This window comes from Mycolicibacterium mageritense (assembly GCF_010727475.1).
In the GTDB taxonomy this organism is placed as follows: domain Bacteria; phylum Actinomycetota; class Actinomycetes; order Mycobacteriales; family Mycobacteriaceae; genus Mycobacterium; species Mycobacterium mageritense.
The window spans coordinates 2223870-2280129 of the sequence record NZ_AP022567.1; the positions used below are offsets into that span (position 1 = coordinate 2223870).

Below are 56260 nucleotides of genomic sequence, written 5' to 3' on the forward strand. Positions count from 1 at the left end.
AACGCGGATCATGTACCGCAGCACCGATTCCCGCGGCAATCCGACCGCCGTAACCGGCACCTACTTCGAACCCGACCGGCCGTGGCCCGGTGCGGGGCCGCGCCCGTTGATCGCCTTCGCACCGGGCACGCAGGGGCAGGGTGACCAGTGCGCACCGTCCCGCGTGTTCGAGCAGAGCATCCACTTCTCCAGCGGCCTCGACATCACCATGGGCTACGAGGAACTGTTCGTCGCCACTATGGTGGCGCGCGGATTCGCCGTCGTGGTAACCGATTACGAGGGGCTCGGCACGCCCGGAGTACACACCTACGTCAATCGCCTGGCCGAAGCCCAGGCCGTGCTCGACGCGGCTCGCGCGGCCAAGAAGCTTCCGGGCACGTCGTTGACCCCGGACGGACCCGTCGCGCTGTGGGGCTATTCGCAGGGCGGGGGTGCCAGCGCCGCGGCGGCCGAACTGGCGCCGGGATACGCACCCGAACTCGATCTGGTCGGCGCGTATTCCGGTGCGCCGCCGGCCAATCTGCCCGACCTGCTGCCGTACGTCGACGGCAACGTGTTGGTCGGCGCGGTCGGCTATCTCATCAACGGGGCGATCGCCGCCTATCCCGAGGCCGCCGACGCCATCCACGACAAGCTCACCATCTATGGCGAAGACCTCCTCAACAAGACCAAGGACCAGTGCGTCGTCGAAACCGGGCTGACGTTCGCGTTCCACCACCTGCAGGAGTACTTCAACGGCGACCCGTACGAGGTGATCGCCAACGAACCGTTCAAGAGCCTGCTCGATCTGCAGCGCATCGGCAGGCTCAAGCCGGAAACCCCGGTGTTCATCGACAGCAACCACTTCGACCCGCTGGTGCCGTGGACAGGTGCCAACCAACTCGGCCGCGACTGGTGTGCGCAGGGCGCCGACGTCCAATTCTGGACCAACGACCAGCCGCCGTTCCTCAACAAGCTGTCCGTCAACCACGCTCTGGCGTATTTCATGGACGGCGAGCGCGGCATGCAGTGGATCGCCGACCGGTTCAACGGTGTCCCGACCACGCCCAACTGCGGACAGTTCTGAGTGTTTTCACCTTCGCACCACCGGCATCACCGGTACCGCTCCGGAGGCAGGTGTCGCGCGGCCCGCCTATACGCGACAAAGTCGCAGAAATCGCCACACCAGCACCTGGACTTCCATTTGCCCCACCGGTCACGACCACATAGGTCTCACGGACCTATCCGCACCACTGCAGCCTCAGGGGTCACGCGTCCGCCTATACGCGACAAAGTCGCTCACAGGCGAGCATGGGGCAGATGAGCAAATTCGAAACCGATGAGGCTGGCTGGGCTGGTGGGATGTTTTCTGTGGGGTAAAAGCGATTCAAGTGTCCTGAGGGACTTGTTCTGCGACTTTGTCGCAAACAGCCGGGCAGAACGACACCCCGCCCCGGGCGGTGACGGCTGTGACAGGTGTGACACTGTCGGACCTCGGTGGCACTGTGACGCCATGTCGGACAAAATCCTGTTGCGCGGCACCGCACTTCGCTACGTGCTCACGCTGCACCTGTTCCGCACCGGCCCGCAGAGCGTCGCCGATCTCGTCGACGCGCTGAGCGACCAAGGCTTCACCGTGAAAGGGCGACCATCAAAGGCCGTTTCGGACGCCTTACGCGCCGAGATCACCCACGGTCGCGTGTTCCGCGTACGGCACGGCTGCTACCGGCCCGCGTCGATGCCGCGCGGAACCGAATACCGGATCCGAGAACGCGTGGCCGCCCTGCGTGCGGCCGCCGCCGACCTCAGGCCAGCTGCTGAACCCTGGCGATGAGGGCGTTGGCAAGGTGGTCCAGCGTGTCGCCGATCAGCTTCTTGACCATCAGCGCGGGGATCGGCAGCTTGGTGTCGACCTCGACGTCGAGATCGACTTGGAGCAGCGTGGTCGTCTCCCCGAGCGGCACGACCGAGAACCGCTGCTCCTGCTTGGCGAAATGGTCGCCCTGCTGCAGCACTGTGTAGACCTGGTTCTCGGCGGGGTAGTAAACCGCGTTGATGAAGACGCCCGACTGGCCCTGGATCTCGACGTCCAGCCGCAGCTGGCTGGGACGCCCGTCGTCGTAGCGGGCCAGGATCCAGCACCCTTTGATCTCGGGATTCCACTGCGGATAGGCCTCGAAGTCGGCGACGATCGCCATGATCTTCTCGGCGGGGGCTTCAACCTCTACGGTCTTGCTCACGAGCGGCATCGGGCGAGCATATCGAGCCCAGCAGCGTGCGGATCGCGGCGGGAATCGGGATGGGTCGTCGCGTGGCCCGGTCGACGTACACGTGCACCCAGTGCCCGACGGCCGCAACCGGGCCGTCGGCCTCGAAAAGCCCGAGCTGGTAGGTGACGCTGCTGTTGCCCAACCGGGTCACCGACAGCCCGACCACCAGCGGGTCCGGGAACTTCAGCTCGGAGAAATACCGGCACCCGGATTCGGCGACCACGCCCAGCCACGGCGCGGTCATCGGGTCGATGTCGCAAGTGGTGTCGATCCACGCATTGATCGCGGTGTCGAACAACTCGTAGTACACCGCGTTGTTGAGGTGGCCGAACATGTCGTTGTCGGTCCACCGGGTCAGCACCGGCCAGTGCACGGGGAAATCTGCGCTCGACAGCGACGGATCCATGGCCGACAGTCTGACAGGCTGGTGGATGTGAGAATCCGCGGAGCTGTCCTGGAAAGCATCGGCGCGCCACGCCCCTACACCGGATCCCGGCCGCTGACGGTGTCCGAACTCGACCTCGCCGAGCCCGGACCGGGTGAGCTGCTGGTCCGCATCGAAGCCGCCGGCCTGTGTCATTCGGACCTGTCGGTAGTCGACGGCAACCGGGTACGACCGGTCCCGATGTTGTTGGGCCACGAGGCGGCCGGCGTCGTGGAGTCCGGGGACTCTGACCTGCCGGTCGGGCAGCGCGTGGTGATGACGTTCCTGCCGCGCTGCGGCCAGTGTGCGGCCTGCGCGACCGACGGGCTGACACCGTGCGCCCCGGGCAGTGCCGCCAACGGTGCGGGCACGTTGATGAACGGCGACATCCGGCTCAGCCGCGACGGCGAACCGGTGTTCCACCATCTCGGAGTGTCGGGGTTCGCGACCCACGCCGTGGTGGACCGCCGGTCGGTGGTCCCGGTGCCCGCCGACGTCCCGGCCACGGTCGCGTCGTTGCTGGGTTGCGCGGTGCTGACCGGCGGCGGCGCGGTGCTCAACGTCGGCAAGCCGCAGCCGGGCGACACCGTGATCGTGGTCGGCCTCGGCGGCGTCGGCATGGCGGCCGCGCTCACCGCACTCGCGCATGACGATGTCCGGATCATCGGCGTCGATCAGTTGTCCGACAAGTTGGACCGGGCCCGCGCCTTGGGCGTGCACGAGGCCTACACACCCGACGAGGCTGCCGACCTCAAGGCCACCGTGGTGATCGAAGCGGCAGGCCACCCCGCGGCCCTCGAAACAGCCATTGCGCTGACCGGCGCGGGCGGGCGCACCATCACGGTGGGTCTACCCCGCCCGGATGCCCGGATCTCGGTGTCTCCCTTGGGTTTCGTCGCCGAGGGCCGGTCGCTGATCGGCAGCTATCTCGGCTCGGCGGTGCCGGCCCGCGACATCCCCCGGTTCGTCGAGCTGTGGCGCGCGGGCCGACTGCCGGTCGAGGAACTGGTGTCGTCGACCATCCCGCTCGACGAGATCAACGCGGGCATGGACGAACTCGCCGAGGGCCGCGCGGTGCGGCAGATCATTCGGTTCAACTGACCACTTCCCAACTTATATGACAAGTTCTACACTTGTCATATGACTGATCGCATCCGCCGTCTCACGCTGTCCCACGTCATCCTGCCGCTGCCCAACCCCGTCAGCGACGCCAAGGTGCTGACGGGCAGGCAGAAACCGCTCACCGAAACCGTGCTGCTGTTCGTCGAGGTCGCCACCGAACAGGGCTTCGAAGGCATGGGGTTCAGCTACTCCAAGCGCGCCGGTGGCCCGGCGCAGTACACACACCTCGCCGAGATCGCCGAGGTGGCGATCGGTCAGGATCCGTCCGACATCGACCGCATCTACCAGTCGCTGCTGTGGGCGGGCGCGTCCGTCGGGCGCTCGGGTGTCGCGACGCAGGCCATCGCGGCGCTCGACGTCGCACTGTGGGATCTCAAGGCGCGCCGCGCGGGGCTGCCGCTGGCGAAATTGATTGGTGCGCACCGGGATTCCTGCCGTGTCTACAACACGTCCGGCGGCTTCCTGCAGGCCTCGGTCGATGAGATCAAGGAAAAGGCCAGCGCATCCCTGGAATCCGGCATCGGCGGCATCAAAATCAAGGTCGGACAACCCGACTGGAAGACCGACCTGGAGCGCGTGGCCGCGCTGCGGGAGCACCTCGGCGAAACCCCGCTCATGGTCGACGCCAACCAGCAGTGGGATCGGGCCAGGGCACGCCGGATGTGCCGAGAGCTTGAGCGGTACGACCTGATCTGGATCGAGGAGCCGCTCGATGCGTGGGATGCCGTCGGGCATGCCGACCTCAGCCGCACGTTCGACACCCCGATCGCCACGGGAGAGATGCTGACGTCGGTGCCCGAGCACATGGCGCTGATCGACGCGGGCTACCGCGGCATCGTGCAGCCCGACGCGCCCCGCATCGGCGGCATCACGCCGTTTCTGCGGTTCGCGACGTTGGCCGCGCACGCCGGGCTCGCGCTGGCTCCGCACTACGCGATGGAGATTCACCTGCATCTCGCCGCGACGTACCCGACCGAGCCGTGGGTCGAGCACTTCGAGTGGCTCAACCCGCTGTTCAACGAGCGCATCGACATTCACGACGGCCGCATGTGGCTGCCGGAGCGGGCCGGCCTCGGTTTCACATTGAGCGATCAGATGCGGGCGTTGACGAAGGAGCGGGCAGAATTCCGCCTGTGAGCGTATCGCAAAGGGTGGTCGCCGGCCTCAAGGACAAGATCTTGGCCGGCGACCTTCCGCCTGGGCACAAACTGCCCTCGGAGGCCGAGCTGATCGACGAGTTCGGCGTGTCCCGCACCGTGGTTCGTGAGGCCGTGACCCGGTTGCGGGCCGAGGGCCTTGTCGAAACCTTCCAGGGCCGTGGCTCTTTCGTGCTCGCCGTGCCGGAGCCGACGTCATTCACGGTCGAGTCGGCCGCGATCCGGACCCACCGCGATGTGCTCGACATGGTCGACTTCCGCCTCGGCGTCGAATGCGAGGCCGCTGCGCTGGCTGCCGCCCGTATCGACGCCGCAGGAGCCGACGCGGTGCGGGCCGCGCTCGCGGCCTTCGGCACGGCCACGCCCGACGACGCCGTGGAAGCCGACTTCCGGTTCCACCGGGCCGTCGCGGCGGCCAGCGGCAATCGCTTCTACGTCGACCTTGTCGACTCTCTGGGCCCCATGATGATCATGCTGACGCGCACCCGCCTTGGCGCCGAGCATTCGATCACCGATGCGGCGCACGCGGAACGTGTCCGCCGCGAGCATGAGGAGATCGCGACCGCGGTGATCGCGGGTGAGCCTGACCTCGCGAGGGCCGCCATGCGCCTGCATCTGGGCAACACCCGCCGGCGCCTCGACGCGGGGCGCTGACAGCGCTGCCCAACGGTTAACGCGCCGGCACCTCGTCGACCGTCTCGACTTCCTTCTTGTGCGCCACGCGCCGCCTGAACAGCAGTCGCGCCGCGGGCAGCAAGATCACGATCGCGAACGCCGCGAAGATCATTCCCGACAGCGGCCGGGTGACGAAGCCCGTGGGATCGCCGTCGAAGATCAGCATCGAACGGCGGATGTTCGACTCGACCAGTGAGCCCAGCACGAAGGCCAGCACCAGCGGGCCGGGGTCGAAGCCGGTCTTCTTCATGAGGTAGCCGACCACGCCGAACGCGATCATCACGAAGATGTCGAACGTCGAATTGTTGATGGTGTAGACGCCCAACAACGTGATGAGCGCGGTGATCGGAGCCAGAATGGCCGGACGCACCCGCAGGATCCGGACGAACAGCCCGACCAAAGGGATGCTCAGGATCAGCAGCGCGAGGTTGCCGATGTACATCGAGTTGATGACGCCCCAGAACAGGTCCGGATGCTCGTCGACGAGCTGCGGCCCGGGTGAGACACCGAGGATCAGCAACGCGCCGAACAACATTGCCATCGACGCGTTGGCCGGGATGCCGATGGTGAGCAGCGGGATGAACGACGACGTGGCCGCCGCGTTGTTGGCGGTCTCGGGCGCCGCGACCCCTTCGACCGCACCCCGTCCGAAGCGCTCCGGGTTCTTGGACCGCTTCTTCTCGGTGGCGTAGGCGACCAGCGAGGCCAGCACCGCGCCTCCGCCGGGCAGCACGCCGAGGATGAAGCCGATCACCGATCCCCGCCCGATCGCCCCCGAAGACTGGCGCAGGTCTTTGCGTGACGGCCACGCATTGCCCACCGTGGCAGGCACATGCGGCTTGCCGTGTCGCTGTTCGAGGTTGTAGAGGATCTCCCCCACGCCGAAGAGACCCATTGCCACGACGACGAAGTCGATGCCGTCGGCCAGCTGCAGGCTCTCGAACGTGAACCGCGACGCGCCGCTGAAGTTGTCGCGGCCGACGGTCGCCAGCAGCAGACCGATGGCCGCGGCGATCAGCGACTTGAGCATGTTGCCACTGCCGATGGTCGCCACGAGCAGCACACCGAACAGCGCGAGCGCGGCGTACTCCGGCGGCCCGAAGTCGAGCGCGACCTTGGCGATCACCGGCGCGAGCAGCGAGAGCCCGATGATCGAGATCGTGGCTCCGACAAAGGATCCGATCGCCGCGATACCGAGCGCGGTACCGGCCTTGCCCTTTTTGGCGAGCGCGAATCCGTCGAACACCGTCACGACCGACGATGCCTCGCCGGGTAGCCGCAGCAGCACCGACGTGATGGTGCCGCCGTACTGGGCGCCGTAGTAGATGCCCGCGAGCATGATGATCGCCGACAGCGGATTGATGGTGTAGGTGATCGGCAGCAGGATCGCGATGGTGGCGGCAGGCCCGAGCCCGGGCAGCACCCCGATGACCATGCCGATGAGCACGCCGATCAGGCAGTACAGCAGGTTCTTCGGTTCGACGACAAGCGCGAACCCGTCAAGAAAAGCGTTGATGTCCATGGTTTTTGGGCCGGTTTCTCAGAAGGCGATCAGGTGCGGCAGCGGGATGCGCAGCCCGTAGAGGAACAGGAGGTAGAAGACGATGGTGGTGACCACGCTGATGACCGCTGTGCTGCGCCAGCTTTCGCCGCCGAGGAACCGCAACCAGATCACGCACAGCGCCAGACCGGGGAGCTCGAATCCGATGAGCGGCATGAGCGCACCGAACGCGATGAACGTGACGGCACCGACGGCCGCGAGCACGCTGGCCCGCGTGAACTTCTCGGCATCGGTGAGACCGCGCCCGATCACGAGCAGCAGCACCGACAGCACCGTGATGACGACGCCGACCACGAATGGCCACAGCCCGGGCCCGGGCTCCCGCAGGCTGCCCAGACCGTACCCGTGGGCCAGCACCGCGGCGCCCAGGCCGACCACGATGCCGACGACCGCGGCCACGGTCTGGTAGGCCGGGCCACCCGCGGGCGGGCGTTCCTCTTCCAGCTCGTGTGCGACCTCGGCCTCGATCTCGGCGAGAATGTCACCGCCGCTGACGTGTTCGCTGCCGGCCATGGCTCAGCTGGCTCGCAGGTCGATGCCGAACTGCTTGACCAGATCGGCGTAGCGCTGCTTGTCCTGAGTGAGCTGCTTGAGCACCTCGTCGCCCGGCTCTTCCATGGGTGTGAGGCTGTTCTGCTCGTTGAAGGCCTTGTAGTCGTCGGTCGCGAAAGTCGCCTTGAGGCCTTCGACCAGTCGGTCCGACACGTCTTGCGGCGTGCCCTTTGGCACCGTCATGAACCGGTACTGCGTGACCTCGACGTCGAAGCCCTGCTCCTTGGCCGTCGGCACGTCGGGCAGATACTCGATGCGCTCTGGACCGAACACCGAAAGCGGAACCAGCTTGTTGGACTTGATGTTCTCGATCGCCTCACCGACCTGGAGCACCGCGACGTCGATCTGGTTGCCCAGCAGTGCGGTGAGCGCGGGGGCACCGCCGTCGAAGGGCACCGCGGTGGCGGGCTTGTCGAGAGATTTGAACAGCAGGGCCGCGGCGAGCTGGGCCCCGGTACCGACGCCGGTGGTGCCGTACCTGATCATCTTGGCCGCGTTGTCCAGATCCTTGACGCTCTTGTAGCCGCTGGCCGGGTTGGTCACCAGCACGTAGTCGTCGCGGGATACGCCGTAGACGACATCGAACTTGTTGAGGTCGGTGGCCTCGTCGGGGCTGACGGCCAGGGGCGTGATGGTGTACAGCGAGGCATTCTGGATGGCGATCTTGGAACCGTCGGCGGGCGCGTTGGCGATCTCGGCAGCGGCCAAGGCCCCGTTGGCCCCTTCACGGTTGATCACCGGGAACGACGCGCCGAGGCTGTCGCTCAGGCCTTTGGACACCGCGCGACTGATCAGGTCGCTCGACCCGCCTGCGGACGCGCCGACGTACATCTCGACGGTGCCCGACGGGTATTTGTCACCGGTCCCGCTGCCGGTACTGGTCTGCACGCCGCTGCACGCGCTGAGCACCAGGCCGGTCGCGGCGGCCGCCGCGAACAGGAGGTGACGACGTGGTCGGGCGGTTGAGATCGCCATGGCATTCGCTCCTACAAGTGTGTGAAATGGCCCGCAACGGGGTGGCACTGTGGCGGCCATCACTACAAAATAGGGAGCACGGCGATACCTGTCCAAGCCTTAATTGGTATCGCTTGATGCCGGTATTGAATAACTGTCAGAACCAGGCGTCACGCATGTCCAGCGTGGTCCGATCCAGGCTTTCCAGCAGGTCCAATTGTGGTGCGGTCCTGGGCAGTTCGTAACGGTAGAAGTACCGTGCGGCCTGCCGTTTGCCCCGGTAGAAGTCATCGGAGAAATCTCCGTCTGCCTTCTCGGCGGCCAGCAATTGCTCAAGCCAGATCCACGCCACCACGATGTGGCCGAACGCCTCCAGGTACACCGCGCTGTTGGCCATCGCGGCCTCGACATCGCCGGAGGCGAACATCGCCCCGGTGACCGCGACCAGCCGCCGCCAGGCGGTGTCCAGCTGGTCGGCCAACTCAGCGGCCGAACCTCCACGTGCCGGATCCTCATTGCTCCTCGCGTGCGCAGTCGTCACCGTGGCGGCGATCCGCTCCCCCAGCGCGACGAGGCTCGCACCGCCGTTCTGCGTCACCTTGCGGCCCAGCAGATCGAGGCTCTGGATGCCGTGCGTGCCCTCGTGGATCGGGTTCAGCCGGTTGTCGCGGTAGTGCTGTTCGACGTCGTATTCGCGCGTGTAGCCGTATCCGCCGTGTACCTGGATCGCCAGGCTGTTGGCCTCCAGGCACCACTGCGACGGCCAGCTCTTGGCGATCGGTGTGAGGATGTCGAGCACCGCGTTGTCGCCCTCGTCGACGAGCTTGGCGCAATACAGCAGCAGCGCGAGGCCGCCTTCGACATAGGCCTTCTGCGCCAGCAGCATTCGCTTGACGTCGGCGTGCTCGATGATCGGCACCTGCGGGGTCGACGGATCCTTGACGCCCAGCGGCCGGCCTTGCGGGCGTCCGCGCGCATACTCGACCGACTTGAGATATCCCGTGTAGCCGAGCGCGACGGCCCCCATCCCGACGCCGAGCCGCGCCTCGTTCATCATGTGGAACATGTAGACGATGCCGCGGTGCGGCTCGCCCACGAGGTAGCCGACGGCACCGTCGAAGTTCAGCACGGTGTTGGTGATACCGCGTTGCCCCATCTTGTGATTGAGGCCCGAGATGGCGACGTCGTTGCGAGTGCCGTCGGCCAGGTATTTGGGCACGATGAACAGCGATATGCCCTTGGTGCCGGCCGGTCCACCCGGAATCTTGGCCAGCACGAGGTTGACGATGTTCTCGGTGAGCTCGTGCTCGGCGCCCGAGATCCACATCTTGGAGCCGAACAGCCGGTAGGTACCGTCCGACTGCGGCTCGGCGCGCGTGGTGATGTCGGCCAGCGACGATCCGGCCTGCGTCTCCGACAGCGCCATGGTGCCCGAGAACCGGCCCGCCAGCATGGGTTTGACGAATGCCTCGATCTGCTCGGGGGTGCCGAAGTGGGCCAGCAGGTTGGCGTTGGCGATGGTGAGCATGAGGTAGCCCGACGTCGAAACGTTGGCCGCGGCGATCCACGCGAAGGCAGCCTGTGCGACGGTGGCAGGCAGTTGCGCTCCGCCGATCTCTGCGTCGAGCCCCATTCCGATCAGGTCGGCCGAGGCGAACGCGTCCCACGCCTCCTTGACCTCGGGGATCAGCGTGACGGTCTGCCCGTCGAACGTCGGCTCGTCGGCATCGCTGCGCTTGTTGTGCGGCGCGAAGTAGCGGGTCGCGAGCTGCTCGCACAGGTCCAGCACGCCGTCGAACGTCTCCCGGGAGTGCTCCGCGAATCGCTCCAGGGCCGTGAGCTTTTCGACGTCCAGCCACTCGTAGAGCAGGAAGTCGAGGTCGCGCCGGGACAGGATCGTGGACTTCATCGGATGGTGCTCACGCCGCCGTCGACCGGGATGACCGCGCCCGTGATGTAGGAGCTCGCGCGGCTCGCCAGGAACACCGAGATGCCCGCGATGTCGTCGGGCTGCCCGATCCGGCCCAAGGGCAGACCCGAACCCACCGCGTCGGATCCGGCCCGCAGCATCTCCTTGGTCATGCGGGATTCGAACAAACCCGGCGCGATGGCGTTCACGAGAATCTTGGGGGCAAGCTCACCCGCGAGATGCTGCGTCAGCATGTGCACGGCGGCCTTGCTGGCGCTGTAGGAGAAGTTGTCCCGGCCCTTGCCCGGCGCGACGATGCCGTCGATGCTTCCGGTGTTGATGACGCGGGCCGGATCATCCTCGGTCGCAGCGGAATTCAGCAACGGCGTGAGCGCGCGCGTCAGCAGGAACACACCCTTGACGTTGACGTTGTAGACCTTGTCGAAGCCGGACTCCGGGAACTCGTCATAGGGCGCGCCCCAGGCCGCGCCGGCGTTGTTGAACAACGCGTGGATCGCGTCCTCGCGCCCGGTGAGCGCGGCGGTGAGCGCGGCCACGCCCTCGGCGGTCCCGAGATCCGCGGGCACCGCCGCGACCCGGCCGAGCGGGGACAGCGCCTCGACCGCGGCGTCCAACTCGGCCTCCTTGCGGCTCGACAGGTACACGCTTGCCCCGGCCTGCAGCAGGCCGCGCGCCATCATCAGGCCGATGCCTCGGCCGCCTCCCGTGACGACGGCGACCTTGCCGTCCAATCGGAACAAATCGGTCATGCCGACCAGTCTGCTGCGTGGGGGTTGACGCGGGCGGCCCGACCCGACGTATAGTTCGTTCAGTTCGTACTGAACGATAAGGACCGGAGGTGACTGTGACGCCGGAGGAGGGCGAGTTCGTCGATCGCATGGGCCTGTTCATGGAGCTGCTCGGCGCGTCGCGCACGATGGGCAGGCTCTACGGCTGGCTGATGATCTGCGATCCGCCGCAACAGTCGCTGACCGCGCTGGCGAAGTCGCTGGCGGTCAGCAAGGCGTCGGTCAGCACAGTCGCGCGCCAGCTGCAGGAGGGCGGCCTGATCGAGCGGCTGCCCAGTGCGACGCGCCAGCATGTCTACCGCGTCCGGCCCGGAGGCTTCACGAGCGTGATGGACGCGCAGCTGTCACGCATGAAGCTCGGCATCGACGCTGCGGAGTTCGGCCTGTCCCTGGTCCGTGACGACCGGGCCGAGCAGCGCGAGCGGCTCGAGGACTTCCGGGACTTCTGCGAATTCTCCACCCAGGCCTACCACGACGAACTCATCCGGCTCTGGACCGACTACCGGAACAGCAGGAGGCAGTCATGACGACGACGAAGATCGACTTCAGCTCGGTGAAATGGCGTTCGGTCGAATGGACCAACGTGTGCACGCTCTACCTACGCGCGTGCGAAAGCCGGTTACCCCAGCCCGTTCTGGGCGATCACGCGGCTGCCGAAGCCGTCGACCGCATCGACTACGACTTCAAACGCATGCACCGGGCCGCGCAACCGTGGGCCAACCAGTTCCTGGTGGCCTTACGCGCCAAGCAACTCGACGATTGGACCGTCAGCTTTCTCGACAAGCACCCCGACGCGGTCGTGCTGCATCTCGGCTGCGGCTTGGACACGCGCGCGTTCCGCATCGGCAGGCCGGCAGGCGTCGACTGGTTCGACGTCGACCAGCCCGGCGTGATCGAGCTGCGGCGCAAGCTCTACGACGACGGCCCGGGCTACCGGATGATCGGATCGTCGGTCGCCGACGCCGGCTGGCTCGACGAGATCCCCACGGGGCGCCCGACCCTTGTGATCGCCGAAGGCCTGCTCATGTACCTGGACGAGGCCGATGTCCGCGCCCTTTTGCAGCGACTCACCGACCGTTTCGACACCGGGGAGATCGCGTTCGACACGATCGCTCCGAGCGGCCCCAAGCTGTCCCGGCTGTTCAGCAACGGCATCGTCAAATGGGGCATCGGCGACGTACACGAGCTCGAGCGGTGGAATCCGCGGCTGCGTCTCCTCGAGCGGGTGCCGGCGTACGCCAACTATCGGACGATCCCGTTGACGGCCCAGCGGCTGCTGTTCAGCGTGCTCAACGCGACCCTCGGGAGCCGCTACGACGTGCTGAACCGGTTCGCGTTCTAGGGCGTTTCGCCGACGTCGATGCCCAGCGGGTCGCCCGTGCGCACGGCTTCGTCTCGGATCAGGCCGCGCAGCAGTGCGGTGCTGAACTCGACGGCGATCTCCTGGGCCGTGCGCCGGCCGTGCGGCCGCAGCCACCGGTAGGAGCCGAGCGTCATCCCGATGTAGCCGAGGGCCAGGACGTGCGAGTCGCAGTCGTAGAACTCGCCGCTCGCGATGCCCCGGTCGATCACGTCGCGCACGTGCTCATAGACCTGCGTCTCGGCCCGGCGGATGTAGGCCACCTGCTCCTCGGTGAACCACTCGGTGATGTAGGGCCCCTCCTGGAAGTAGACCGCGGCCTTCTCCAGGTCGTTGGCGATGCCGGTGAGCAGTCGCCGGGTGAAGTGGTAGATGGTTTCGCGGGCCGACGCGGTCGGATCGTCGTGCAGCGCCTCGACCGTGAAGTCGGCCGTGCTCTTGTAAAGGTCGTAGAGGATGAGCGACTTGCTGGAGTAGTAGTGGTACACCGTGGCCTTGTTGAGGCCGACGGCCTCGGCGACGTCGTCCATCCTGGTGCCGTGGTAACCGCGCGCAGCGAACAGCTTGGCCGCGACGGTCAACAACTCGTCACGGCGGGACGTGCCGTTGGCGGACGCGGCGGCGCGACCGCGGCCGGCCTCTGTATCGGATGGCATAAACATCTCCGGGGTAACTCAATCAACTGGATGGTTGAACAGTGTAGGCAATCCCTGTCCGAGTCTTGCGCTATCGGTCTAGACTGCCGGAATGGATCCGAATCCGGACTATGACGCCAGTGACGAGATCGAATACTTCTTCAACTGGGTTCCGTGGGGATTGCGCGGGGTGTACCCGCCGCCGGCGTATCCCCCGGTCTAGACCCCGCTCTCACTCCGTCGCCTTCGCGCGCTGGTAATGCCTGCGCGCCTTCATTCGGTTCCCGCAGATGGCCATCGAACACCAGCGTGCGGTGTTGGGCTTGCTGCGATCGATCAGGAACAGCCGGCAGTCCGGGTTCGCACACGCACGTAGGCGCCCGGGACTGCTGATCCGCAGGGCGTCCCACGCCAAGACCGCCCGTACCGCGCCGCGCATCGCGTCGTCGGTGTCCAGTTCCCAGCTCAACCCGTCGACTGTCGCAGTCGGGCGTAATGCCACGGCCTCGAGGAACGGGTCGAGCTTGTCCGCCGACTCGCTTCCGCGCACCACGGCCTGAAGCACATTCCGGGCCGCGACCAGATCCGCCAACTCGCCTTCGGCCGCCCCATGCTCCCGCAGCCAGGCCCGCGCGGCCCCCTCCGCGAGCAGGTCGTGTTGCACCCCGTCCATCACCGGCGTGGTGTTGAGCAGATCGAGCAGCAGCGCCTCGTCGCGCAGGCCCACTTCCACCAGCTCCATACCTAACCTCCAAATAGCTATTGACAGGTTACTCTCGTCGGCGTTGAATGTCGCTAACCGGTAACGCTACTTAAAGGAGTTAGTCACATGACCGTTCACCACCGCTACGCCACCGTCGACGGGCAGCGCCTCTTCTACCGCGAGGCCGGCTCGCCCGACGCCCCGACGATCGTGCTGCTGCACGGCTTCCCCACGAGCTCATACATGTTCCGCGACCTCATCCCCCGGTTGGCCGACAGCTACCACGTCATCGCGCCTGATCACCTCGGTTACGGACACTCCGACGCACCTGCGGCCACCGAGTTCGACTACAGCTTCGACGCGCTCGCGGACCTGACCGAGGGCCTGCTCGCCCAGCTCGGGGTGTCCCGTTACGCGATCTATGTCCAGGACTACGGCGCTCCGATCGGCTGGCGGCTGGCACTGCGACACCCGGAGGCCATCACCGCGATCGTGACCCAGAACGGCAACGGCTACGACGAAGGCTTCGTCGAGAGCTTCTGGACCGTCGTCTGGGATTACCAGCGTGAGCAGACCCCCGAAACCGAAGCCGGCGTGCGGACCGCGTTGGACGTCGAAGGCATCAAATGGCAATACCTGACCGGGGTTTCCGACGAGAGCCTGGTCAACCCGGACACCTGGGTCCACGACGCCGCGATCGTGTCGCGGCCCGGCAACGACGAGATCCAGCTCAAGCTGTTCCGCGACTACGCGACCAACGCGCCGCTCTACCCCGCCCTGCACGAATACTTGCGCACCAGTGGGGTTCCCGTGCTCGCGGTGTGGGGCGAAGGTGATCCCATCTTCGGACCCGACGGTGCTCGCGCGTTCGCCAAGGACTCCGTCGACCCCGAGATCCACCTGCTCGACGGTGGGCACTTCCTGCTCGAAACCCACGTCGACGAGGTCGCCGGCCTGATCGACGGTTTCCTGCAGCGTCGGGTTCGTTGATGAGGCCCGAGCTGTTGGTGTTCGACGTCAACGAGACGCTCATCGACATCGATTCCCTGCAGCCGCATTTCGTGCGGATGTTCGGCGATCGGTCGGTGCTACGGGAGTGGTTCGGCCAGCTCGTGATGTACTCGATGGCCGTCACCCTGGCCGGGCGCTACACCGACTTCTTCACACTCGGACAATCGGTGTTGCGCATGACCGCCGACGTCCACGGAGTCGACATCACCGATGCCGACCTGGCCGCGCTCGCCGATGCCATGCGCACGATGCCGGCCCACCCAGATGCCGCAGAAGGCTTGCAGCGTCTCCGGGCCAACGGATTCCGCCTTGTCACCCTTACCAATTCACCACACCGGCACGGCCCGACGCCGTTGGAGCGGGCCGGGTTGACCGGGTACTTCGAGCACCAGTTCAGCGTCGACGAGCACCAGGCGTTCAAGCCAGCACCGGCGGTATACGCGGGCGTTGCCGAACACCTGAACGTTGCGCCGGCCGCGTGCATGATGGTCGCGGCCCACATGTGGGACACCATCGGCGCCCAGGCTGCCGGGTTCCGCGGCGCATTCATCGCGCGGCCCGGCAACGCGATCCTCGCCGCTCCCGGTGTTCCCCAGCCTGATGTCGTCGCCTCAGATCTTCTACAGCTCAACGAAATACTGGAGAAACAGTCATGACCACACACATGCGCGCCATCGTCCTCGACGGCTTCGGCGGCCTGGACCGCCTCGTCTACACCGACATCCCCAAACCTGAGCCAAAGGCCGGCGAAGTCGTCATCCAGATCAAGGCCTTCGGCATCAACCATGCCGAGATGCACATGCGGCGCGGGGAATGGGCCGAGGCTGCCGAGGTCAGCGGTATCGAATGCGTCGGCATCGTCGACTCGTGTCCCGGCGGCGAATTCCCGGTCGGCGCCAGGGTAGCCGCGCTCATGGGCGGGCTCGGCCGAACGGTCAACGGCAGCTACGCCGAGTACACCCGGGTGCGAGCCGCCAACGTCGCACTGATCGAATCCGATCTGCCCTGGGACCAACTTGCGGCGCTGCCGGAAACGTATGCGACGGCGTGGACCTGCCTGTTCCGCAACATCGACCTGCAGGCCGGTCAGACCCTCGTGATTCGCGGCGCGACATCCTCTTTCGGTCAGGCAGCCGTCAAGCTCGCGGTCAACGCGGGTGCACACGTCATCGCAACCACACGGAACCCGGACCGCTTCGCGCTGCTGGAAGGCCTCGGTGCCCGCGCCGAGAAAGAGGTACCAGACCTGAGTGCACACATCGCCGAGTCCGGCCACATCGACGCCGTGCTCGACCTCGTCGGCAACAGCACAATCCTCGACTCTCTGGATATGCTGCGCCGCGGTGGAACCGCATGCCTGGCAGGCTGGTTGGGTGGGCTCGACCCCATTCCCGATTTCAACCCGCTGTTGCGTATGGCCAGCGGCGTGAACCTCAGCTTCTTCGGCAGCTTCGTGTTCGGCTCACCCGGCTTCCCGCTGTCCGACGTGCCGTTGAGCGACATCGCAGGCCAGGTCGAACGCGGTGAACTGGACGCGAAGCCGTCGCGGGTGTTCGCATTCGACGAGATCCGTGAGGCACACCGCGTGATGGAAGCCGGTGAGGCCGGCGGAAAGATGGTGGTCGTGGTCTAGCGGCGCGACCAGCGACCGCCAATTCGACGAAAATGTCTTTGCCTGACCGGATTTACAACATTTTCGTCGAACTCGACGCGGGAACTAGGCCGCAGCGGCCTTGACGGCCTCGCCGACCTCGGTCCGCAGTTTGAGGTACTCCGGCGAGCGACGCAGCTCGTGCGGGTCGACGCCGGTACGTGGCAGGTCGACCGGCAGATCGAGCGCCACCTTGCCGGGCCGACGCGTCAGCACCACGATCCGCGATCCCAGGAACGCGGCCTCGTCCGCGCTGTGGGTCACGAAAACCGTTGTGCGGCCGGACTCCGCGCTGACCTGGCGGACATCTTCCTGAAGACGTTCGCGGGTCAGCGCGTCGAGCGCGGCGAACGGCTCGTCGAGCAGGAACAGCGGGGTCTCGGCGGCCAATGCCCGAGCGATCGCGACGCGCTGCTGCTGGCCGCCGCTGATCTCCCAGATCTTGCGTTTTGCCGTGCCTTCGAGGCCTACCCGCTCGAGCAGTTGTTCACGCCGTTCGGCGCGGCGCTCGCGCGGCACCTTGGCATACTTGAGCGCGAGTTCGACGTTGCCGCCGACCGTTCGCCACGGGAACAGCCGCGGCTGCTGGAACACCACGCCGGAGGTCACCCCGGGCGTCGGCGGTGCACCGGCCACGTGCACCTCACCCTCGGAAGGGGTTTCGAAGCCCGCGATCAACCGCAGCAGCGTGCTCTTGCCGCACCCCGAGGCGCCCACCAGAACCAGGAAGGCGCCAGGCTCGACGTCGAGATCCACCGGTCCCAACGCCGTCACCTTGTTGTCGCCCTGCCCGTAGCGGTGCGCCACGTTGGCGATGCGCAGACCGCCCTTGGGGTCACTGCTGTTTGGAGAGGACACCTGGCAATCCCTTCGTATAGATCGCATCCTGGAAGGTCTTCAACGGCGCGGCCTGCGGAATCTGCTTCTGGTCGGCCAGGAACTGCGATGCGCTCTGCAGGTTGGCCGCGATGTTGCCCGGCTGGCCGTCGGTGCCCAGCCACTGCGGCGACGCCACCTCGGCCGGCGTCAGGTACACGCCCTGCTTGAGTTGTCCCGCAACATCATCCGGGCTCAACCCGATCTCTGCCGAGATCGCCTTGGCGGCCGCGCTCGGATCGTCCTTGATGACGCCGAGCGCGCGTGCCTCCTGCTGGCGCCACACGTCGACCACGTCGGGATGCGCGGCGGCGAACTCGTCGGACACCGCACCGAGGTCAAGCGTCGGCTTGCCGTCCTTGGCCAGCTGCCGGCTCGTGATCAGATCCTTGCCGGTCTTGCGTAGCTGATCCAGCGTGGGCAACCACGTGTAGGCAGCCGCGATGTCGCCACGGTCCCATGCCGCCAGGATGGCCTGCGGTTGCAGGTCGATCAGCTGAACGTCACTGGCCGACAAGCCGTTCTGGGCCAGCGCGGCCAGCAGGCTGTAGTGCGCCGTGGAAGCGAACGGCGTGGCGATCCGCTTGCCCTTCAGATCGGCGATCGAGTTGACGCCGGTGCCGTCGCGCGCCACCAGCGCCTCGTTGTCACCTGCGACGTCGAGCACGAACGCGACCTTGTACGGGATGTTGAGCGGTGCGGACAGCCCGCGCGCCACGGGGCTGGACCCCAGCGCGGCGAAGTCCAGCTCCTTGGCGATGAACGCCGTGTTGACGTCGGCGCCCGAGTCGAACTTGGTCCACTTGATGTTGTAGTCGGGCAGCGCCTGTTCCAGCCACTTGTTGTTCTTGACGATCAGGTCGCCGCTCGGAAAGGACTGGTAGCCAATGCGAATCGTCGGCTTCTCGGCATCCTGCCCGGAGTGGTCGACCGCGCAGCCGGCCAGCGCAACCGTGGCTGCGGCCAGCACCGTGAGCAGTTTGTTGAATCTCATATTTTCCCTCTCCATGGCACGGCCCGCCGTTCGACAGCCCGCAGCACACCGTCGATCACCAGGCCCGAGATCCCGATGGCGAAGATCCCGACCAGCACGACCGGCGTGTTGTTGTAATTGCTTGCGTCCTTGACCAATCCGCCGATCCCGGGGATGCCGTTGAACAGTTCGGCGGCCACGACCGACGAGTACGCCATGCCGACGGCCAGCCGGATCCCGGTGAACGTCTCCGGCAGGGCCGAGGGCACCACGACGTCACGGATCACCTGGGTCCGGGTTGCGCCGAGCGCGCGCGCCGCCTCCTGCAGCCCGACGGGTGCGGCGACGACGGCCGCGGTGGTGGCCACGGCGGCGGGTGGCAGGGCGGCCAGCGCCAGCAGCGTGATCTTCGGCGCCTCGTCGATGCCCAGCCAGATCACCAACAGGAAGAAGTACGCGAGTGGCGGCAGCGCCCGCAGGAACGTCAGCCACGGTTCGAGCACGCTGCGCAACCAGCCCACCGAACCCATGACCAAGCCCAGAAGCACGCCGACCACCACACCGATCACGACGCCCGCGAACACCCGGCGCAGCGTCATGTACAGGTGCTCGATCAGGGTGTAGCCCGCATAGCCGCGGGCACCGTCATGCGTCGTGGAGACGTCGATGAACGCGCGCCACACCGTGCTCGGGTACGGCACGAACGTCTGGTTCCAGATGCCGGCCAGCGCGACGATCTGCCACACCGCGAAGAACACGACGACCGACAGCAGCGGCAGGGCGGCCTTGGTCAGCAGGGCGCGCCATCGGTTCGACGGCGCGACGGGACGTGGCGAGTCGGTTTCGGACTCGCTCGGAACAATGTCGACGAAGACAGACACGATGGCAGACTTTCTGTTGGCTGAAGCGGTGTGCGAACTGGCTTCAGCGACAGCAGGCAGACGGCGTCGTGTTCACCCGCGTATTGCTACCCGCGGCGCCGTCGGTGGTGAAGGTCTGGAATCGCGGTGAGTTTTTGTACCGTCAGGCCGCGACGCGGGGCAGCGCGCGAATTGCGTACCGGACGGTGAGCAGGATCAGAGACGTGGTCACCAGGAACAGCGGCCATCCCATGGCGATGCGCGCGACCGCGAGCAGGCTGTCCTGGTCGGTGCCGTACAGATAGTTCTGCACCAGGAAGCGCGACCACGACACCACCGCCATGACCGCGGTCACGAGGTCGAACGCCAAGAGCACCCGGGGAACTCGACGCCACGCGCCGTCGCGGCCGGTCGCCCAGGCCCACACCACCCCGACCAGCGGGCGCCGGATCACGATCGACAGCGTGAAGAGCACAGCCATCACCAGCGCCGCCCAGATGCCGGGCAGATAGAAGTCCTTGGCCTTGCCGGTCACCAGCGCAAGCCCCGCGCACGCCGCCACCCCGGCGAACCCCCACAGCGCCGGACGGATGGATTCCCGCCGCAGCAGCTGCCAGCCCAGTACGAGCGCGGCCGCCGTGAGGGCCGCGACCGTGGCCGGGATACGTCCGAAGGCTGCCGAGGTCACCGCGAAGGTGGTCACGGGCAACGACGAATAGACGAGGCCGCGGATCCCGCCGGTGCGCGCGAGCAGTCCTTCGAGCGGGGAATCGGTCATGCGCGTGGGGGCCTCGTGTTCAAGATCGGAACGGTCCCCACCGAGCGTACCGAGCTCAGCAAAGCAGCCCGGCGGCCTCGGTGCGCCGGCTCCCCAGATGTGCCGGGAGCTTGAGGTATCCGTGCAGGTTGACCAGCCCACGCGGGCGTGGAGCCTCGGTCAGTTGCAAGTCGGGGTAGGCCTCGAACAGCACGCGCAGAGCCGTCGCGCCCTCGATCCTCGCCAGCGCGGCGCCGAGACAGACGTGGATGCCCGACGCGAACGCCAGATGCTCGCGCGCGTTGGGACGGGTGATGTCGAACCGCGTCGGCTCGGGAAAAACCCGCGGGTCGCGGTTGGCGCCGCCGAGCAGTACCGCGACCATACTGCCGGCACTGAGCTGTTGCCCGGCGATCTCGACATCGCACTGCGCGGTCCGCGCGGTCATCTGCACGGGGCTGTCGATGCGCAGGATCTCGTCGACGGCGGCGGGCCACAGCTCGGGGTTGTCCCGGAGCCGGGCTAGCTGGTCTGGGTGACGCAGCAGCATGACGATGCCGTTGCCGATGAGGTTGACCGTGGTCTCGAAGCCCGCTCCGATGAGAAGCGCTGCATTGGCGGTGAGCTCGTGGTCGGTGAGCGTGTGGTCGGCGGCCATCCGGCTGAACGGATTGTCGTCGGCCCCGCCGCTGCGCACCCGGGCGAAATGCGCGGCGAGGAAGCCGTCGAGACCGCGGAGCCCCTCGATGCCGCGCCGGTATGTCCGCCACGGGATTCCGATGTCCAGCAGCGGTGCACCGTGGTGACCCCAATCCAGCAGTTGCGCATGGGTTTCCGTGGGCAGTCCGAGAATCTCGGCGATCATCGCGACCGGAAGCGCCGCGGCGAAGTCGGCGATCAGATCGGGCCGGGGCGTACTTTCCAGTCGGTCGATGAGTTCGGCGGTCACCTCGGCGACCCGGGTGTCGAGCTTGTCGATGGCGCGCGGCGTGAAGCTCTGCGCCACCAACTGCCGGTACCGCGTGTGGTCGGGCGGGTCGACGATGACCATCGCGGGCGGCTCGACCGGGTTGGCCACGCGGGGATCGGTCCGGTCGAGCAGCATGCGGAGTGGGCGCGGCATCTCCATACCGCTGGGCGGTGTGACACCGAAGCGCTTGTCACGCAGGATCTCCCGGCTGACCGCATGATCGACGGTGGCCCACACGAATGGTGTCCGGACGAGCCGGCCCCGCCGCCTGATCTCCTCCATCAGGGGATAGGGATCGATGCCCCTCCCGTGGCTGGAGATCAGCGCACCCAGCGGATTTCCCGTGCGGCCCTGAACCGTCATGAAGGCCTTCGGCACCGCGTGCATGGCCAGCCAGCGTGTCCACAATCCGACGCTCATTACGCCCTCCCTCGTGGGGCCGAGTCAGTATGATGAGACGATCGAGACACTTAGACGCTCATCGTCTCGCTCGTCTCGGTCGCTCCGCTACGACGATCGGGACGCAGTGGCAAGGAGGGATTGCGTGACATCGACGCGAACGGCGGACTTCGTGCGCAAGCTCGCCGAACCCGACCCGACCGTGCTGGCCCGGGTGCGTGAGCCCGACGAGATCACCACGCGGATCCTGAGCGCGACGCTCGAGCAGGCAGAGCTCGTCGGCATCCGGCGCACCACGATGGAAGATGTCGCACGACGCAGCGGCGTCGGCCGGGCCACGCTCTATCGGCGTTTTCCCACCAAGGACGTCCTCATCGATGCTCTCGTGCTCTCCGAAGCGCGGCGCTACCTCGAGGGGAGCGCACAGGCGCGCGCCCACGGCGACAACCTCGAGGATCGCCTGGTCTACGACACCGTTTTCACAGTGACGTTCCTGCGCGACCATGCTCTGCTCAAGAAGCTCCTGCGCACCGAACCGGAGACCATCCTGCCCAGCCTGACTGTCGACGCCGGCGCCATCATCGACTTCGCGACCGACTACTCGGTGGCCGAACTACGCACCGACCTCTACGGCACGAAGAAGACCACACCCGAACAGGAGCGGCACATCCGCACGGTCGCCGAGCTGCACACCCGGCTCACGTTGTCGTTCATCGTGACCCCCCACACGAGCATCAAACTCGCGACACTCGACGACACCCGCGAATATGTGCGCACCTACCTGCTGCCGATGATGACGGCGGGGCCCGCGTGACGCAGGTGCGGGGCCGGGTGTGGCGGGATGGGCAGCCCGATGACAGCTTCACGTTCGAGTCGATCTCCGATTGTCTCGCCGACAAAGACGCGCTGTTGTGGGCCGACATCTACGACCCCGATCACGAGACGCTGCGCGGCCTGGCAGACGAACTCGGGCTCAACATCTGGGCGGTCGAGGATTCGATCGCCCCGATGGAGCGCACGAAAGCCTCGGTGTACCACACTCATACGTTTTTCACGGTGTACGCGATCGACATCAGGACGCCGGAAGACGACATGGCCTCGACTTTGATCAAGCACCGCATATCGGCCTTCGTTCTGCCGCGCGGCCTCATCACGGTCCGGCTGCCGTCGGTCGACCACGCGGAGGACGAGTTCGATGTCGAAGAGGTGTCGCAGCGCTTCGACGAGCTCGGCGGGCAGGAGTACGGTGTCGGCGCACTCGTGCACGGCCTGCTCGATGTGGTGGTCGACGGACATTTCGAGGCCGTGCAAGACCTCGACGACGCGATCGAGGGTCTCGAGGACGAGCTGTTCGACGACCGCGGGCCCCGACGTGGGCTGCAGCGGCGCACTTTCCGGTTACGCAAGGATCTCGTCGAGCTGCGGCGTGTGGTGCTTCCGATGCGCGAGGTGGTCAGCACCATCCAGCACCGCAGGCTCGACGCGAAGATCTCGCCCGAGCTCGATCCACTTTATGCCGATCTCTACGACCACGTGCTGCGGGCCTCGGAGTGGACCGAGTCGCTGCGCGACATGGTCACGACGGTGTTCGAGACCAACCTGTCGCTGCAGGACGCGCGGCTCAACACGGTCATAAAGAAGCTGACCGGCTGGGCCGCCATCATCGCGGTGCCGACCGCGATCACGGGTTTCTACGGCCAGAACGTCACCTACCCGGGCATCAACACGGTCGTCGGGTTCATCGCGAGCTCCGCGTTGATCGTGGTGCTCGTCGTCCTGCTGTACGTGATGTTCAAACGCCGCGACTGGCTGTGAGCGTCACCGCGGAATACCTGCGGCGTCAGCGATTTCGCAGGCCTTGTCGACGATCGAGTCGATCCGCTCCACGGTGGGTGTGCCCGCCGCGGCCCTGTTCTCCGGCTCGTCCCGGGCGCGCCGCATGACGCCCTCGGCGATGATCGCGAGCTTCCACATCCCGAGCACATGCCAGTACCGCAGCGCGGCCGGGTCACGCCCGGTCACGTCCAGGTAGCGGTCGGCCATCTCGGCGCGGCTGGGAAACCCCTCCAGCGTCGACGGTGCGAAGTCCGCGCCGGTGGATTCACCGGGCTCGGGCCAATAGGTGAGCAGCGTACCCATGTCGGCCATCGGGTCGCCCAACGTGGACAGCTCCCAGTCCAGCGTGGCCACCACCGCACCCGTGTCGGGGGCGGTGATCAGGTTCCGCAGATGAAAATCGCCGTGCACCAAGCTGATTTCGCGTTGCTCGGGGATCGCCGCGGCGAGCCGACGCGTGAGGTCGTCCAGTGCCGGTAGCTCCCGGGTCTTGGACTGCGCCCATTGCGCCGACCAGCGTTTGAGTTGACGCTGGGCATACGGCTTGTGACTGGCCAGATCTGCCAGCCCGGCCCGTTCGAGGTCCACCGCATGGATCCTGGCCAAAGTGCTCGGCATGGATTCGGCGATCTTGCGGCGGTGCTGCGGGGTCAGCGCCTCGGCGGCCGCCATGGTGTCGACGACCAGGCCGTCGACGAACTCCATCAGCACCACCGCCACACCGGAGATCGATTCGGTTGAGACACCGAGGATCCGGGGCACCGGGACGTCGGTGTCGGCCAACGCGGCGATGATTCGCGCCTCCCGCACGACGTCGTGTGCCGAGGCCAGCAGGTTCCCCAGCGGCGGTCGGCGCAAGACCCAGGACCGGTCACGCGCATCGGTGACGCGGTAGGTGAGGTTCGACTGTCCCAGTCCGATCCGCTGATACCGCAGTGGGGGTTCGTGTTCGACGCCCAGGTCGGTGAGCCAGCGCTGCACCGCTGCGGCGTCGATGCCGACCGGCGTCACCGGAACTGCCGAACATCGCCCAGGCGTTGCCCGCCGTCGATCACGAACGTCTCCCCCGTCACCCAGCTCGCCGCATCGGAAACCAAGAAAGCGATGGCAGAACCGACGTCGTCGGGCTCACCGATCCGGCCCAGCGCTGTCGCCGAATTCAGTTGGTTCTCATGCTCTTTCCACAATGCTTCGGCGAGCTTTGTGCGCACCACCCCGGGCGCCACGGCATTGACCCGCACGTTCGGTGACAGTTCCAGCGCCAGCTGTTTGGTGAGGTGGATCAGCGCGGCCTTGGAGGCGTTGTACAGCCCCAGGTTGGCCTCGAACCCGAAGCCGCCGATCGATGCGGTGTTGACCACCGCACCGCCGTGTTCGCCCATCCACGCGCGGGTCGCCAGCGAGGTCCACAGGATCGGCGCCCACAGGTTGACGTCGAGGGTCTTGGCGAATCGCGCGTGATCCTGGTCGATCACGGGGCCGAACGCCGGATTGGTGCCCGCGTTGTTGACCAGGATGTCGACGCTGCCGAACCGGTCCAGCGTCAGGTCGATGCAGCGTTTCGCGGCGTCCTCGTCGACGGCGTGCGCAGCGACACCGAGCGCGGAGCCACCGACCTCGACGGCCGCCGCATCGGCGGATTCCTGCTGCCGCGAGGTCAGCACCACGTTGCCACCGGCCGCCGCAATCGCCTGCGCCGCAGCCAAACCGATACCGCGGGAGGCGCCGGTGATTATCGCGGTGCGCCCGCTGAGGTCGAGCCCTGTCATGCCGGTGTCCCCTTCCGGTACTTGCCCAGCTCCTGGCGGGCGATGGCGCGCTTGTGCACCTCGTCCGGCCCGTCGGCGAGCCGCAGCGTGCGCAGGTGGGCCCAGGCCATGGCAAGCGGAAAGTCATCGGTGACCCCGCCCCCGCCGTGCACCTGGATGGCCCGGTCGACGATCTTCAACGCGATGTTGGGTGCGGCCACCTTGATGGCCGCGATCTCGGTGCGGGCCGCCTTGTTGCCGACGGTGTCCATCAGATGCGCCGCCTTGAGGGTGAGCAATCTGATCATCTCGATGTCGATGCGGGACTCGGCGATCCAGTCCTGGATGTTGGCGTTCTCGCTGATCGGCTTTCCGAACGTGACACGGGACTGTGCTCGCGTGCACAGCAATTCCAGGGCCCGCTCAGCCATCCCGATGGCCCGCATGCAGTGGTGGATACGTCCCGGACCCAGCCTGGCCTGGCTGATCGCGAAGCCCTCGCCTTCGCCCTTGAGCACGTCCTTGGCCGGCACCCGAACATCGTCGAAGTCGATCTCGGCGTGCCCTTCGCGATCCTGATAGCCGAAGACGCCGAGGTTGCGACGGACGGTGATACCCGGCGCGTCGATCGGCACGACCATCATCGACTGCTGGCGGTGCACCGCGGCGTCCGGATCGGTCTTGCCCATCACGATCAGCACCTTGCAGTTGCGGTGCATACCGTTGGAGGCAAACCACTTTCGTCCGTTGAGCACGTATTCGTCACCGTCGCGGACCATCGACATCTGCACGTTGGTCGCATCCGAGCTGGCCACCGCGGGCTCGGTCATCGCGAAGGCCGAGCGGATCGTGCCGTCCAGCAGCGGCTTGAGGTAGCGCTCCTTGTGCTCGTCGGTGCCGAACAGCGTGAGCACCTCCATGTTGCCGGTGTCCGGGGCACTGCAGTTGCACGCCTCGGATGCGATGTGGCTGCGGCCCATGATCTCGGCGAGCGGCGCGTATTCCAGGTTGCTCAGGCCCGGGCCCCAATCGGGGTGCGGGTGAAACAGGTTCCACAGGCCACGCTTTCGCGCCTCGGCCTTGAGCTCTTCGAGAATCGGCGGATGGAAATGCGGGTCACCGGCTGCGGCCATCTGCTCGGCGTAGATCGGCTCGGCCGGATAGACCCGAGCGTCCATGAACTCGAGCAGGTCCGACTGGTACCGCTGAGCACGTTCGGACACATCGAACAAAGACATGTACACACCTCTGAATGCGTTGGACTGATGACGTTTCCCACCCCATGTTGCGGCCGGAGCAACCGCGCTTCAGGCGATTTGTCGATTTCGCTGCGGGTGTCCGGCAGTCTGAACGTGACCGGCCAGCGCGCGATAGCCGTAGTAGTAGACGATCAGCTGCAGCCCCCACGTCGTCAACGCCGCGGTGTAGAACATTGTCCGGTTCACGTCGTCGCCCGGCACCTGATAGAAGTCATATGTCGCCGCGATGACGGCTCCCATGACGGTGACGGTCGCGACGCGCACCGCGTGACCTCGCTCGCCGACACGCCACAACCGGGCCGCGAAATACATGAGGAAAATGCTGGTGAGCACATTCACCACGACCAGGAACACGGCACCGGCGAGCCCGATGTGGTGGGTCTCGGGGTCCGCCGTGCGGAAGGCGTAGAACGTCAGACCGAGTCCGACCACGCCGGCGAGCACGAAGACCCCGATGTCGACTGTGCGTGACGGGTGGTAACCGTGGGTGACGGCCATCAATCCCAGCACCAGGATCAGAGTGATGCCCACCGACCTGGAGAACGCATCGAAGAAGACCGCGACGTGAAAGCTCGCGCTGTCCTGGCTCAGCCGCAGCAACCCGTAGATCAGGAAGTTGACCCCGGAAGTAGCGACGATGATCCATTCGAGTCCGAGCAGGTAGTTCTTGTGGTTCCGGATGAACTTCCACCCGTAGGTGAACCCGGCGAAGATCATGAGGAGATCCGCGAGGGCGAACAATCCGCCGATGACGTCCATGTCTGCTCCCTGGTGATGGTTGTTATGCGCGGGCGAGGCGGTCGAGGGCCCGGTCGGCGAACCAACCGAGGTTCAGGGCGGGCTGGCTGACGAAGCTGGGCCAGAATCTGCCGGTGTGCCAGATGGTCTTGAGATCCTCGGGCATGGATTCACCGGAGAGTCGGCCCGCGAGCAGGTGACCGACATACTGCGCCTGGGCGAAGCCATGTCCGTTGCACGCCAACGAATACAACACTTTGGGCGAGGCCTCTCCGGCCACGGGCAACCACGTGGAGCTCATACCGATCCAGCCGCCCCAGGCCCGTTGTGGAGCGACGTCGTGCAACCCGGGGAAGCGCTCCCGGAAGCCGCGGACGAGGTCGTCGACCACGGGAGTCGACGGGGTCCGCGCGGACAGCGGTCCCGTGGTCGTCTCGAGGCGGCGGGTTCCGAAGACGATCGTGTTCCGAGGGGTCACCCGGTAGCTCTCCAGGATCATGTGCGCGGTCACCAGCGGCGCGCGACTGGTCCAGCCGACGGCGTCGAGACGCTCGGGGGCAACCGGCTCGGTCTCCACCAACGACGTCCAGACCGGCGAGACCAGTCGGCGCGGCGTGATCGACAGATCCCTCCCGTAGGCATTCGCTGTGAGCAACGCCTGCCTGGCGTGTACCCGGCCGCCGGGGGTCTCGATGGTCACCCCTGACGCGTGGTCGACGACGTTCTGCACCCGGGTGTGCTCGAATACCCTTGCCCGAGAACTCAACACGGCATCGCGGAGGCCGAGGACATACTTGCCCGGGTTCAGCGTGCCGCCGATACCTTCGCGCATGCCACCGAGGAAGCCGTCCGGCAATCCGGCTGCCGGCCCTTCGACGAACTCGGCCGACGATCCCGCTGCCGCCATGATCTTCGCATTCCGGCGGGCCTTCCGCAGTTGCCCCTTCGATACTGCGGCCTGCACGATGCCGACCTTCTCGAAGTCGCAGTCGATGCCCCGGCCCGCGATGGCATCCTGCGTGAATTCGACCGCGGCCTCGGCGTACCGGAACAACGCACGAACCTTGCTGCGGGAGAACAGCAGTGCCAGCAATCCGGGATCCGCCGCAACCGAGTTGGTGACGTATCCGGCGTTACGTGAGCTCGCGCCCCACCCGCAGGTCTGAGCCTCGAGAAGCACGACGTCGGCACCGGATTCGGCCAGCCGCAGCGCCGCGGTCATCCCGCCGACACCGCCTCCGATGACGGCGACATCGCACGTCACTCCCTCGGCAACTGACGGCTGCACGTCGGCGGGCAGAGGAGCCCAGCCCGTTTCAGTGAGCAGCTGCATCAGACGCGACCTTTCGGGATGTCACTGCGGTGCTCGGAGTGACCACTGCTTCGACAACCTGGTGCAGCGGAGCCCCGCCCGTTGCTGCCAACGCGTGGTAGAAGGTTTCCGGGTCTACCCAGTCCTCGGGCGCCAGAACCCCCGACCGCTGTCCCAGTTGATCGATCGCCACGAGCATGAACGCAGCGGTGGCCGACCCGGTGAGCGACGCCATGGTGGTCCACGGAGTACCGGGCCCGCTCACCGGCGCTCGCCGTACCGAAACCACCGGCTGCCCATCGCGTTTGCCCGTCACCCGCACGTAGTTCGTACCCCGGAACGGGGGATGCTTCTTGGCCGCCGATGTCGCCATGAACTTCAGTACCTCGACCGGGCCGATCTCACGGCGACGAATGGTGCCCCAGAGTCCCGACAGTGCGTACCGCCACACCTTGAGTGACCCGGTCTTGTCGGTCAGGAGGTCGTTGATGAAGTCGATGGCCTCGTCCATCGAGATCTTCTTGTCCTGCACGGCCACTGCGACGCCGCGCATGATGCCGTTGGTCGGTGGCGGATCGAGGGCACCCAGCACCCGAATGCGATCGGCTCCCGGCCAGCGCCGAGGCAGCGTCACCGCCTCTGGATGCGCGCACTCGTAGAACCGGTAGGCGCCGCCGAGGGAGTTGCCGACGTCGAATACGTCGGTCTCCAGGAACGTTTGATGGGTCACCGCGCGGCCGTGCTCCCAGGTGTGGCACGGCCCGGCGAATCCCCGGATCGCGTGGTCGAGCACCGCGCGCCCGAACGGCACCGGCCCCTCATCACCGGTCACCCAGCAGATGTCGATGCGTTCGACAACATCCATGTCGCGTGCCGCGTCAGCAGTCATCACATTGGTGTATCCCGGAGATGCCCCACAGCAGATGAGGATCGGGACGCCCGCGGCCTTGGCTTTCGCGTCGAGTGCCAGCGCCGCCCGGGTACTGGCCTCGTCATCGTCGAGATCCAGGTAGGGCACCTTCTTTTCGATGCACGCCGCCATCACCGGTTCTGCGGTGCGGTTGTACGGGCCCGCGCCCAGCACGACGAGATCCGCGCCGTCGATGGCCTCGCGCAACGCGGCACCGTCGAAGAGGTCGAAGGACCCGACCGTCGTCGAGCCGGCGGGCAGCGTCTTGACGAAATCCCGCAGGGTTTCGGGCCGGATGTCGTACAGCTCCAACTTCCAGTCCCCGGCACCGGCGGCCTTTGCGAAACGTTCGATCGCGACGCGGCACATCTCACCGGCGGCGCCGATGAAGACGATCCGCTTCGTGGACTCAGTGTGCTGCATCGAGGATCTCCTCTCGCGGGGTGCCGACACGTTCGAGCCCCTTGTAGAACTTCTCCGGCTCGACCCATTCCTCAGGTGTGAATACTCCTGCACGAGTTCCGGTTTCCTCGTCGAGCGCCACCAACATGAACGCGGCGCAGGCCGTCCCCGTCGCCGCCGCCATATCGGTGAACAGGTAGGTGCCCGGACCGCACACCGGGGTGCGCCGGCTCGCCACAGCGGGCAGGCCGTTCCGGAGACCCGTCACTTCGACCTTCAATCCCGACTTGTACGGGAAGGTATGCCCCACCGCCGCGAGAGCGAGGAACTTGACCAGCTCGGTGCGTGACGCCTCTCCGGTACGCACGAGATCCCATAAGCCGGATATCGCGTGTCGCCAGCCCTTCAGGCTGCCGAACTTGTTGGTCAGCAAGGCCTCCAGGAAGTCGATCGCTTCCTCGACGGGCATCTTGCCCTTCTGCACGGCCAGGCCCACGCCGCGGACGAGGCCGTTGTAGGGTGCCGGGTCCAGTCCACCGAAACACCGGATGTTCTTGGCATTCGGGTACTTCCGCGGCAATGTCACGGGTTCGGGGTGCGCGGTCTCGTGCACCATGGTCAGCCCCAGCCCGCCGCCCAGCTCCGTCCACCGAGTCTCCAGCCAGGACTGGTGCATGACCGGTCCACCGTTCTGCCAGGTCATACAGGGCCCTGCGGCGACGCGCAGCATGTGGTCGAGAACTGCACGACCGATCGATCCGCGCTCATCGCCGACGACCCAATACACATCGATGTTCTCTACGGTGTCCAGTTCGCCTGCCGCGTCGGCAACCATCACGTTGGTGAACCCTGGTGAGGCACCACAGCCGATGTACATCGGCACCCCGGCCGCTCGGGCGTCGTCGTTGAGCGACAGCCCGTGCAGGGTGCTCTCGATGTCGTCATCGAAGTCCAGATAGGGCACCTTGGCCGCCAGACACGCTTCCATCACGGGTCCGGCCGTGCGGTTGTAGGGACCGGCGCCGAGCACGACGAGCGCGGCGCCCTCGATGGCGTTGCGCAGGCCCTCGCGGTCATACAGGTCGAGCCGCGCGGCGGTGGCGAGACCGGCAGGCAGTCGCTGCACCAGCTGATCGAGGAGCTCGGGACGAATGTCGTAGAGCGCGAGCTCCCAGTCACCCTCCGCGATTGCGAACCGTTCGATGGCGAGACGGCACATCTCGCCGGCGGCGCCGATGAAGACGACCCGTCGTCGGCTGTTGGCCATGACTTTCTCCCTCTACTGGCGCCCGTACCTGGCGGCGAGCTCTGAATCAAACTCGATTCGACTTCGACTTTAAGAGCCACCCCGTCGAACTGTCAATACCCCCGAGTCAGGCGCGTACGTGGCGAGATACGCCGTGAGCATGCGACGCGCTTCGTCGATGGTGGCGTCGTCGCCCGTCGGACACCGCTGGAACGCGATGTCGAACGGGCGGTGCCCCATCTCGAACACGAATCGGACGATGAACTGTGGTGTGTCGCCGCAGAGCAGCTCCCGTTCGACGAGGAAGCGCCACAGCCGCTCCGCCCACATCGCATGGAACTCGTCGGCCATGTCGGCGAGGGCCGGAGAGCGGCCGACGAACCACAGCTGGACGAACGCGGGGTGCGCCCGGAAGTACGCGAGGAACAGATCGATCAGGGCATCGACACTGCCGCGCAAGCTGTCCGGACCTGGATTCTCCAGCACCGCCCCGAAGTGCGCGTCGATGGTGCAGATGTGCCTGCGGGCAAGCTCGGCGTCGACCTGCTCACGGTCCGCGAAGTAGTGGTAGAGCGACGCGGTCGGAATGCCGGCATGCTCACCGATGGCCTTGAGGGTGGCGGCGGCGTAGCCCTGATCGGCAAGCAACGTTTCGGCGACGTCGAGGATGGTCCGCATCCGTTCGACCCCGCGACGCTGCAGGGCCGTGGGACGCATCACGGAACGGTCCGATTCTTTTTCGAACACGATTCGAGATCGTACCGTTGACGAGCGGATCGTCGCGAGCTAAATTCGATCACGAATCGACTTTGATTTTGTCGCCACTGCCAGGAGAGACCCATGACCACAACGAAGACCACGGACTTCGACGTCTTGGTTGTCGGCGCAGGGATTTCCGGGATCGGCGCCGCCTATCACCTGAAGACATTCCGACCAGCCACGACGTTCGCCGTCCTGGAGGGCCGTGATTCGATCGGCGGCACGTGGAACCTGCACCAGTACCCTGGCATCCGTTCCGACTCGGACATGCCCACGTTCGGCTACGGCTTCAAGCCGTGGACCCACCGCAAGGCGATCGCCGACGGCCACATCATCCTGGACTACCTGCAGCAGACCCTCGACGAGTTCGATCTCGGTCAACACATCCGTTTCGGATACAAGGTGCAGTCCGCGAATTTCGATACGACGCAGGGGCGCTGGACGCTGACCGCCACAGATCCGGCGACGAGTGAGACCACGACCTTCACCTCGCGGTTTTTGTTTCTGGGGACGGGATACTACGACTACGACGAGCCCTTCACCCCGGAGTTCGCCGGCCGGGAAGACTTCGCGGGCTCCGTCGTCCACCCGCAGCACTGGCCCGTCGACCTCGACTACACGGGCAAGCGTGTCGTCGTGATCGGCAGTGGCGCAACGGCTGTCACACTGATCCCGTCGATGGCCGACAAGACCGCCCACATCACGATGCTGCAGCGCTCACCCAGCTACGTGTTCTCGATCCCCGCCTCCGATCCGATCGCCAACGTGCTGAACAGGGCACTCGGCCACAAGCGCGCATCGAAGGTGATCCGCAGGAAGAACGTGGCTCTCGGCCGCGGGGTCTTCAAGGCCTGCGAGCGCTGGCCCAAACTCATGCGCAAGCTGCTGATCGGCTGTGTGCGTATGCAGGTACCCAAGCACTTCGACGTCGACACCCACTTCACGCCGCGATACAACCCGTGGGAGCAACGGCTCGCCATGGTGCCCAACGGGGATCTGTTCAAGGCGATTTCGGCCGGGAAGGCGTCGGTGGTCACTGACCGGATCGACCGGTTCACCAGGACCGGCATCCTGCTGGAATCCGGTCAGGAGCTCACCGCCGACATCATCGTCACCGCGACCGGACTGAACATGTCGCCCTTCGGCAAGATCCAGCTCAATGTCGACGGCAGGGCCGTCAATCTTCCCGACACGACTGCGTACAAAGCGATGATGCTGTCCGGTGTACCCAACTTCGCGTATGCCGTCGGGTACACCAACATCGCCTGGACCCTCAAGGTGGACCTGGTCTGCGAGCACTTCTGCCGCCTGCTGGACTACATGGACGCACACGGTCATGACACCGTCGTCCCCGTGTTGGACGACCCGACCATGGATCGCGTGCCGATGATGGACATGACCTCGGGTTATGTGCAGCGGGCGATCGCGAAGTTCCCACGGGCCGGCACCAACGGCCCGTGGACGCTCAAGCACGCCTACGAATTCGACGTTGCGCGACTGCGTCACGGGCCGGTGGAAGACGACGCCCTGCGGTTCACTCCGAAACAGCCTGCCCTCGTGGTGTCCTGAGCGGAAAGCGATCACGATGACCAAGAACCTGTACTTTCCGAGCCATGGCGTCCGGTGTGCGGCCACCCACGTTCCCGCGTGGAGTGACGCGCTGACAGGGCCGGCCGGCCGGCCATGTGTGGTCATGGCGCACGGATTCGGCGGCACCCGTGACTCCGGCCTGCTGCCCTACGCAGAGGCATTCGCCGCGGCCGGTATCGATGCGCTGGTGTTCGACTACCGCGGGTTCGGCGACTCCGACGGCCATCCGCGCCAGGACATCGCAGTCCGCCGTCAGCGCGAGGACTACCATGCGGCGCTTGCCGCCGCTCGGCACCTGCCCGGAGTCGACGCGGACCGAATCGCGTTGTGGGGCTATTCGTATGCCGGCGGTCACGTCATCGCAGTGGCCGCACAGAACCCACAGGTTGCCGCGATCGTTTCGCTCAATCCAGCCGCCGACGGCCGCGCCACGCTCGCGCACATCGCGCGTCAGCGCCGTGGCGCCGCGCAACTCGCTCGGCTGACGGCACACGGACTGTTGGACACTGCGCTCAGCCGGCTCGGCCGCGATCCGCACTACCTGCCCGCGGTCGGAGAACCAGGAACCACAGCCTTGGTCACCAGCCCCGGCGCCGCACGGGCATTTGCCCGCGTGGCCGGGCCGACCTGGCGCAACGAAGTCGCCGCCCGCACCGCACTCGAAGTCGGGTTCAACCGGCCCACCACGTTCGCGGGCCGCCTGGCCTGCCCGATGCTGATGCAGGTGGGCACACACGACGACGTCGCACCGCCGGCAGCCGCGCGTCGCGCCGCCAAGAAGGCCGGCTATCTGGCGCAACTGTGCGAGTACCCCATCGGCCACGTCGAGGCGTTCGACGGAGGCGCATGGCAACAGCGGGTGCGCGACGACCAGCTTGTGTTCCTGGCACGCGTGCTCGATCCGTCACGCGCAGCCGACGCCCACCTGCGCGCCACGTCCGAGGCCTCGCGCCGCGGCCCTCTGGTGGTGAAGCTGCCGTGGTAACTCAGGCTGCGGTGGCCGGCCGCGGGTAGTACCTGCGCAGCCGGCGCGGACCGCGGAACGGTGCCCACTCTCCTGCCGGCAACGCAAGCCGATCCAGCACGACCCACAATGCGAGCGGGTTGAAGCCTAGACCGTTGTGGCTGCCGATGACTTCGACGTTCTCCCACCGCGGTCCGGCCGGGAGCAGACAACTCTCCCAGCGGGAGATGCCGTCGGAGCGGCTGTAGATCGAGGTGGTCGGCAGGGTTTCCGGCACGGGCTGGCTCTTCCAGGTGTCGAATGCGTACTCCGGCAGATGAAAACGCGAACACCAGTCGTATACGAGGCCGGCCCGGGTCTGCCGATGGTGGGTGATCCCCAGCGGGGTGCCCATCGTGATCAGCCGGCACACGGCGTCGGGATGGCGGACGGCCAGGTCGCGTCCGAGCAGGCCGCCGAGGCTCCAGCCGACAACGCTGACCAGGCGTCCATGCTCGTTGACCACCCGGTCCAGCAAGGCGTCCAGGCCGCCGATGATCCGCTGCGTCGGACCCACGTTGGCACCCAATTCCCATGAGTATGGGGCATACCCGTGCTTGGCGAGCAGCCGGCGCAGTGGCACCGTCGTGATGTCACCAACCGCCAAGCCCGGCAACACGAGCACCGGCGCACCATCCCCGTTGGGCAGCGCATCCAGGCATCGCCTCGCCGGGTACAGGCTCACAAGCTCCGCGACCGCACGCCACCCTTCTGTGGCCGTCCACAGGGCAGGCGGCGGTTTGAGCGGGGGCACAACATTATCGGGTGCCATGGGAGTCCCCTTGTCGGTCACGTGAGGGTGGTGCGGACGTACTGACCGGGCGCGTCGTCGACCGGTGGATGAGTGGGGCTGCCGAGCACGGTGGGTGCGGTTCTGGTGACCGGGGTTCGGTTCGCGATCCAGCGCTCCCAATGCTCCCACCACGTGCCGGTGTTATCGGTCGCCTCGGCCTGCCAGACCTGCGCGTCGGTCGAGGTCGACTCGGATGTGCGGTAACTGGCGCGGGACGACCCCGGCGCTTTTGCGATCACTGCGGCATGCCCGCCCTTCGCGAGCACGAATGTGCTCTGGCCACCCAGCAGCGCCCGGGTGCGGTAGCAGTCCTGCCACGGGCAGATGTGATCCGTGGATGCACCCAGGATGTAAGTGTCGACAGTGATCTGGCCCGGGTCCAGCGACTCGCCGAGGATCCGGACTCCGCCCGGCTTCGCCCACCCGTTGGTCAGCGTGATGTCGACGAGTTGCGTTCCGAATGCCAGCGCAAGGTTGGTCTGATCTGTCGCCCAGTAGACGAGATCGAAGGTCGTCAAGGGGAGGCCGAGCAGGTAGTTGTTGACGACGTTGACCCAGATCCCGTCGTTCGGCCGGATCCACGCGAACATCTCTGCGGTGTCCCGGCCGTCGAAGTAGCCCCGCCGGGCGGCGATGGCGATCGATCGGTCCGCCAACCGCCGGTCGAGTATCGCGCCGATGGTCCCGCCACGTTCGAAGTCGATGACGGCGATCGCGACGGTGAGCGACGCGAGCAGATCCTGGCGCCCGGTCGCGGCGAGATAGCCGGCGGTCGTGAACGCCAACTGGCCGCCACCGCAGAATCCCAACAGATGAACCTGATCGGTGCCGCACACCTCGGCAACGGTCTCGAGTATCTCGACGACCGCTGCGACATAGTCGTCGAGGCCGACATCCTGATGTGACTCGTCCGGGTTGCCCCACGAGACGGTGAAGGGCCTGCGGCCGCGCTCGAGCAGCACCCGCGTGACCGATTCCTTCTGGCCCAGATCGAGCAGGTAGTACTTGTTGACCGGGGACGCGAGGCACAGCATCGGCACGGCGTCGACGGATTCGGACATCGGCGCATACTGGATGAGCTCGTACAGTCGCCCGCGCCGGATCACTTTTCCAGGTGTCGCTGCGATATTCTCACCCAGCCGGTATCCCGAACCGTCAACGGCCCTGGGGATTCGGGGCCGGCTCGCCATGTCGCCGGCGAAGCTCCGCAGTCCCCGGATCCAACTGGTGCCCGCGGTGTCGATGGCACGCTTGAGCGACGCCGGGTTGAGCAGCGGGTTGTTGGACGGCGCTGCGGCCGCCAGCACGTTGTCGACGAACACCCGGACCCGTTCCTTGGTGCGCCAGTCCACGACGGCGTCGGCCACGATGTCTTCGACCGCGGCAGATCCCGCCAAGTACCCCAGGGCGATTCGCTGGAGCAGCGCATTTTCCTGCCAGGCCACGTCGGAGAACCGGCGGTCGAGAGCACCGGGCCGGTCGTCGACCCCCTGTGCGATCGAGCCGATTTCACGGGCCGCCCGCGCGACCCGGTCAAGCGCGGGACGGGGATGACGCGCAAGCGCGGCCGCGATCTGGCCGAGTTCCCCCGCAGGAACCCGGCCCCGCAGCGTGTTCATCGCTCCGGCCGTCAAGACCGACTCGAATCCGCCTGCAAGGGCCCGGTCTTCCCGCCGAGACGCAGGATCTGCCTGAGTCATGGTGAATCTCCTTGCATCGCTAGCGCAGCGGCTCGCCCCACTGCACCTGGCGGCGCAGTTGGTTCTTGAGCAGCTTGCCGCTGGGATTCCGTGGCAGAGGTTCGCTGAGCACCGCAGCGTACTGCGGGATCTTGAAGTCCGCGAGGTGTTTCCGACAATGGGCGAGCACCTCGTCGATGTCGATCGCGGCCCCACCGGCGAACAGGACAGCGCCGACCTTCTCGCCCATCACGGCGTCGGGGACCGCCACGACCGCCGCCTCGGCCACGCCCGGAGCCGCCGACAGTACTGCCTCGACCTCGACGCTGGAGATCTTCTCGCCGCCGCGGTTGATCAGATCCTTCATCCGGTCGACGACGTGCACCCGCCCGGCGTCGTCGATTCTGACGACGTCACCGGTGTGCAACCATCCGTCAATGATGGTCTCCGCGTTCGCGGTTGGCCGGTTCCAGTAGCCGTTGGTCACGTTCGCGCCCCGGACCACGAGTTCGCCTTCGTGGGGATCGTCACCGCTCGACACGATCCCGAGGTCTACGGACGGCACCGCGTATCCGACGGAGTCCGCATGCGCCACTGCGTCCTGGTCGGGCAGGACGGTGATCAGGGACGCGGTCTCGGTCATGCCGTAACCGTTCATCAACTTCGCCGACGGGAACGCCGCATGCAGTTCTTCGACGAGTGACGGCGCGATCGGGGCCCCACCGTAGGCGAGCCGGCTCACCGTGGATATGTCGCACGCGGCGAAGTCCGGGTGACGCAGCAGCAGGGAGTACACGGCAGGCACGGTCACCAGAAAGGAGATCTGCTCTGCCGAAAGGGTTTCGATCAGCGTAGGCACCTTTAGTGCGGGCATGATCACGGCGGTGCCCCCGACATAGGCGGCCACCAGGAACTGTGAATTGCACCCCGTGACATGGAACAGTGGCACACAGATCAGCGTGCGGAACTGCGAACCCAGGTCGCGGGGCACACCGAGACAACGGATCATGTTCTCGGCGTTGGTGATAAATGCCCCATGAGTCGTCGGCACACCCTTCGGGTGCCCGGTGGTTCCCGAGGTGTAGAAGAAGGCAGCGACGTCGGCAGCGGCGATTCCGTCGGCAACGTACGGCTCGCCGTTGGGCAGCGGAACATCCGGGGCCAGATCGACTTTCACGCCCGCATCGGCGAGAACGAAATCGACCTCCGGTTGCGCTGACCGCGTGTTGACCGCCACCGCGATTGCGCCGGCCAACACCGTGCCCCAGAAGGCCAGGGCCCAGTCCACGCCCGCCGGGTAGCGCACGGCCACCCGATCCCCGTGTTCGACGCCCTGAGCTCGCAGTCCGCCGGCCACGCGCGAAGCCCGCTCCCACAATTGCGCATAGGTCAGCCGGTCACCGCGCACTTCGACGACGGCCTCGGAGTCCGGTCGCGCGGCGACGTGTGCGCGCAGCACTGCACCCAGCGTGGCGGGCACATGTGCGTAGTACGGCACTCCGGCGTCGTCGCGCACGACGCCCGTGCGCGGGAACGGATCGGATCCACGCGGGATTTCGACGGGTGTAACGGTCACGAGTGGCCTCCCTTGGTATCTGGCGAAAGCGGTTCAGTGAACGATGATTCCGCGAATGTTCTTGCCGTCACGCAGATCCTGGTAGCCCTGGTTGACGTCCTCCAGGCGGTACCTGGTGGTGACGAGCTCGTCGAGCTTGAGCTGCCCCGCGTCGTAGAGCCTGAGCAGTCGCACGATGTCGTATTGCGGGTTGGCGGAACCGAACAGTGATCCCTTGATGGTTTTCTCCCCCAGGGTCAGGTCGAGCCCGGATACGTGGACGGTCAGCTTGTCCGGGGCCGCCATGCCCGTGACGACCAGTGTCCCGCCCTTGCCTATTACGGCGAACGCTGCCGAGACCACCTCTTCGTCAACCGTGCCGACCGTGACGATGGCCTGGTCCGCACCTTGGCCCCACGACAGTTCGGTCACCTTCTCGGCGGCCTCGGCCGCGTCGCCGAACGCATGTGTCGCACCGAATTTCAGCGCGGCGTCGCGCTTGAACTCGACGGGATCGACCGCGACCACATACTTGGCGCCGGCGTGCACCGCGCCCTGGACGGCATTGATGCCGATCCCGCCGATGCCGTACACCACAGCGATGTCGCCCGGTCGCACACCGCCCGCATAGTTCGCACTGCCCCAGCCTGTCGGCACGCCGCAGCCGACCAGGACCGCGGATTCCAGCGGAAGCCAGTCATCGACCTTGACCACGGAGTTCTGCGATACCGTCGCTCGCTCCGAAAACGTCCCGAGCATGCACATGGCACCGAATTCCTCACCGCCACTGTGGAAGCGGAAAGAACCGTCGGGCATACAGCCGTCCAGGATGGTCGCGCCCATGTCGCACAGGCTCTGCCGCCCGGTCGAGCAGTAGCGGCAGTGACCGCAACTCGGGATGAAGCTGCACACCACGTGGTCGCCCGGTTTGACCTTGGTGACGCCCGGACCGACCTCTTCGATGATGCCGGCACCCTCGTGACCGCCCACGATCGGAAAGCGCGGCGGCAGATCACCGTCGGTGAGGTGCAGGTCGGAATGGCACAGCCCGGCAGCGACGTACCTGATCAGCACTTCACCGTCGCGCGGACCGTCGAGATCCAACTCGACGATCTCGAACGGCCTGCCCGCTTCGAACAGAACTGCGGCGGTTGTCTTCACGGGAGTCCTCCATCGATGTCGATTCGACGTCGAGTTTGGAGGAGCGTACGCAGCGCACGGATCGAGTGTCAACGGTCGATCAGGAGAACGCCGGAATCACCGACGCAACAACGGGACCGAGGGCAGCTCGGGCCCTACTACTTGACCTTGGCCCGCTGCGCAGTCTTCGGCGCGTAGCTCTGCAAATATGCGGTGAGCATCCGCCTGGCTTCGTCGAGCGTCGCGTCGTCACCGGCCGGAGACCGCTGGAACGCGACGTCGAAAAGCCGGTCGCCCGCTTCGAAAACCAACTGGACCGCGAGCAGCGGGGTATTGGCACGGATGAGCTTGCGCTCGATGAGACTTTGCCGCAGGCGTTCCGCCCACGACAGGTGGATGGTCTCGGCGATGTCGGTGAGGGTCGAGTTGCGCCCGACGAACCACAACTGGACGAAGCTCGGATTGTCCCGGAAATAGTCCGCGATATGCGCGACCACCACATCGATGACGCCGGCCAAGGTCTTGGCCTTGGTGTCGTTCACGCCCGCGGTGAATTGCTCGTCGAGCGCGGCCGCGTGCCGCTTCACCAGTTCGGTGTCGACCTGTCCGCGATCGGCGAAGTAGTGGTAGAGCGACGCGGTCGGAATGCCCGCGTGCTCACCGATGGCCTTCAGGGTGGCGGCCGCGTAACCCTGCTCGGCAAGCAGCGTCTCGGCCGAATCAAGGATGGCCTGCACGCGCTCGACACCTCGGCGCTGCACCACCGTCGCACGACCGGTTCCGCGACGCGAAGGCTTGGTGTCGAACACGATTCCACATCGTATCAGTCTGCAAGCCCCCTCACGCGCGATCCGGCGGCCGTTGACGGCCACCCGCGACGCCACCTAGACTCGATACAGAATCGAGTTCGACTTCATTATTGCGGCGGGAGAAATCATGTCCACCACCAGCTACGACGTCGTCGTCATCGGCGCCGGATTCGCCGGAATCATCGCGGCACGCGACCTGAGCGTGCAGGGCAACTCGGTACTGCTCCTCGAAGCGCGCGACCGGGTCGGCGGGCGCACCTGGACCGCCGACGGGCTGGGCCGTCAACTGGAATACGGCGGTACCTATGTGCACTGGACGCAGCCGAACATGTGGCAGGAACTCCAGCGACACAACATCCCGCTGCAGATTCCGACCGTGCCGACGACGATGTACTGGATTGCGCAGGGCACCACCCATTCCGGCTCACCCGAGGAGTACGGCGCAGCCCTCGAACCCCTCATGAGCCGGTTCTTCGCCGACGCACGTGCGGTGTTCCCGCAGCCCTTCGACATCACCCTCGTCGACACCAGTGCCGTCGAGACCGAAACCATCGCCGACCGGTTCGCGGCGCTGGACCTGCCCCCGTACGAGCACGACCTGCTCGACGGCGCGATGGCCGGCCTGGTCACCGACTACCGGGAACACGGTGTCGCACAGTTCCTGTCGTGCGTGGCCACCTACTTCGGGAGCTGGGCGGCGTTCTTCGAGACCGCGGGAACGTGGCCGATCGAGGGCGGCACCAAGCGACTGGTCGACGCCATCATGGCCGAGTCGAAGGCCGAGGTGCGACTGTCGACCCCGGTTGCCGCCGTCGAGGACGACGGCGTCGGCGTCACTGTGACGACCCGCGCCGGGGAGCAGATCCGGGCCCGCGCCGCCGTCGTTGCGCTGCCCCTGAACACGTTGGGCGACATCGCCTTCACACCCGACGTCCCGGCGGCGGCGCGCATCATGATCGACGAGAAGAACCCGATCATGGGATCCAAGATCTGGGTTCGGGCCAAGGGCGAACTCGAGCCGTTCCAGGCCGTGGCGCCGCTCGGCCAGAATCCGATCAACGCCGCACGGGTGGAATACCACGCAGACGGAGACACCTTCATCATGTGCCTGTGCGCCAACAGCGCCGACATCGATGCCACCGACGTTGCCGCCGTGCAGCGGGCCCTGCGGGACTTCGTTCCCGATCTCGAAGTGCTGGAAACCGCGTGCCACGACTGGGTCAGCGACGAGTTCGCCAAAGGCGGGTTCATGCTGCACCGGCCAGGGCACTTCACCAACGGGGCCGCGCAGCTGCGTGAGGCCCACGGGCGGATCCACTTCGCGGGAAGCGACATCGCCGGGGTCGAGGCCGGAGCGATCGAAGGTGCGATGGACACCGGCGCGCACGCTGCGCGCACGATCACCGCGCACCTTCGATGCGATCATGCCGCGCCCGTCGGCGTAGCCGCAGGTCAGCGCCCGGCCAGCGGTTAAGCGCACTGCTCACAGGCGGAGGGTGGCTGCATGAATCGGGGGTTCGAATGCGAGACTCTTCGATGTCCACCCAACTAGATCGGACCGAAAATCGATGATCATCGGGATACCGCGCGAGTCTCTGCCTGGTGAGACGCGTGTCGCCGCCACACCGCAGACCGTCGGGCAGATTATCAAGCTCGGCTACACAGTAGTCGTAGAGTCCGGCGCAGGCGCCGCCTCCAGCTTCGCCGACAGTGCCTACGTCGAGGCGGGCGCCGAGATCGGTGACGCCTGGTCGGCCGATGTGGTGCTGAAGGTCAACGCGCCCGACGATGCCGAGATCGCGGCCCTCAAGGACGGCGCGACGCTGGTCAGCCTGATCTCACCCGCGCTCAAGCCCGAACTGGTGGAGAAGCTGTCTACGCGCCCCATCACGGTGCTGGCGATGGACGCGGTACCGCGGATCTCGCGGGCCCAGTCGCTTGACGTGCTGTCGTCGATGGCCAACATCGCGGGCTACCGCGCGGTGATCGAGGCCGCTCACGAGTTCGGCCGGTTCTTCACCGGTCAGGTGACCGCGGCCGGCAAGGTGCCCCCGGCCAAGGTGCTCGTGGTGGGTGCCGGCGTGGCCGGCCTCGCCGCGATCGGTGCGGCGGGCAGCCTCGGCGCGATCGTGCGGGCCACCGACCCGCGGCCCGAGGTCGCCGACCAGGTCGCGTCGCTGGGCGGGGAATACCTCTCCGTCGACCCGGCGGCGGCCGAAGTGTCGGCCACCGGCTACGCCAAGGAGATGGACGACGACTACAAGGCCCGCGAGGCCGCGCTGTATGCCGAGCAGTGCAAAGACGTCGACATCATCATCACGACCGCGCTGATTCCCGGCCGCCCGGCGCCGCGCATCATCACCGCCGACATGGTCGCGTCGATGAAGCCCGGCAGCGTGATCGTCGACATGGCCGCGGCCAACGGCGGCAACGTCGAGGGCACCGTCAAGGATCAGGCGATCGTCACCGACAACGGCGTGACCATCATCGGCTACACCGACCTGGCCGGCCGCCTGCCCGCCCAGGCCTCGCAGCTCTATGGCACCAACCTGGTGAACCTGCTCAAACTGCTGACCCCGGAGAAGGACGGCACGCTCGTCCTGGACTTCGACGACGTGGTGCAGCGGTCGATGACGGTGGTGCGCGACGGTGAGACCACGTGGCCGCCGCCACCGGTGCAGGTGTCCGCCGCGCCGGTCGCCGCCGCGGCCGCCGCCACTCCTGCCGTGGCGTCGCAGGCCAAGAAGCCGATGACCACCGGACGCCGGCTGGGCGTGACCTTCGCGGTCGCCGCCGTGCTGTTCGCCCTGGTCGCGATCTCGCCGCCGGCACTGCAGGTCCACCTCGTGGTGTTCGCGCTGGCGATCGTGATCGGCTACTACGTGATCGGCAACGTGCACCATGCGCTGCACACCCCGCTGATGTCGGTGACCAACGCGATCTCGGGAATCATCGTGGTGGGCGCCTTGCTGCAGATCGGCCACCACGACGTCGCCGTCACCGCGCTGGCGTGTGCCGCGATCCTGCTGGCCAGCATCAACGTCTTCGGCGGCTTCGCGGTGACGCGCCGCATGCTCGCCATGTTCTCCCGCAGCTAGAGCCTGCGTCCTGAAGAAACTTTGGAACGGATTCCATGTTCAAGATAGAAACTGCCGCCACGGCGGCCTACATCATCGCGGCTCTGCTGTTCATCCTGGCGCTGGCCGGGCTTTCCAAGCATGAGACCTCCAAGGCCGGCAACACGTTCGGCATCGCCGGGATGGCCGTCGCGCTGATCGCGACCATCGCGCTGGCCGTCAACCGGTCCATCTCACCGCTGGGCCTGGGGCTGCTCGTCGGCGCCATGATCATCGGCGCCGCGATCGGCCTGTGGCGTGCCCGCGTGGTCGAGATGACCGGCATGCCCGAGCTGATCGCGCTGCTGCACAGCTTCGTCGGTCTGGCCGCCGTGCTGGTCGGCTGGAACGGCTACCTCGACGTCGAGAACGCCCCGAACAGCCCAGAAGCGCTGAAGCTTGCCGCCGAGGGCATGACCGGCATCCACTCGGCCGAGGTGTTCGTCGGCGTCTTCATCGGCGCGGTGACATTCACCGGCTCGATCGTGGCCAACCTCAAGCTGTCGGCCCGCATCAAGTCCGCGCCGCTGATGCTGCCCGGCAAGAACTTCCTCAACATCGGCGCGCTCGTGGTGTTCTTCGTGCTCACCGTGTGGTTTGTGATCGACCCGCAGCTGTGGCTGCTCGTGGTCGTCACCGTGCTCGCCCTGCTGCTCGGCTGGCACCTGGTCGCCTCGATCGGCGGCGGCGACATGCCCGTCGTGGTGTCGATGCTCAACAGCTACTCCGGCTGGGCCGCGGCCGCGTCGGGCTTCCTGCTCGGCAACGACCTGCTGATCATCACCGGCGCACTCGTCGGCAGCTCCGGTGCCTACCTGTCCTACATCATGTGCAAGGCCATGAACCGCTCGTTCATCTCGGTCATCGCCGGCGGCTTCGGGCTGGAAGCCGGCCCGTCCGAGGACAAGGACTACGGCGAGCACCGCGAGATCACCGCCGAGGGCGCGGCCGAACTGCTCGGCTCGGCCGACACCGTGATCATCACGCCCGGTTACGGCATGGCCGTCGCCCAAGCCCAATACGGCGTCGCCGACCTGACCCGCAAGCTGCGCGACCGCGGCGTCAACGTCCGCTTCGGCATCCACCCCGTCGCCGGGCGCCTGCCCGGCCACATGAACGTGCTGCTCGCCGAGGCCAAGGTGCCCTACGACATCGTGCTGGAAATGGACGAGATCAACGATGACTTCGACGAGACCTCCGTCGTGCTCGTCATCGGCGCCAATGACACCGTCAACCCCGCCGCGGCCGAAGACCCCGGCAGCCCCATCGCGGGCATGCCCGTGCTCACGGTCTGGAACGCCGACAACGTCATCGTGTTCAAGCGCTCCATGGCCTCGGGCTACGCAGGCGTGCAGAACCCACTGTTCTTCCGCGAGAACACCCAGATGCTGTTCGGCGACGCCCGAGACCGCGTCAACGACATCCTCGCCGCGCTGTAGCTTCCTGCCACCCGCGTGCGGTGGCCTGCCCGCGGGAAAACTAGGATGTGCAAGTATGTCGGTCGACCGCCTGCTGCCCTCTGACGAAGCCCGTGAACTCATCGCGCTGACCCGCGACATCGCCGACAAGGTGCTCGATCCGATCGTCGACGAACACGAGAAGGCCGAGACCTACCCGGAGGGCGTCTTCGCCCAACTCGGCGCGGCGGGACTGCTGAGCCTGCCGCAGCCCGAGGAATGGGGCGGCGGCGGCCAGCCCTACGAGGTGTACCTGCAGGTGCTCGAGGAGATCGCGGCGCGCTGGGCCGCGATCGGGGTCGCGGTCAGCGTCCACAGCCTGTCCTCGCACCCGCTGCTGGCCTACGGCAGCGAAGAGCAGAAACAGCGCTGGCTGCCGGGCATGCTGTCAGGGGAGCAGATCGGTGCCTACAGCCTGTCCGAACCGCAGGCCGGGTCCGACGCCGCCGCACTGAGCTGCAAGGCCACCCGCGACGGCGATGCCTACGTGCTCAACGGCTCCAAGGCGTGGATCACCCACGGCGGTCGCGCTGACTTCTACACGTTGTTCGCCCGCACGGGCGAAGGCTCCAAAGGCATCTCGTGCTTCCTGGTGCCGGGCGACCTCGACGGGCTGAGCTTCGGCAAGCCCGAGGAGAAGATGGGCCTGCACGCCGTCCCGACCACCTCGGCGTTCTACGACAACGCTCGCCTCGACGCCGACCGGCTGATCGGTGCGGAAGGCCAGGGATTGTCGATTGCGTTCTCGGCGTTGGATTCCGGCCGGCTCGGCATCGCCGCGGTCGCGGTCGGCATCGCCCAGGCGGCGCTCGACGAAGCCGTCCGGTACGCCAATGAGCGAACCACGTTCGGCCGCAAGATCATCGACCACCAAGGCCTCGGATTCCTGCTGGCCGACATGGCTGCCGCGGTGGTCAGCGCCCGCGCCACCTATCTCGATGCCGCCCGGCGCCACGATCTGGGCCTGCCGTATTCGACGCAGGCCTCGGTGGCCAAGCTGATCGCGACCGACGCCGCGATGAAGGTCACCACCGATGCCGTGCAGGTGTTCGGCGGCGTCGGCTACACCCGGGACTTCCGGGTCGAGCGGTTCATGCGCGAAGCCAAGATCACGCAGATCTTCGAGGGCACCAACCAGATTCAGCGGCTGGTGATCGCACGCGGGTTCGGTTCCTGATTCAGCGACACTCGTCGGCCCGTCTCGGCTGACTCGAGAATGGCCAGGCAGACACGCAGGGCGTTCACGGCGTCCCGGCCGTCGACGACGGGGCGGCCGTCGCCGTGAACGGCCCGCGTGAAGTGGTCGAGAGTGATGTCGTACGGATGCCTGCGGTCGGGCACGTCGATCTCTCGCTCGCCGCCACTGTCGCGTAAGAAGACGCTGCCGATGGGTTCAGGCGTCATGACCTCGGGCGCGTGAATGCTGCCAAGTTCGCCGTGCACCTCCAGATAGCTCGGCGTGTACGGCGTGGTGAAGGCGTCGTGGAACCGCACCAGCACGTCGTCCTCGTACAGCAGCACCGATGCGGCCGCATCGTCGGCAGCGCTCTCCCACCGGCCCTGCCGCACCGTGATGGCCGTCGCCTCGAGTGCACGGGTGCCCAGCAGCGGATTGACCACCGACGCGTCGTGACCGGTGAGGTCCATCACCACACCGGCGCCCGGGGCGGCACTCAGCCGCCAACCACGCAGCCGTTCCGGCAACAGCGACGTGTGCCGCACGTTGACCGACAGGACGCGCCCGATTGCGCCGTCGTGCACCAGTTTCCGGATGGCCCGGTGGGTACCGGCCGCCGGCAGGTGGTGGTTCACCGCCAGCACCACACCGTGATCGGCGCATGCCGCGACGATCTTCTGGGCGCTGTCGAGGTCGGTCGAAACGGGCTTTTCGCACAGGACGTGCTTGCCTGCCGCGGCAGCGGCAGCCGCGTGGGCCAGATGCTGCTCGTTGGTGCTGGAGATGTACACGGCGTCGACCGCCGGATCCTCCAGTAGCGTCTCAAGGCTGAAATCGGATTCGGTGGGCGGGATTTCGTTACGGACCGAGAATTCCCGGGCGTGATCGGCACTGCGGCTGGCGACCCGGAGGATGCGATGCCCCTCCCGCCGAAGCGCGGGGATCATGCGCGTTTCGGCGATGTCACTGGCTCCGATCAGGCCCCAGGCCAGGCTCGGGTGGTCGGCCATGTGCACACCTCAGCTCTTCGGTTGCGGGCGATTGACACTCGTGGTCAACGTACCGCGCCCTCGGCGTATGCGTCCCGATGACAGGCGGATCATGATGGGCACGAATGCAATTCGCCCTTCGATGAGCAAAGTCGGCACCGATTCCACGCCCTTCCTCCTGCCTGTTGACCGTTGATGAATCGTATCATCGCAGGTAGATGGCGTCTAGGACTGTCGGACTGGCCAACGTGGTGATACGATTCACCAACCCGATCGAAGAGGAGCTCGCCATGGGAAAACTTGACGGAAAAGTCGCGTTCATCACCGGTATCGCCCGAGGACAGGGCCGCTCGCACGCGCTGACACTGGCGCGCGAGGGGGCTGACATCATCGGGCTGGATCTGTGCGCGAAGCCGTCGACCACCGCCTATCCCGGCACCACCGAGGACGACCTGCAGGAGACCATCCGGCTGGTCAAGGAGGCCGGCCGCCAGATCGTCGCCGAGGTCGCGGACACCCGCGACTTCGAGCAGGTGAAAACCGTATTCGACCACGGTATAGAGCAATTCGGTCGCGTGGACATCGTCATTCCGAACGCGGGTATCTGCTCGGGCGCCAAAACGTGGGAGATCAGCCCACAGGACTGGCGAGAGATGGTCGACATCAACCTCAACGGGGTCTTCCACACTGTCAAAGCCGCGATTCCCACCATGATCGCCCAGAACGAGGGCGGATCGATCGTCTTCATCGGTTCCACGGAGGCCATCAAGGGCGCTGAGAACATCTCGTCGTATGCCGCGGCCAAACACGGCGTGACGGGCCTGATGACCTCATTGGCCCGTGAACTCGGCCGCTACCGCATCCGGGTCAACTCGGTGAATCCGACGTGCGTCGACACCCACATGATCAACAACGACTTCGTCTACGGCCTGTTCCGTCCCGACCTCGACAAACCCACGCGCGACGATGTCATCGACACCTTCAGCGGCACCCACATCCTTCCGGTGCCGTGGATCCAGCCGCAGGACGTCAGCAACGCGATCCTTTACCTGGTGACCGAGCCGGGTCGCTACATCACGGCCACGCCCCTGGTCATCGACGCCGGTTTCATCGTGAAGTCATGATGAGCGGGGCCACAGCCCCGTCAGAAGGCCCTCCCGCAGGCGTTGCCAGAACCCGCGGGAGGGCTACTCTTTGCCAAATGGTCACCATGAAAGACGTCGCCAAAGCGGCAGGCGTTTCTCAGGCCGCGGTGTCCTACGCCTACAGCGGCTCCGGCCGCGTATCGGCCAGGCAACGCGAGCAGATCTTCGCGGTGGCCGCAGAATTGGGATACACGGGCCCCAACATCGCCGGAAGCAGCCTGCGGCTGGGCCGGATCGGAACCGTCGGAGTACTGGTGCCCGGTTCGCTGGCCACCGCGGTGGAGGATCCATCCACCGCGTTGCTGCTCAAAGGCATCGTCGAGGTCGGTGAGCTCGCCGACGTAGCCCTGACCCTGCTGCCCGTCAACCGTTCCGCCGACCAGTCCAACCCCGTGCAATCGGCCGCCCTGCGGGGCCTGGTCGACGGCGTCGTCATGCACTGCCTACCCAACGAACATCCCGTGGTCGAGGCGATCCTTGCCCGCCGCATACCCGCGGTGGCCATCGATTCGCCACGCCTGCCCAACATCCCGTATGTCACCGTCGACCATCGCCAGGCCGGCGCCGACCAGCTGAATCATGTACTGGGCCTGGGGCATCGGCGCATCGGCATCGTCTCCGATCGGCTCGGGCCGGGTGCGCTACCGGGCCTGCGCGAGCTTTCCGACATCGAGGACGTCAGCGAAACCTACCTGCAGCAACGCCTGGCCGGGTACCGCGATGCCGTCGCCGCAGCCGGACGGCGCGGTATCAAAGCCACGCTCATAGAAGCCGCCGACATCGACATGCAAAGCGGCATGCACGCCGTCGAACAGTTGACGGAAGATCCCGAGCCGCCGACGGCGATCGTGGCGACATCCGACGTGCACGCCGTGGCAGCCATGAAAGTGCTTGAACGCAAACAGATCTCCGTCCCCCAGCAGGTGTCGGTGATCGGATTCGACGACGCGCCGATCGCCGATCTGGTGGGATTGACCACGATTCACCAACCACTGTGCGAGAAGGGCAAGACGGCGGCAACCATCCTGCTGGACCTGCTCGACGGCCGAGCCCGGCGCCGCTCGGTCAAACCGACCGAACTCGTGGTGCGCTCGAGCACAGGCCCCGCCGAGAATTGATTCCCGGCGGGGCCTCTGGGGCATCTCCTATTCGGAGGCGTTGACCGCCTCCCGGTCCTTCCGATGGTGCGGCTGCGCGACGGGCGGGGTCGGCTCCGCGAGCGGCACGTCCTCGGCGACCTCGGCCATGTCGTCCGCGGCCCGGTGCTCCCGCAGCAGATTGGCGATCTCGATGGCATCGCCTTCCGGCGCGGTCGAGTGCCGGTAAGGCTTGGCGACCACCATGTAGATCAGGCCGACGGCAACCACCACCACGAACCCGGTGAGAGCGATCCAGCGATCGAAGAAGTGCAGGCTGGGGTCGCCGTTCGGGCGGGCCAGCACGATCATCGACAGCACGCCGTAAGTCAGGGCACCGATGCTGACCGGCCAGCCCCACTTGCCCAGCGTCCACTGACCACCTGGCTTCCAGCCCTCGGCACGGGCCCTGATGGACGCCACCACGACCATCTGGAAGGCGAAGTATCCGGCGAGCATCTGGAAGGCGGCGACACGGAACAGCGCGTCGGGCAGGAAGTACAGCAGCAGGAACAGGCAGAAGCACAGCGACGCAACCAGAATGGTCGAGTTCAGCGGGATCTTGCGGCTGGAGATCTTCTTGAAGATCTGTGCCCCGGGGAACATGTCGTCGCGGGCGAACGAGAAGATCAAGCGCCCGCCTGCCGCCTGCTGCCCCATGACACAGGCCAGGAACGAGGTCAGTGCCACCACCAGGAAGATCTTGGTGCCGATCTCGCCGAAGTTGTCGGTGAGGATCGCGGTGATCGGATTGGCGACATCACCGGCCACGATGGCTTGCAGGTTCGGTGCCGCCAGAATGTAACCGATGAAGGCGAACATCGCTGCCGCGCCGCCGAGCACGACGGTCAGCATCATGGACCGCGGAATCGACCGACTCGGGTTGGGCGTCTCTTCCGCGACCTCACCGCAGGCTTCGAAGCCGTAGTACAGCACCAGGCCGATGATGGCCGCGGTCACGAAGGCGCTCATGTAGTCGCCGTCGCCGCCCGTGCCAAAGGTGTTGAACAGCACTGAGAAATCGTTCTTGCGGGCGAAGACGAGCAGGTACAGCCCGACTACGATGATGCCCGCCAACTCGGCGGCCAGGCCGATCTTGGCGATGGTGGCCAGTGTCTTGGAACCGGTGGAGTTCAGCAGCACACAGATCACCACGACGACGGTGGCGATGATCAGCTTCTGCAACGGGGTGGAGGAGATGTTGGAATCCGGGTTGAACAGTGCCAGAACGAAATCAGCGCTGAACATCGCTGTGGTGGTGCAACCCACCACGACGCCCGCGATGTAGATCCACGACATGATCCAGGCATACTGGCCGTTCCACAGCCGCCGCGCCCACTGGTAGAGACCACCGGCGATCGGGAACTGCGACACGATCTCGCCGAACACCATCGCGACGAGCAGCTGGCCGAACGCAGCGATGACCAACCACAGAATCGACGGCGGGCCGGCCGTCGTGAGGGCCTGGGTGAACATCGAGAGCACACCCACCAACGGCGACAGATACAGGAAGCCGAGCGCGAAGTTCGACCACATGCCGATCTTCCGGTCGAATTTCTCTTCGTATCCGAGTACCCGTAAGTGGGCGTCGTCGCCGCTGAGCGACCCACCCTTTGTCACTGTCATTGCGATCTCCTCGACTCAGGTTCATGCGATTGGCTGAATTGGTCAACTAGCCGTTGGATCCGAGGCCATGTGACTGCTACCACATATGAAGTCTGATGCGGACACCCTGGCGCAGGCAGACCCAATTCGTGCAAGGAACAGCGGTTGAATTTCTCACTACGGATACCGATTCCGGATGGCAATGCGGCTGCAACACGGGTTAAACATGCAGGTCAAACGCTTACCGGCGGGGATGCGCAAGGTTCCGAGCGGTCTTTTCACATGCTGGGCATATCCGCGCGACCACGCCGACCCTACCGTCGGGTGTCATGACTGATTCCACGTTCGATTGGCCCGCACAATACGCAGCCGTCGTCGCCGAAGAGAACGCGCTGGGATTTGCCCGATTCACCTATCCGGACGCGTGGGCGCTCGGCGGCGCCATGGTCACGGCGGCGACCGCCCGAGCACACCCCGTGGCGATCGCGATCAACTTCGGCGAGCAACGCGTCTTCCACGCGGCCCTGGCGGGATCGTCTGCCACCAACGACGATTGGCTCACGCGCAAGTTTCGCGCGGTCGCCAAACACAACTGCTCGTCGTGGGCGCTGGCGTGCCTGGTGCGCGCCGAGGGTTCGGACTACTTCACCGAAGGCGGGTATAGCCGGGAATCGATCGCGTTGGCCGGCGGTGCGGTGCCGCTGCGGGTGCATGGCTCGTTGATCGGCGCGGTCGGGGTGTCAGGTCTGGCCGAAGAGGACGATCACCGGTTTGTCATCGACGCGCTGCGGGCGTTTCACGGCTGACGCTCGGCTTCAGCCGCGCAGTCGGCAACATCCTGTTGCGCTCCACCCCAATGTCGGGATGACAGCGCAGAATTCGGTGACGTGGTGGCACCAGGCCGGGTCAGAAGGGGGGTGGTTCGGCGTGGTCGGTGAGCCATTGTTGGTGTTGGCGTTGGGTTTCGGCGAGTTGTTCGTTGAGTGCGTGGCGGAGCCGGCGTTCGGCGGCGATGCGTTGGGCGGTGTCCTGATCACGAGCTTGGCGGCGTCTGGGCATCATGACGGCCTTGTGCGGGCCGGGTTCCTGCGGGGCGGGCAGGTCGAGCGCCCCTGTCGGCCGCCCCAGGACCGGGAATAGGACCGCGCCGTGGGCGTCGGTGCTGTAGACATGCCCGGTGGGGGTGGTGAATTCCACGGTGCCGTCCGGGTGTTGCCGATCCCACCAACCCTGGCAGAACGTCTTCACCAGGTGATGAAGAGTGCAGTAGAGCTTGGTGTTCGACGGATGCGTCGGCCCCACCGGATACGGCGTGGTGTGATCAATCTCGGAATTGACCGCGGGTTGGTCGCAGCCCGGAAACCGGCACGTGACGTCCCGCCACGTGATGAAGGTGGTCAGCGTGGCCGAGGGCCGGTACCGCGGCTCGGGGGCATCTTCGGGAATGACCACCGGGGTGATCTTCGCGATCTTGGCGAGGTCGCGGACGGTCTCGGCGGGCTGGATGCCGAATCCCGGTAGGTAGCCGGGGTCGTCACTGGTGCCGTCGAGGGTGGACTGGTTGGCCAACACATGGATCACCACATCGGCGGTGCGGTGCTGTTCCGCCGCCGCGGGGCAGTCGTCGAGCCCGCACTGGCAGTCCAGCCAGGGGCGGCCACGGCTCAGCGCGCCGATGGCGTCGGTGCGGCGCTGCATCCCGGTGCGGGGATCCTGATCGCAGACGGTGGCGGCGAGGGTGATCAGGCGTTGTTCGAACGCGGCGGCATCCAGGGCATCCAGCCGGGCCCAGATCCCGGCCATGCCGGGTTCGGTGGGGGCGATCTCCACATACCGGCCGTCCTCGACCTCCGGCGGTACCCGCACGGCGTCGGGGTCGTGTTTGGCGATCCACTGATCCACCCGATCCCGCAGCTTGGGTTCCGACAGGCGCATCCATTTGTCGCAGTGCCGGGCCATCGCCGCGTCCAACCCGGGCCAGGCCTCGTCGGTGACGTTGGGGGTGCGCTGGATGATCATCTCCATCACCCGCCAGTCGATGTCGCCGGCGGCGAAGCGGGCCGCCACCGCCGGCATCTTGCGCAACGCGCGGGCATGACGGATCTGGGTGCCCGCCCGGGCGCGGCTGATGCGCAACGCCGCCGACACTTCGGCGGCGACTTCTTCGAACGGGTCGACCCGCCAGAACACCGTTTCGGCCAGTTCCACGGTGCGCCGGGCGTCGAGGCGGCCGATGTGGTCCAGGCGGGTAGCGATCGCGGCGGATTCGGCCCGCCAGGCCGCGCTCATCCCGTCGATGAACTCCGCACCCGACCGATCGAACATACGTGCGATTCTACCGATCCACCCCGACAATCCCGCAGGTCACAACCCCAATTGTGGACGAAAACCAATCTGGGGATAACCCGCGCCTCGCCCTACCGGCGAACAGCCCAGGCGATTCCCTGCTTGGTCAGCCGGCGGACGTCGTCGCCTGCAAGATCCTGGGGAGCGTGACCGATCGAGTGGTAGAAAACCCGCCCTTGACCCCACTGCCGCACCCAGGCAACCGGGCTCTTCAAGCCGTCGAGCCACGCGAAATGCTCGCCGTTGAAGGTGGTTTCGGCCAAGACGTGGTTGTTGAGGTCCACGCTCATGTAGTACTGCTCAGAGGCCACGGGGAAGTCGCCGACGCCCTGGGTCACTTCGTGTCCACGGTCGACGATGGTCACCTGGTACGGATGTGGGTAGCCCTCGCCCGCGGGGTGGGCGAGGAAGTCGCCGCCCAGCATCAGGTGGTACCGCAGGCTCGAGCGGAACGCGGCCGCAGCGCCGTGCCACGCCGCGACGCCAGTGCCGGACTCGACGGCGGCCAGCAGGTGGTCCTCCTGCGAATCCGTGAGATCCTCGGTGGTCAAGGCGTTGTTCCAGCCGATGATGATCAGGTCGTAGCCCGTCAGATCGCGGTCGAGCGTGAAGATGTCCTGGGACTCTTCGAGATTGAAGCCCAGCTCGCCTACCACCAGTTCGCGGGTCCACTCGGCGATGTTGTAGGGGCTGTGGCCGGGCCACCCGCCGTACAGGTAGAGGACATTCGTCATGTGCAGAGCCCTTCCTCGCTCACGTGTTCACAGTCCGGCCAAAGACTCGGGCGCCAGCAGTTCGGCGACCCGGTCAGCGCTCAACAGCCCTTCGGCCACCACGATTTCGGGTACCGGCTTTCCGGTTTCCAACGCGGACTTCGCTATTCGCGCCGCGGTGGCGTAGCCGATGTAGGGGTTCAGCGCGGTGATGACCCCGATCGAATTGGTCACCGACTCGTACAGCCATTCACGGTTGGCGGTGATTCCGAGCACGCAGCGGTCGCGCAGGGTCCGGCACGCCGCATCCAGGTGTGCCAGCGACTGGAACAGGCAGTGGGCGATGATCGGCTCGAATGCGTTGAGCTGCAACTGCCCGGCTTCGGCGGCCATGCTGATGGTGACGTCGTTGCCCACCACTTCGAAGGCCACCTGGTTGACGACTTCAGGGATGACGGGGTTGACCTTGCCGGGCATGATGCTGGAACCTGCCTGCACCGCAGGGAGATTGATCTCGTTGAAGCCCGCACGGGGCCCTGAGGACAACAAGCGCAGGTCGTTGCAGATCTTCGACAGTTTCAACGCGGTGCGCTTGAGCACGCCCGACACTTGCACGAAGGCCCCGACATCTTGCGTGGCCTCGACCAGATTACCGGCCGTGGAAAGCTGGAATCCGGTGATGGCGCTGAGCTTTTCACATACGAGGGCCGCATAGCGCGGATGCGCGTTGAGCCCCGTGCCGATCGCGGTGCCACCGAGATTGATCTCCGTGACAAGCCGAGCGGCCTCCTGCAGCCGTTCAGCATCCTCCGCGAGCATCACGGCATAGGTGCTGAACTCCTGCCCGAGCGTCATGGGCACGGCGTCCTGTAACTGCGTGCGCCCCATCTTCAGCACCGTCGCGAACTCCGCTGCTTTCGTCCCGAAGGCCGCGGCGAGATCGGTCATCGTGGCGTGCAGCGCGGCGATCTGCACCTGCAGCGCGACCTTGATCGCGGTGGGATACACGTCGTTGGTGCTCTGGCTGCGGTTGACGTGTTCGAGCGGATGCAGCCGCTCGTAATCACCCCGGCCCGCCCCGAGCAGTTCCAGCGCACGATTGGCGATCACCTCGTTGGCGTTCATGTTCGTCGACGTTCCCGCACCGCCCTGGACCACGTCGACGACGAACTGATCGTGCAACGCGCCCGCGGCTATTTCCCGGCAGGTGGCCGTAATCGCTTCGGCCCGTTCGTCATCGAGCAGGCCGAGATCGCGATTGGCCTCGGCGGCTGCCTGTTTCACCGCGGCGAGCGCGTTGACGAACAGCGGATACACCGACAGCGCAATCCCCGAGATCGGGAAGTTGGCGAGGGCCCGCGCGGTGTGCACCCCGTAGTACGCGGACGCGGGCACCTCGAGGGTGCCCAGGGAATCCTGCTCGGCGCGAGCCGTCATCGCCATGTCGGACTCGGGCCGGCCATCGCCGCCCCGGGCAGGCCGTCATAGAACCCGCCCGACGCGCAACTGGTGAGTTCCAACTGCATGCCCCACGGGGTCTGGAAGTAGAACCATCGCTGCCCGGCGACCGGTGCCGACGGGTCGACCCCGTTCGGTCCCTGCTGCACGACCACGCCCGGGATGGCACGTACGTACTCATACGCGGCGTCGATGTCGTCGACGTAGAACGCGAGGTGATGGCCGCCGACATCGCTGTTGCGCGGCAACGCCGTCCGCTGATCGGGTGCTTGATACTCGAACAGTTCGACGTTGTGGTGCTTGCCGATACGCAGCATCGCGATGGTGCACTTCGCGGACGGGTCGACGTTGAGCCTGCGGTGCATACCATCGGACTCGGCGTCGGCGAACGGCCCGTCGAAGAAGATCAGCTCGGCGCCGAAATGGTCGACGAAGAACCGGACGGCTTCGTCGAGATCGGGCACCGTGTAGGCGACATGGTCCACCGCACGCAGGCTGGGCACTTTGGGTGCAGACATATGCGTCCTCCCGTCAGCTCGGTACGGTAGCCGAGTCCTCGGCGAACCGGTGTTCGGTCCAGTCGAGCACATCTCCACCGTATTTCGCGGCCCGCACGTCGGCCGAGCGGGCGTGGCCCTCGAAGTTCTCCAGCCGTGCCGCGCGACCGCAGATGCGCGCGAGCTCTGCGCTGGACTCCGCGTTGTCGATCTCCTGATACGTCACGGTCTTGAG

General features: G+C 66.3%; 55 protein-coding genes and 1 pseudogene (2 of these 56 only partly in view). 22 read left to right on the forward strand and 34 right to left on the reverse strand.

The window, feature by feature from the left end; translation table 11 throughout:
• Both G6N67_RS10660 and G6N67_RS10665 read left to right on the forward strand, forming a co-directional pair.
• Positions 1–1066 carry the 3' portion of a lipase family protein gene (locus tag G6N67_RS10660; RefSeq protein ID WP_407663336.1) on the forward strand. 275 nt of this gene lie to the left of the window's left edge, so 1066 of the gene's 1341 nt are visible here — the last part of the coding sequence; its start codon lies beyond the left edge, outside the window; the stop codon is at positions 1064–1066.
• 426 nt (positions 1067–1492) lie between these two features.
• A complete protein-coding gene (locus tag G6N67_RS10665; protein WP_036432296.1) occupies positions 1493–1813 on the forward strand; it encodes a hypothetical protein in 321 nt (106 codons plus the stop codon).
• On the opposite strand, the gene G6N67_RS10670 is transcribed toward G6N67_RS10665, so the two are convergent.
• Positions 1785–2228 carry an SRPBCC family protein gene (locus G6N67_RS10670; RefSeq protein ID WP_036432294.1) on the reverse strand — a complete coding sequence of 148 codons (444 nt, stop codon included), beginning with the start codon at positions 2226–2228 and terminating at the stop codon, positions 1785–1787. The genes G6N67_RS10665 and G6N67_RS10670 overlap by 29 nt on opposite strands.
• Complete coding sequence (locus G6N67_RS10675) at positions 2197–2655, reverse strand: acyl-CoA thioesterase (RefSeq protein ID WP_036435412.1); 459 nt, start codon at positions 2653–2655, stop codon at positions 2197–2199. Before G6N67_RS10675 ends, G6N67_RS10670 begins: the two co-directional genes overlap by 32 nt.
• Positions 2656–2682: 27 nt before the next feature.
• Here G6N67_RS10675 and G6N67_RS10680 point away from each other — a divergent pair, with 27 nt between their 5' ends.
• From G6N67_RS10680 to G6N67_RS10690, 3 genes are read left to right on the forward strand one after another with little or no spacing between them, the layout of a single operon-like run.
• Positions 2683–3774, forward strand: a complete 1092-nt coding sequence (locus G6N67_RS10680) for an alcohol dehydrogenase catalytic domain-containing protein (protein WP_036432292.1) — start codon at positions 2683–2685, stop codon at positions 3772–3774.
• A 39-nt stretch (positions 3775–3813) separates the two neighbouring features.
• Entirely contained in the window at positions 3814–4932 is a 1119-nt protein-coding gene (locus G6N67_RS10685; protein WP_036432290.1) for an L-talarate/galactarate dehydratase, read from the forward strand.
• Positions 4929–5606 (forward strand): FadR/GntR family transcriptional regulator, encoded by a 678-nt coding sequence (locus G6N67_RS10690; RefSeq protein WP_036432288.1) that lies wholly within the window; start codon positions 4929–4931, stop codon positions 5604–5606. The genes G6N67_RS10685 and G6N67_RS10690 overlap by 4 nt, the downstream gene beginning before the upstream one ends.
• 16 nt (positions 5607–5622) lie before the next feature.
• Here G6N67_RS10690 and G6N67_RS10695 read toward each other — a convergent pair whose 3' ends face one another.
• The 5 genes from G6N67_RS10695 to G6N67_RS10715 form a co-directional block, all read right to left on the reverse strand.
• Positions 5623–7149 (reverse strand): tripartite tricarboxylate transporter permease, encoded by a 1527-nt coding sequence (locus G6N67_RS10695; RefSeq protein WP_036432287.1) that lies wholly within the window; start codon positions 7147–7149, stop codon positions 5623–5625.
• 18 nt (positions 7150–7167) lie between these two features.
• Positions 7168–7701 carry a tripartite tricarboxylate transporter TctB family protein gene (locus G6N67_RS10700; protein ID WP_081812511.1) on the reverse strand — a complete coding sequence of 178 codons (534 nt, stop codon included), beginning with the start codon at positions 7699–7701 and terminating at the stop codon, positions 7168–7170.
• Between the two features lie 3 nt (positions 7702–7704).
• Complete coding sequence (locus tag G6N67_RS10705; RefSeq protein ID WP_036432285.1) at positions 7705–8715, reverse strand: Bug family tripartite tricarboxylate transporter substrate binding protein; 1011 nt, start codon at positions 8713–8715, stop codon at positions 7705–7707.
• Positions 8716–8851: 136 nt separating this feature from the next.
• On the reverse strand, positions 8852–10603 hold the full coding sequence (locus G6N67_RS10710; protein WP_036432283.1) for an acyl-CoA dehydrogenase: 1752 nt from the start codon (positions 10601–10603) through the stop codon (positions 8852–8854).
• Entirely contained in the window at positions 10600–11373 is a 774-nt protein-coding gene (locus tag G6N67_RS10715) for an SDR family oxidoreductase (RefSeq protein WP_036432282.1), read from the reverse strand. Before G6N67_RS10715 ends, G6N67_RS10710 begins: the two co-directional genes overlap by 4 nt.
• Before the next feature lie 95 nt (positions 11374–11468).
• On the opposite strand from G6N67_RS10715, the gene G6N67_RS10720 reads away from it, so the two are divergent.
• Positions 11469–11939 (forward strand): GbsR/MarR family transcriptional regulator, encoded by a 471-nt coding sequence (locus G6N67_RS10720; RefSeq protein WP_036432281.1) that lies wholly within the window; start codon positions 11469–11471, stop codon positions 11937–11939.
• Positions 11936–12754, forward strand: a complete 819-nt coding sequence (locus G6N67_RS10725) for a class I SAM-dependent methyltransferase (protein WP_036432280.1) — start codon at positions 11936–11938, stop codon at positions 12752–12754. The genes G6N67_RS10720 and G6N67_RS10725 overlap by 4 nt, the downstream gene beginning before the upstream one ends.
• Here G6N67_RS10725 and G6N67_RS10730 read toward each other — a convergent pair.
• Positions 12751–13428, reverse strand: a complete 678-nt coding sequence (locus G6N67_RS10730; protein ID WP_036432279.1) for a TetR/AcrR family transcriptional regulator — start codon at positions 13426–13428, stop codon at positions 12751–12753. The two genes, G6N67_RS10725 and G6N67_RS10730, sit on opposite strands and share 4 nt — an antisense overlap.
• A gap of 91 nt (positions 13429–13519) precedes the next feature.
• Between G6N67_RS10730 and G6N67_RS39145 the strand changes: the two are divergent.
• A pseudogene (locus G6N67_RS39145) lies at positions 13520–13630 on the forward strand (CAP domain-containing protein); the annotation flags it as partial.
• A 9-nt stretch (positions 13631–13639) separates the two neighbouring features.
• On the opposite strand, the gene G6N67_RS10735 reads toward G6N67_RS39145, so the two are convergent.
• Positions 13640–14149 carry a CGNR zinc finger domain-containing protein gene (locus G6N67_RS10735; RefSeq protein WP_036432278.1) on the reverse strand — a complete coding sequence of 170 codons (510 nt, stop codon included), beginning with the start codon at positions 14147–14149 and terminating at the stop codon, positions 13640–13642.
• Between the two features lie 87 nt (positions 14150–14236).
• Here G6N67_RS10735 and G6N67_RS10740 point away from each other — a divergent pair, with 87 nt between their 5' ends.
• The 3 genes from G6N67_RS10740 to G6N67_RS10750 are packed head-to-tail and all read left to right on the forward strand — an operon-like array spanning position 14237 to position 16754.
• Positions 14237–15100, forward strand: coding sequence for an alpha/beta fold hydrolase (locus G6N67_RS10740; protein ID WP_036432275.1), 864 nt, complete (start codon positions 14237–14239; stop codon positions 15098–15100).
• Entirely contained in the window at positions 15100–15777 is a 678-nt protein-coding gene (locus tag G6N67_RS10745; RefSeq protein WP_036432274.1) for a haloacid dehalogenase type II, read from the forward strand. The genes G6N67_RS10740 and G6N67_RS10745 overlap by 1 nt, the downstream gene beginning before the upstream one ends.
• Positions 15774–16754: a zinc-binding alcohol dehydrogenase family protein gene (locus G6N67_RS10750; RefSeq protein ID WP_110798402.1), complete on the forward strand. Its 981-nt coding sequence runs from the start codon at positions 15774–15776 to the stop codon at positions 16752–16754. The genes G6N67_RS10745 and G6N67_RS10750 overlap by 4 nt, the downstream gene beginning before the upstream one ends.
• An 84-nt stretch (positions 16755–16838) precedes the next feature.
• Here G6N67_RS10750 and G6N67_RS10755 read toward each other — a convergent pair whose 3' ends face one another.
• The 5 genes from G6N67_RS10755 to G6N67_RS10775 all read right to left on the reverse strand — a co-directional run bounded on the left by G6N67_RS10755 (position 16839) and on the right by G6N67_RS10775 (position 21628).
• Positions 16839–17657 (reverse strand): ABC transporter ATP-binding protein, encoded by an 819-nt coding sequence (locus G6N67_RS10755; protein ID WP_051578669.1) that lies wholly within the window; start codon positions 17655–17657, stop codon positions 16839–16841.
• On the reverse strand, positions 17608–18642 hold the full coding sequence (locus tag G6N67_RS10760) for a taurine ABC transporter substrate-binding protein (protein WP_036432270.1): 1035 nt from the start codon (positions 18640–18642) through the stop codon (positions 17608–17610). Before G6N67_RS10760 ends, G6N67_RS10755 begins: the two co-directional genes overlap by 50 nt.
• Positions 18639–19502, reverse strand: a complete 864-nt coding sequence (locus G6N67_RS10765) for an ABC transporter permease (RefSeq protein ID WP_036432269.1) — start codon at positions 19500–19502, stop codon at positions 18639–18641. The genes G6N67_RS10760 and G6N67_RS10765 overlap by 4 nt, the downstream gene beginning before the upstream one ends.
• Positions 19503–19644: 142 nt before the next feature.
• A complete protein-coding gene (locus G6N67_RS10770; protein WP_036432266.1) occupies positions 19645–20259 on the reverse strand; it encodes a DUF3159 domain-containing protein in 615 nt (204 codons plus the stop codon).
• A gap of 55 nt (positions 20260–20314) precedes the next feature.
• Entirely contained in the window at positions 20315–21628 is a 1314-nt protein-coding gene (locus G6N67_RS10775) for a cytochrome P450 (RefSeq protein WP_036432264.1), read from the reverse strand.
• 124 nt (positions 21629–21752) lie between these two features.
• Between G6N67_RS10775 and G6N67_RS10780 the strand changes: the two genes are divergently transcribed.
• Together G6N67_RS10780 and G6N67_RS10785 are read left to right on the forward strand one after the other, a co-directional pair.
• Positions 21753–22421, forward strand: a complete 669-nt coding sequence (locus tag G6N67_RS10780) for a TetR/AcrR family transcriptional regulator (RefSeq protein WP_036432262.1) — start codon at positions 21753–21755, stop codon at positions 22419–22421.
• A complete protein-coding gene (locus G6N67_RS10785; protein WP_036432260.1) occupies positions 22418–23422 on the forward strand; it encodes a magnesium transporter CorA family protein in 1005 nt (334 codons plus the stop codon). Before G6N67_RS10780 ends, G6N67_RS10785 begins: the two co-directional genes overlap by 4 nt.
• Before the next feature lie 3 nt (positions 23423–23425).
• On the opposite strand, the gene G6N67_RS10790 is transcribed toward G6N67_RS10785, so the two are convergent.
• The 8 genes from G6N67_RS10790 to G6N67_RS10825 all read right to left on the reverse strand — a co-directional run bounded on the left by G6N67_RS10790 (position 23426) and on the right by G6N67_RS10825 (position 31805).
• On the reverse strand, positions 23426–24454 hold the full coding sequence (locus tag G6N67_RS10790) for a phosphotransferase family protein (protein ID WP_036432258.1): 1029 nt from the start codon (positions 24452–24454) through the stop codon (positions 23426–23428).
• Complete coding sequence (locus tag G6N67_RS10795) at positions 24451–25212, reverse strand: SDR family oxidoreductase (RefSeq protein ID WP_036432255.1); 762 nt, start codon at positions 25210–25212, stop codon at positions 24451–24453. The genes G6N67_RS10790 and G6N67_RS10795 overlap by 4 nt, the downstream gene beginning before the upstream one ends.
• Positions 25209–26429, reverse strand: coding sequence for an acyl-CoA dehydrogenase family protein (locus tag G6N67_RS10800; protein ID WP_036435403.1), 1221 nt, complete (start codon positions 26427–26429; stop codon positions 25209–25211). Before G6N67_RS10800 ends, G6N67_RS10795 begins: the two co-directional genes overlap by 4 nt.
• A gap of 69 nt (positions 26430–26498) precedes the next feature.
• Entirely contained in the window at positions 26499–27209 is a 711-nt protein-coding gene (locus tag G6N67_RS10805; protein ID WP_036432254.1) for a hypothetical protein, read from the reverse strand.
• A 22-nt stretch (positions 27210–27231) separates the two neighbouring features.
• Positions 27232–28521 (reverse strand): NAD(P)/FAD-dependent oxidoreductase, encoded by a 1290-nt coding sequence (locus tag G6N67_RS10810; protein WP_036432252.1) that lies wholly within the window; start codon positions 28519–28521, stop codon positions 27232–27234.
• Positions 28505–29833, reverse strand: a complete 1329-nt coding sequence (locus G6N67_RS10815; protein WP_036432250.1) for a saccharopine dehydrogenase family protein — start codon at positions 29831–29833, stop codon at positions 28505–28507. The genes G6N67_RS10810 and G6N67_RS10815 overlap by 17 nt, the downstream gene beginning before the upstream one ends.
• Positions 29820–31079, reverse strand: coding sequence for a saccharopine dehydrogenase family protein (locus G6N67_RS10820; RefSeq protein WP_036432248.1), 1260 nt, complete (start codon positions 31077–31079; stop codon positions 29820–29822). The genes G6N67_RS10815 and G6N67_RS10820 overlap by 14 nt, the downstream gene beginning before the upstream one ends.
• Positions 31080–31148: 69 nt before the next feature.
• Positions 31149–31805 carry a TetR/AcrR family transcriptional regulator gene (locus G6N67_RS10825; RefSeq protein ID WP_051578668.1) on the reverse strand — a complete coding sequence of 219 codons (657 nt, stop codon included), beginning with the start codon at positions 31803–31805 and terminating at the stop codon, positions 31149–31151.
• A gap of 93 nt (positions 31806–31898) precedes the next feature.
• On the opposite strand from G6N67_RS10825, the gene G6N67_RS10830 reads away from it, so the two are divergent.
• Together G6N67_RS10830 and G6N67_RS10835 are read left to right on the forward strand one after the other, a co-directional pair.
• Positions 31899–33386: a flavin-containing monooxygenase gene (locus G6N67_RS10830; protein ID WP_036432246.1), complete on the forward strand. Its 1488-nt coding sequence runs from the start codon at positions 31899–31901 to the stop codon at positions 33384–33386.
• A 16-nt stretch (positions 33387–33402) separates the two neighbouring features.
• Positions 33403–34392, forward strand: coding sequence for an alpha/beta hydrolase (locus tag G6N67_RS10835; protein WP_036432245.1), 990 nt, complete (start codon positions 33403–33405; stop codon positions 34390–34392).
• Between the two features lies 1 nt (position 34393).
• On the opposite strand, the gene G6N67_RS10840 is transcribed toward G6N67_RS10835, so the two are convergent.
• The 5 genes from G6N67_RS10840 to G6N67_RS10860 form a co-directional block, all read right to left on the reverse strand.
• A complete protein-coding gene (locus G6N67_RS10840) occupies positions 34394–35182 on the reverse strand; it encodes an esterase/lipase family protein (RefSeq protein WP_051578667.1) in 789 nt (262 codons plus the stop codon).
• Positions 35183–35199: 17 nt separating this feature from the next.
• Positions 35200–36903, reverse strand: a complete 1704-nt coding sequence (locus G6N67_RS10845; protein ID WP_036432243.1) for a PHA/PHB synthase family protein — start codon at positions 36901–36903, stop codon at positions 35200–35202.
• Positions 36904–36922: 19 nt separating this feature from the next.
• Positions 36923–38458, reverse strand: coding sequence for a class I adenylate-forming enzyme family protein (locus G6N67_RS10850; protein WP_036432241.1), 1536 nt, complete (start codon positions 38456–38458; stop codon positions 36923–36925).
• Between the two features lie 33 nt (positions 38459–38491).
• Positions 38492–39598 carry an NDMA-dependent alcohol dehydrogenase gene (locus G6N67_RS10855; protein ID WP_036432239.1) on the reverse strand — a complete coding sequence of 369 codons (1107 nt, stop codon included), beginning with the start codon at positions 39596–39598 and terminating at the stop codon, positions 38492–38494.
• 137 nt (positions 39599–39735) lie between these two features.
• Positions 39736–40386, reverse strand: a complete 651-nt coding sequence (locus G6N67_RS10860; protein WP_036432237.1) for a TetR/AcrR family transcriptional regulator — start codon at positions 40384–40386, stop codon at positions 39736–39738.
• A 127-nt stretch (positions 40387–40513) separates the two neighbouring features.
• Between G6N67_RS10860 and G6N67_RS10865 the strand changes: the two genes are divergently transcribed.
• The 4 genes from G6N67_RS10865 to G6N67_RS10880 all read left to right on the forward strand — a co-directional run bounded on the left by G6N67_RS10865 (position 40514) and on the right by G6N67_RS10880 (position 46136).
• Positions 40514–41860: a flavin monoamine oxidase family protein gene (locus tag G6N67_RS10865; RefSeq protein ID WP_051578665.1), complete on the forward strand. Its 1347-nt coding sequence runs from the start codon at positions 40514–40516 to the stop codon at positions 41858–41860.
• Positions 41861–41954: 94 nt separating this feature from the next.
• On the forward strand, positions 41955–43484 hold the full coding sequence (locus G6N67_RS10870) for a Re/Si-specific NAD(P)(+) transhydrogenase subunit alpha (protein ID WP_036432235.1): 1530 nt from the start codon (positions 41955–41957) through the stop codon (positions 43482–43484).
• Positions 43485–43519: 35 nt separating this feature from the next.
• Positions 43520–44941: a Re/Si-specific NAD(P)(+) transhydrogenase subunit beta gene (gene pntB / locus G6N67_RS10875; RefSeq protein WP_036432233.1), complete on the forward strand. Its 1422-nt coding sequence runs from the start codon at positions 43520–43522 to the stop codon at positions 44939–44941.
• A gap of 55 nt (positions 44942–44996) precedes the next feature.
• On the forward strand, positions 44997–46136 hold the full coding sequence (locus G6N67_RS10880; RefSeq protein ID WP_036432231.1) for an acyl-CoA dehydrogenase family protein: 1140 nt from the start codon (positions 44997–44999) through the stop codon (positions 46134–46136).
• On the opposite strand, the gene G6N67_RS10885 is transcribed toward G6N67_RS10880, so the two are convergent.
• Entirely contained in the window at positions 46100–47146 is a 1047-nt protein-coding gene (locus tag G6N67_RS10885) for a Gfo/Idh/MocA family protein (RefSeq protein WP_036432230.1), read from the reverse strand. The genes G6N67_RS10880 and G6N67_RS10885 overlap by 37 nt on opposite strands.
• Positions 47147–47415: 269 nt before the next feature.
• On the opposite strand from G6N67_RS10885, the gene G6N67_RS10890 reads away from it, so the two are divergent.
• Together G6N67_RS10890 and G6N67_RS10895 are read left to right on the forward strand one after the other, a co-directional pair.
• On the forward strand, positions 47416–48249 hold the full coding sequence (locus G6N67_RS10890; RefSeq protein WP_036435390.1) for a mycofactocin-coupled SDR family oxidoreductase: 834 nt from the start codon (positions 47416–47418) through the stop codon (positions 48247–48249).
• A gap of 77 nt (positions 48250–48326) precedes the next feature.
• On the forward strand, positions 48327–49388 hold the full coding sequence (locus G6N67_RS10895) for a LacI family DNA-binding transcriptional regulator (protein WP_036432228.1): 1062 nt from the start codon (positions 48327–48329) through the stop codon (positions 49386–49388).
• Positions 49389–49415: 27 nt separating this feature from the next.
• Here G6N67_RS10895 and G6N67_RS10900 read toward each other — a convergent pair whose 3' ends face one another.
• Positions 49416–51032 carry an APC family permease gene (locus G6N67_RS10900; protein WP_063835114.1) on the reverse strand — a complete coding sequence of 539 codons (1617 nt, stop codon included), beginning with the start codon at positions 51030–51032 and terminating at the stop codon, positions 49416–49418.
• 308 nt (positions 51033–51340) lie between these two features.
• On the opposite strand from G6N67_RS10900, the gene G6N67_RS10905 reads away from it, so the two are divergent.
• Entirely contained in the window at positions 51341–51817 is a 477-nt protein-coding gene (locus tag G6N67_RS10905) for a heme-binding protein (protein ID WP_036432226.1), read from the forward strand.
• Between the two features lie 100 nt (positions 51818–51917).
• Here G6N67_RS10905 and G6N67_RS10910 read toward each other — a convergent pair whose 3' ends face one another.
• The 5 genes from G6N67_RS10910 to hisD form a co-directional block, all read right to left on the reverse strand.
• On the reverse strand, positions 51918–53336 hold the full coding sequence (locus G6N67_RS10910) for an HNH endonuclease signature motif containing protein (protein WP_163642165.1): 1419 nt from the start codon (positions 53334–53336) through the stop codon (positions 51918–51920).
• A gap of 92 nt (positions 53337–53428) precedes the next feature.
• Complete coding sequence (locus G6N67_RS10915; protein WP_036430206.1) at positions 53429–54091, reverse strand: ThuA domain-containing protein; 663 nt, start codon at positions 54089–54091, stop codon at positions 53429–53431.
• Positions 54092–54118: 27 nt separating this feature from the next.
• Positions 54119–55507: an aspartate ammonia-lyase gene (locus G6N67_RS10920; protein ID WP_197747980.1), complete on the reverse strand. Its 1389-nt coding sequence runs from the start codon at positions 55505–55507 to the stop codon at positions 54119–54121.
• On the reverse strand, positions 55504–56046 hold the full coding sequence (locus tag G6N67_RS10925; protein WP_051578543.1) for a VOC family protein: 543 nt from the start codon (positions 56044–56046) through the stop codon (positions 55504–55506). Before G6N67_RS10925 ends, G6N67_RS10920 begins: the two co-directional genes overlap by 4 nt.
• Positions 56047–56059: 13 nt before the next feature.
• On the reverse strand, positions 56060–56260 hold the end of the coding sequence (gene hisD / locus G6N67_RS10930; protein WP_036430210.1) for a histidinol dehydrogenase. The gene runs 1137 nt beyond the window's last position; only the last 201 of its 1338 coding nucleotides appear in the window; its start codon lies off the right edge, out of view; its stop codon occupies positions 56060–56062.

What these genes read in the sequence shown, in the direction of transcription:
- G6N67_RS10665 (WP_036432296.1), top strand. Translation starts at nt 1,493, where the DNA reads ATGTCGGACAAAATCCTGTTGCGCGGCACCGCACTTCGCTACGTGCTC.
- G6N67_RS10670 (WP_036432294.1), bottom strand. Translation starts at nt 2,228, where the DNA reads ATGCCGCTCGTGAGCAAGACCGTAGAGGTTGAAGCCCCCGCCGAGAAG.
- G6N67_RS10675 (WP_036435412.1), bottom strand. Translation starts at nt 2,655, where the DNA reads ATGGATCCGTCGCTGTCGAGCGCAGATTTCCCCGTGCACTGGCCGGTG.
- G6N67_RS10685 (WP_036432290.1), top strand. Translation starts at nt 3,814, where the DNA reads ATGACTGATCGCATCCGCCGTCTCACGCTGTCCCACGTCATCCTGCCG.
- G6N67_RS10695 (WP_036432287.1), bottom strand. Translation starts at nt 7,149, where the DNA reads ATGGACATCAACGCTTTTCTTGACGGGTTCGCGCTTGTCGTCGAACCG.
- G6N67_RS10700 (WP_081812511.1), bottom strand. Translation starts at nt 7,701, where the DNA reads ATGGCCGGCAGCGAACACGTCAGCGGCGGTGACATTCTCGCCGAGATC.
- G6N67_RS10705 (WP_036432285.1), bottom strand. Translation starts at nt 8,715, where the DNA reads ATGGCGATCTCAACCGCCCGACCACGTCGTCACCTCCTGTTCGCGGCG.
- G6N67_RS10710 (WP_036432283.1), bottom strand. Translation starts at nt 10,603, where the DNA reads ATGAAGTCCACGATCCTGTCCCGGCGCGACCTCGACTTCCTGCTCTAC.
- G6N67_RS10715 (WP_036432282.1), bottom strand. Translation starts at nt 11,373, where the DNA reads ATGACCGATTTGTTCCGATTGGACGGCAAGGTCGCCGTCGTCACGGGA.
- G6N67_RS10725 (WP_036432280.1), top strand. Translation starts at nt 11,936, where the DNA reads ATGACGACGACGAAGATCGACTTCAGCTCGGTGAAATGGCGTTCGGTC.
- G6N67_RS10730 (WP_036432279.1), bottom strand. Translation starts at nt 13,428, where the DNA reads ATGCCATCCGATACAGAGGCCGGCCGCGGTCGCGCCGCCGCGTCCGCC.
- G6N67_RS10735 (WP_036432278.1), bottom strand. Translation starts at nt 14,149, where the DNA reads ATGGAGCTGGTGGAAGTGGGCCTGCGCGACGAGGCGCTGCTGCTCGAT.
- G6N67_RS10740 (WP_036432275.1), top strand. Translation starts at nt 14,237, where the DNA reads ATGACCGTTCACCACCGCTACGCCACCGTCGACGGGCAGCGCCTCTTC.
- G6N67_RS10745 (WP_036432274.1), top strand. Translation starts at nt 15,100, where the DNA reads ATGAGGCCCGAGCTGTTGGTGTTCGACGTCAACGAGACGCTCATCGAC.
- G6N67_RS10750 (WP_110798402.1), top strand. Translation starts at nt 15,774, where the DNA reads ATGACCACACACATGCGCGCCATCGTCCTCGACGGCTTCGGCGGCCTG.
- G6N67_RS10755 (WP_051578669.1), bottom strand. Translation starts at nt 17,657, where the DNA reads ATGCGATCTATACGAAGGGATTGCCAGGTGTCCTCTCCAAACAGCAGT.
- G6N67_RS10760 (WP_036432270.1), bottom strand. Translation starts at nt 18,642, where the DNA reads ATGAGATTCAACAAACTGCTCACGGTGCTGGCCGCAGCCACGGTTGCG.
- G6N67_RS10770 (WP_036432266.1), bottom strand. Translation starts at nt 20,259, where the DNA reads ATGACCGATTCCCCGCTCGAAGGACTGCTCGCGCGCACCGGCGGGATC.
- G6N67_RS10775 (WP_036432264.1), bottom strand. Translation starts at nt 21,628, where the DNA reads ATGAGCGTCGGATTGTGGACACGCTGGCTGGCCATGCACGCGGTGCCG.
- G6N67_RS10795 (WP_036432255.1), bottom strand. Translation starts at nt 25,212, where the DNA reads ATGACAGGGCTCGACCTCAGCGGGCGCACCGCGATAATCACCGGCGCC.
- G6N67_RS10800 (WP_036435403.1), bottom strand. Translation starts at nt 26,429, where the DNA reads ATGTCTTTGTTCGATGTGTCCGAACGTGCTCAGCGGTACCAGTCGGAC.
- G6N67_RS10805 (WP_036432254.1), bottom strand. Translation starts at nt 27,209, where the DNA reads ATGGACGTCATCGGCGGATTGTTCGCCCTCGCGGATCTCCTCATGATC.
- G6N67_RS10810 (WP_036432252.1), bottom strand. Translation starts at nt 28,521, where the DNA reads ATGCAGCTGCTCACTGAAACGGGCTGGGCTCCTCTGCCCGCCGACGTG.
- G6N67_RS10815 (WP_036432250.1), bottom strand. Translation starts at nt 29,833, where the DNA reads ATGCAGCACACTGAGTCCACGAAGCGGATCGTCTTCATCGGCGCCGCC.
- G6N67_RS10820 (WP_036432248.1), bottom strand. Translation starts at nt 31,079, where the DNA reads ATGGCCAACAGCCGACGACGGGTCGTCTTCATCGGCGCCGCCGGCGAG.
- G6N67_RS10830 (WP_036432246.1), top strand. Translation starts at nt 31,899, where the DNA reads ATGACCACAACGAAGACCACGGACTTCGACGTCTTGGTTGTCGGCGCA.
- G6N67_RS10835 (WP_036432245.1), top strand. Translation starts at nt 33,403, where the DNA reads ATGACCAAGAACCTGTACTTTCCGAGCCATGGCGTCCGGTGTGCGGCC.
- G6N67_RS10840 (WP_051578667.1), bottom strand. Translation starts at nt 35,182, where the DNA reads ATGGCACCCGATAATGTTGTGCCCCCGCTCAAACCGCCGCCTGCCCTG.
- G6N67_RS10845 (WP_036432243.1), bottom strand. Translation starts at nt 36,903, where the DNA reads ATGACTCAGGCAGATCCTGCGTCTCGGCGGGAAGACCGGGCCCTTGCA.
- G6N67_RS10865 (WP_051578665.1), top strand. Translation starts at nt 40,514, where the DNA reads ATGTCCACCACCAGCTACGACGTCGTCGTCATCGGCGCCGGATTCGCC.
- G6N67_RS10870 (WP_036432235.1), top strand. Translation starts at nt 41,955, where the DNA reads ATGATCATCGGGATACCGCGCGAGTCTCTGCCTGGTGAGACGCGTGTC.
- pntB (WP_036432233.1), top strand. Translation starts at nt 43,520, where the DNA reads ATGTTCAAGATAGAAACTGCCGCCACGGCGGCCTACATCATCGCGGCT.
- G6N67_RS10880 (WP_036432231.1), top strand. Translation starts at nt 44,997, where the DNA reads ATGTCGGTCGACCGCCTGCTGCCCTCTGACGAAGCCCGTGAACTCATC.
- G6N67_RS10885 (WP_036432230.1), bottom strand. Translation starts at nt 47,146, where the DNA reads ATGGCCGACCACCCGAGCCTGGCCTGGGGCCTGATCGGAGCCAGTGAC.
- G6N67_RS10890 (WP_036435390.1), top strand. Translation starts at nt 47,416, where the DNA reads ATGGGAAAACTTGACGGAAAAGTCGCGTTCATCACCGGTATCGCCCGA.
- G6N67_RS10895 (WP_036432228.1), top strand. Translation starts at nt 48,327, where the DNA reads ATGGTCACCATGAAAGACGTCGCCAAAGCGGCAGGCGTTTCTCAGGCC.
- G6N67_RS10900 (WP_063835114.1), bottom strand. Translation starts at nt 51,032, where the DNA reads ATGACAGTGACAAAGGGTGGGTCGCTCAGCGGCGACGACGCCCACTTA.
- G6N67_RS10905 (WP_036432226.1), top strand. Translation starts at nt 51,341, where the DNA reads ATGACTGATTCCACGTTCGATTGGCCCGCACAATACGCAGCCGTCGTC.
- G6N67_RS10910 (WP_163642165.1), bottom strand. Translation starts at nt 53,336, where the DNA reads ATGTTCGATCGGTCGGGTGCGGAGTTCATCGACGGGATGAGCGCGGCC.
- G6N67_RS10915 (WP_036430206.1), bottom strand. Translation starts at nt 54,091, where the DNA reads ATGACGAATGTCCTCTACCTGTACGGCGGGTGGCCCGGCCACAGCCCC.
- G6N67_RS10920 (WP_197747980.1), bottom strand. Translation starts at nt 55,507, where the DNA reads ATGACGGCTCGCGCCGAGCAGGATTCCCTGGGCACCCTCGAGGTGCCC.
- G6N67_RS10925 (WP_051578543.1), bottom strand. Translation starts at nt 56,046, where the DNA reads ATGTCTGCACCCAAAGTGCCCAGCCTGCGTGCGGTGGACCATGTCGCC.